The sequence below is a fragment of the Nocardioides sp. P4_G4 genome, assembly GCF_056401085.1.
In genome coordinates, this window is the sequence record NZ_JBFUKA010000020.1 from 1 (window position 1) to 53,939 (window position 53,939).

Sequence of the window (53,939 nt, forward strand, 5' to 3'; positions counted from 1 at the left end):
CGACCGGCACCGCGAGCGAGTCCACCGGCGACACGCCTGCCGGCGAGGGTGCGAGCCGCAACCGCAACCGCCGTCGTCGTACCCGCTCGGGCGGCTCGGCCGGCTCGGCCGCGGCTCCCGCATCCGAGTGACGCTCCTCGCGGGGTGACCCGCGGCTCACGCACGACGAAGACCCGGCGCCTGGTGGCGCCGGGTCTTTCGTGTGTCGGGTCCTTCGTGAGTCGAAGGAGCTCGGGTCAGCGCTTGGACGGCACCCAGGCCTTGGCGGTGAGCGCCGGGTGGTCGCTGATCCCGTTGTAGACCTTGGCGAAGCCGGAGAACTCCGCACCCGCTCCGAGCATCCAGTCGGGCCCACCGAACCGKGGCACGGGGCACGGCTTCTTGGCCGTCCCGCCGTTCATCGAGACCAGCGGGGTGGCACGCGCCACCTTGGAGCAGAACTCCGAACGCTCGTTGACGTCGCCGACGACGAACACCGGCCGGTCCTTGCCGAGCAGCTTCTTGACCTGGGCGATCTCCTTGGCGGTGGAGACGTCGCGCTCGCTCTCGTGGCCACCGGGGGCGTTGTGGATCGCCACCACCCAGAAGCCGCGGCCGGTCTCGCGGTCGCGGAGCCGGACGTAGGGGATCGGGCGCTGCCAGCCGAGGAAGGGCCGCATGACGTGGCCGGTCTCCATGATCTTGACCTCGGAGGTCTTCCAGGCGATCTGGATCGCCGAGCCGCGGGTGCCGAGCGTGCGCCGCGGGAAGAAGTGGTAGCCGGTCAGCGTCTTCTGCATCTGCCGCAGCTGGTCCTTGGCCACCTCCTGGAAGGCAGAGACCGTCGCATCCTGGTCCTGCACCCAGCGCGCCGCGCGGGAGGCCCGGTCGACGCCACCGCGGGCCATCGCGGAGCTGAGGATGTTGAAGGTCGTCAGCCGGACGCCGTACCCGTTGCGGGGCCGGCTGTCGGTGGTCGACGGGGTCGAGGTGCTGGTCGTCGACGTGCTGGGGGACGTGGGCTCGGCGTGGGCCGTGCCGGTCGTGAGAGCCGGGGTGGTGCTCAGCCCGAGGGCCAGGACGCCGGCGGCAACGAAGGACTTGGTCGTCGAGGGCATCCGGGCACTGTAGGCAACCCCCTCGGCGTGGCGCCAAATCGGCACGGGGTGCCGGGCGGGGCCGTCGGGCGCCTCAGACCACGACGACCGTGGTGCCCCCGGACGCGAAGCGCCACATCGCCACGGCGTCGGGCAGGGCCTGCCGGATGCACCCGTGGGACTGGGGGGTCCCGAGCTGCGCGCGGGTCTGGAGGGGCTCACCGAGCTTGGTGGGGATGGAGTGGAAGCCGATGGCCGCGTGCTGGCCGTGGGCGAAGCGGACGAAGTACTCCATGACGCCCGAGTCGTCGATGCCGACGGCCCACCGCGAGCGCGACCAGACCTCGTACGAGCCGGGGTCGAGGTTGTCGGTGAGGCTGCCGCTGACCAGGTAGGTACGCCGCACCCCGTCGTCGGCGCCGAGGAGCCAGACCCGCTGGGCCTCCTCGCTGAACACGACGCGGCGTCCGGTGCCCGAGTCGGCCGGGACCGCGAGCGGGTCGGGCGTCGGGGCGACCGGGGTGGTCCCGGTGGTCTCCGTGCTCTCGGTCGGGCTCGTCCCGGGGGCGTCGGGGGCCGGAGCGGGTGGCGTGGTCRTGGACCCGCTCAGCACGGCGGTCTCCACCGCCGGTGCCGATCCGGTCCGGTCGGCGGCCACGGCGGGCTCCCGCTCGAGCGGAAGCAGGCCCACTCCCCCGAGCACCGACACGCCGGTGACGACGGCGGACGCCACGACCAGCACGATCCGGCCGTAGCGCGGGTGGGCGGACCGGTGGCGGGTCATGGGGTCAGGCCTTGCCCCGGCCGGCGGCCTTCTTGAGCGCGGCCTTCGACCTCTTGGCCTTGGGCCGCTGGGAGCGGATGACCAGGTTGGCGGCCACCTCGCGGTAGGCCTGGGCCCCCTTGTTGGTGCGGCTGGTCGCCAGGATCGAGCGACCGGCAGCCGGGGCCTCGGCGAACTTGATGGTCTTGGGGATCGGCGGCTCGACGACCTCGAGGTCGTAGGTCTCGCTGATCGTCTCGAGCACGGTGCGCGCGTGGTTGGTGCGACCGTCGTACAGCGTCGGCAGGACGCCCCAGACCTCGAGCCCGCGGTTGGTGAAGCGGCGTACGTCGTGGACCGTGTCGAGCAGCTGGCCGACGCCGCGGTGCGACAGGGTCTCGCACTGGAGCGGCACCAGGACGCCGTCGGCGGCGGTGAGCGCGGCCACGGTCAGCACGCCGAGCGAGGGCGGGCAGTCGAGCAGGATCCAGTCGTAGCCGGCCTCGTCCTCGGCGAGCTGCTCGACGACGCCCTTGATGACGTGCTCGCGACCGGTGCGGGTCAGGAGGTCGGCCTCCGCCCGGGCCAGCTCGATGGTCGCGGGGAGCAGGTCCACACCGTCCTCGGTCTCCAGGATGACCTCCGAGGGGTCCACGCCCTTGGTGAGCACGTGGTGCACCGACACCTCGAGGTCCTCCGGGTCGATGCCCAGCGAGAAGGTCAGGCAGGCCTGCGGGTCGAGGTCGACGAGGAGCACCGAGTGGCCCATCTCGGCCAGCGCGGCGCCGATGGAGGCGACGGAGGTGGTCTTGGCGACGCCGCCCTTCTGGTTGGCGATCGCGAGGGTCACCGTGCGTGGTGTGGTCATCACCGCCCATCATGCCCGACCCGGTTGCCCCCGACGCGGCGACACCTTGATGCTGGGCGCATGAACTCCGCCACTCCTCCGCCTCCGCCCACCTCCTCCACCCCTGGGTCGAGCCCCCGACCGACCCCGCGCACGACGCCCCGTACGACGGCGTTCGTCACCGGCGCCACCGCGGGGATCGGGCTGGAGTTCGCCCGCCAGCTGGCCGGGCAGGGCCACGACCTCGTGCTGGTGGCCCGCGACGAGGCGCGGCTGGAGTCGGTGGCGGCCGGGATCCGGACCGCCGAGGGAGTCGAGGTCGAGGTGCTGCGCGCCGACCTGACCGACGCGAGCGACCTCGCCCGGGTCGAGGCGCGGGTGGCCGACCGGGAGCGTCCGGTCGACCTGCTGGTCAACAACGCCGGCTTCGGGCTCAAGAAGCGCTTCCTCGACAATCCCGTCGAGGACGAGGTGGCGATGCTGCAGGTGCTGGTCACCGCGGTGCTGCGGCTCTCCCACGCGGCGCTGGGCGCCATGACCGAGCGCGGCCACGGCGGCATCATCAACGTCTCCTCGGTGGCGGCGTTCCTGCCCCGGGGCAGCTACTCGGCCGCGAAGGCCTGGGTCAACAGCTTCAGCGAGTGGGCGGCCCACGAGTACCGCGACGCCGGGGTGACGGTGACCGCACTGTGCCCGGGCTTCACCAAGACCGAGTTCCACGAGCGGATGCAGGTCAAGCGCGGCGACGGCTTCCTGTGGCTGGACGCGTCGTTCCTGGTGGAGAAGGCCCTGGCCGACCACGCCAAGGGTCGGGTGTTCTCGGTGCCCGGAGCGCAGTACCGGACGATCGTCGCCCTCACCCGGGCCGTGCCGACCGGCGTGCTGCAGCGCTTCCAGTCGATCGGGCGCAAGTAGGGACTCAGGGGACGAGCAGCGCCGGGGTCGCGCGGCCGCTGGCGTCCGCGGCGTCGGCGGCCCGCTGCAGGAGCCGCTCGAGCTGCTCGGGCGGCGTCGTGTTGCACCCGAGGTCGTGGTCGACCTTGCCGAGGCCGTGGTGGTCGCTGGAGCCGGTGGCGATCAGGTCGAGGTCGTGGGCCAGGGCGCGGAGCTCCTCGCGCACGGGCGCCGGGTGGTCCTGGTGGTCGACCTCGATGCCGGCCAGTCCGAGCCCGGCGAGGCGCTCGAGGTGGTCGGGGGTGAGCACGCGGGACCGACCCCAGGGGTGGGCCACCACGCTCACGCCGCCGGCGCCGGCCACCAGGGCGACCGCCTCCTCGAGGGGGACGGCGTACCTGTCGATGTAGGCGGGGCGGCCGGGGTTGAGCCAGGAGGCGAAGGCCTCCTCGCGGCTGGCGACCACGCCACGGGCGATCATCGCGTCGGCGACGTGGGGTCGACCGGTCGCGGCGGCGTCGCCGGCCCGGCGGCGTACGTCGTCCTCGGTGATCTCGATCCCGCAGGCCCGCAGCTTGGCGCAGATCGCCGGCACCCGGTCGTTGCGACCGTCGAGGATGTCGGCCAGCGCGCGGGCCAGCGGCGGGTACGTCGGGTCGGGGAGGTAGGCCAGCAGGTGGACGCTGCCGTGGCCCAGCCGGGTGCTGATCTCCATCCCACGGACCAGGGTGATGCCCACCTCCGCGGCGGCCCGCTCGGCCTCCGCCCAGCTCTCGGCCGTGTCGTGGTCGGTGATGGCGACGACGTCCAGGCCGGCCTCGTGTGCACGACGTACCAGGACGGCGGGCGGGTCCGTGCCGTCGCTGACCGAGGAATGCGTGTGGAGGTCGATGCGCACCGGGTCAGTCTGGCACCGCCGGGACGCTCGGCACGGATCGGCGGCGGCTCACCAGCCGGGGTCGGGGCCCCCGAACGGCACCTCCACCAGCGGGGGTCCCAGCCGCGAGGCGTCGCGCAGGATCCACTCGTCGCGCAGCAGGAGCATCGCCGAGGCCGGGCGGATCAGCAGCCACAGCCAGCGTCCGGACTCCTCGCCGACCAGGACGGAGCGGTCCAGCTCGATCCCGGTGGTGGCGACCGGGACGGTGCTGGTGGACACCGACCACATCGGCACGGAGACCTGCTCCACCCGGACCTTGGTGAGCGGCGGGTCCGTGCCCAGGTCCTCCGGGGTGTCCCCCGGCAGTCGCGCGACGCGTGCGCCGACCCCGGTGCCGGGCTCCTCGCTCACCACCAGGACGTCGACCGGGCCGTCGAGCGCCGTCGTGCCTGAGATCGCGGTCACCGTGGCGTGGGCGTTCCCGTCCTCGGCGACCACCCMGAAGCCGCTGACGTGCCAGCCGGGACCGAGAGGCCAGGGCAGCAGCGTCGGGAAGTCGCCCGAGCGCTCGAGGTGGGCGACGAACGCGGCGTACGACGCCTCGGCCGGACGCCAGAGGGGCACCACCGGGCCGTGGTCCCGGCATGCCCAGCCGGCGCCGTCGTGGACGACGGGCCGCGGGCAACGGGGGCAGCCGGGGTCGAGCATTGCTCCACGGTGTCGTCGCTCGCGGGAGGCGTCAAGAGTTCCAGCGCAGGAGCACCGGGGACTCGCGCTCCCAGCCCAGCACCGACAGGGTGGAGGTGTCGAGGCGGAAGTGACGTCCGGCCTCGACGGGCAGGCCGAGCCAACGGGCGGTGAGGGCGCGCAACGCGTGACCGTGGCCGAAGACGAGCGTGCGTCCCCGGTGCTCCCGGGCGCGCTCGACCACCCGGTCGAGCCGGTCCGACACGTCGTCGGCCGTCTCACCGCCGGGCGTCGGGTCGGTCCAGACGCTCCAGCCCGGGACGGTCTCGCGGATGGTCGCGGTGGTGACGCCCTCGTAGTCGCCGTACGCCCATTCGACGAGGTCCTCGTCCACCTCGGCGCCGGGCCGCCCGACCAGCTCGGCGGTGGTCCGGGCGCGTTGTCGCGGGCTGGTGAGGACGAGGTCGAAAGCGACGTCCGCGAGACGCGGGGCGAGCTCGCGCGCGACCTCGACGCCGTGCTCGGTGAGCGGCAGGTCGGTGGTGGAGGTGTGCCGGCCGGACCGGCTCCACTCGGTCTCGCCGTGGCGGACGATCCAGAGCTCCTGCGTCGAGGCGGTGTGCGCATTCATGGGCCGAGTCTGGCACCGGGGCGGCCCAACCGTGCCACCATGCGGCCATGACGTCTGTCGCCGTGCGGCGCGGCCGGGTGGCGGCGATGGTCGCCTTCGGCTGCCAGGGGTTCGTCTTCATCAGCACCACCACCCGGCTGCCGCTCTTCTCCGACCGGTGGGACCTGGACGAGCTCGGGCTCTCCGGCCTGCTCCTGATGGTGGTGCTGCTGGCCGGGGTCGGCTCCGTCGTGGCCGAGCGGCTCGCGGTGCGCCGTGACAGCGCGGTGCTGCTGCGTACCGGGTTCGCGGTGATGGCCCTCGCCCTGGTGCTCACCGTGGTCGAGGCGTGGCCGGTGTTCCTGCTGGGGCTCGCGCTGTACGGCGTCGCGCTGGGTCTCGTCGACGCAAGCACCAACATGCAGGCGGTGGCGATCGAGCACGCGCTCGGACGGCCCGTCCTGCCGTCCATGCACGGCGCGTGGACCTTCGGCGGGATCCTCGGCGCCGGCCTGACGCTGGTGACGCCCGGGGTCCCGGTGACCGCGCTGGGCGTGGTCGGGCTGGTCCCGCTGCTGGCGATCGCGGCGCCGTACCTGCGTCGTGTCGGGATCTCCACCGCCACCCACGACGTGGCCGTCCCGTGGCGCCCGATCGTGATGGTCGGGCTGGCGATGGTGCTCTTCTACATGGTCGACACGGCGGCGGCGACCTGGGGACCGACGTACCTCGACCGGGCCTTCCCGACCCCCACGTCACTGCTGGCGCTGGCGACCTTCCCCTACCTCGTGGCGTCGCTGGTGGCCCGGCTGGCCGGCGACGGGCTGGTACGCCGTCACGGTGCCGTCCGCGTCCTGCGCGCCGGGACGCTGGTGTCGGCCTTCGCGCTGCTGCTCGTGGTGGCCGCACCGACGTGGCCGGTGGCGGTGGTGGGCTTCACGCTGCTCGGGCTGGGGGCGGCCGTGATCGCGCCGCTCTCCTTCTCCGCCGCCGCCCGGATCGCCGGCGACGGGGTCACCGACCCTGCGCTGCGGCAGGCCCGCGTCGACGTGGTGATCGGCCGGTTCAACCAGTTCAACTACGTCGGCGGGCTGCTCGGGGCCGTGCTCACCGGGGTCGTGGGCGCCGACAACCTGCGGATCGGGTTCGCCGTGCCGATGGTGCTGATCCTGCTGGTCTGGCCGCTGTCGCGGCACTTCGCCCTGCCGGGACCGGTGGCGCCGCCGGCTCGGACGGGTCCTCGGGCGGGTCCTCAGACGGGGACGAGCGCCCAGTAGTCGAGGTCGAGCAGCACGCCGTCGGCGTACTTCCCGTCCTCGCCGCGCAGCGTCATCGACGCGTCGCGGCCGCGGGTGGCGACGAGGCGCAGGCGCAGCGCGCCGACGCCGGGCGCGCTCGTCGCCGCGGCGTCCAGGACCTCCGACCAGGCGTGCACGGTGTCGCCGGCGAAGGCCGGGGCGACGTGCGAGCCGGCATTGATCGCCGAGATCAGCTGGGCGTTGGCCAGGCCGTTGAAGGACAGTGCCCGGGCCATCGAGATGACGTGCCCGCCGTAGACCAGGCGCTTGCCGTCAGGGCGGGCGTCGGTGTTGAAGTGCACCTTGGCGGTGTTCTGCCAGAGCCTCGTGGCCATCATGTGCTCGGGGTCGGTGAGGGTGACGCCGTCGACGTGGTCGATCCTCTCGCCGACCGCGTAGTCGCCGAGACGGTGCGGCTCCCCCGCCGCCACGACGTCGTACGCCGTGAAGTCGAGGCCCTCGGGGATCACCAGGTCCTCGGCGGCGACCGCGGCGGCGAGGTCGGGCACGACGGTCTCGGGGGCCGGCGCGTCCGCGTCCCGCTTGTGGACCATCACCCAGCGGCACCAGTCCAGGACGGTCTCGTCGCGCTGGTTGGTGGCCGTCGAGCGGACGTGGACGACTCCGGTGCGGCCGTTGGAGTTCTGCTTGAGGCCGATGACCTCGGAGCGGGTCTGCAGGGTGTCGCCCGGCACGACCGGCCGGTGGAAACGGCACTCGGCGTAGCCGAGGTTGGCCACCGCGTTGAGGGAGATGTCGGGGACGGTCTTGCCGAACGCGACGTGGAAGGCGATGAGCTCCTCCACGGGGGCAGGGGTCAGGCCGCAGGCGGCGGCGAACTCGGCGCTCGAGGCGATCGCGAAGCGGCTGGGGTAGAGCGCGCCGTACAGGGCCCGGTCGCCCTCGGTGACGGTCCGCGGCGTCGCGTGCTCGATCACCTGGCCGAGGGTGAAGTCCTCGAAGAAGTTGCCGGCGTTGGTCTTGCTCACGATCGGGCTGCTCATGGCCCGTATCGTGCCGCACCCGCGCCCTGACGGGCGCGGGTGCTCACGTGGTGCTTGTCACGACGGTGACTCAGGTGCCGCCGCCACCGGCCTTGCGGCGGTGCATCTTGGGTGACGCTCCACCCTCGACCTCGGCCCCGTGGGCCTTCTCGTGGACCGGGCCGTCCTGGTGGACGCCCTTCTCCTTGTGGTTCTTCTTGTCGAGCGCCTCGCGCATCTTGGCCTTGAGGTCTTCGTTCGTCATCCGTCCTCCTCTGGTCAGGCCCCCACCCTGCCAGTCGGGTCCACACGGGTCGAGGGATTTCGGGGCGGACGCCGCCGCCGGTGTGGCGGTCGGTGGCAGGTCACCGTGGTGTTCTGACGCATCGGCCGACTTCTTCGCGTCGTACCGAGCCCATTGGCCCCGCGACATCAGAGACCAGCACTTCCCCAATCGCAGCGTTTACATCGCAGCTTCCGGGGAGTTCCATGGAAGGGACATCTTGGGCTTTCTCGCAAGGCGTCGAAGCCCTCGTCGAGGGGAGACGACAATGCCCAGACACATCCGACAGCTCCTGGCTTCGGCGACGGTCGCGGCCGCACTGCTGAGCAGCGGAGTCACTCCGGCACACGCGACCGACGGGCAGCAGTCCTTCCACGGATTTCTCGTGAAGACACGTGGTGACGTCGACCTCACCCGCATCGTCTTCCGGGGCGTGTTCGATGGCGTGGGCCGGATCGTGGAGAAGGGAGCCGAGCCCGGTGACCCCGACAACGTCAATCGCGACGACCTGGTCTTCCCGGGCGGAACGATGCACCTGGTCAGCACCAACCACGGCGTGAGAGTCCACGCGAACCCCGAGACGTGCGCATTCGGCGCCTCAGTCAGGCAGACCAACAAGGTCATGGGTGGAACCGGGATGTTCGTGCACGCGTCGGGCAGGTTCAGGGGAACCGTGCGAGCGTTCGGGGTCTTTCCTCACAAGGCGGACGGCAGCTGCATTCAGAACGGCGACTTGCTGCACGAGATCGATCTCGTGAGGGGTCGCGGGCGGCTCACGTACTGATCACCGCATCGGCGGGGTCGTGTGACCGTCCGAACCATCGTTGGTGCGCACGGCGTTGTCGGACGGACAAGCGCATCTCTCGACGAGCCCGTTGACCGATGCTCCGGAGCTTCGAATGATGGGCGAGCCTTCTGACGTGCCGGTAGCCCCGCCGGGGTCATTCGGGCGGGGTCCGGGGCGGGGTGGTCACTGGTCCGGCGGGTGCGCGCGAAGGGACCGCAGGTCCGGCAGCTCGATGAGGTCGCGGCCCGCGTCGGTGTCGGGCCAGGCGCGGCCGGTGGCTTGGCTGCCGGTGTGGTCACGGCGGTAGGTGTGGCCCAGCGGGCTGGTCCAGTCGAACACTCCCGGTTCGGTCATCTGATAGCGCCAACGGCCGTGGGTCTTGAGCCGGTGGTGCAGCCTGCACAACGCGGCAAGGTTGCTCATGAATCGCTAATCTGCCCTCATGACGACCACGCCCGTACGGGCCGCGATCTACGCCCGTATCTCCAGCGACGTCGAGGGTTCCGGTGCCGGTGTCGCCCGGCAGGTCCAGGACTGCCACGAACTCGCCACCAAGATGGGCTGGCCCATCGCGGGTGAGTACGTCGACAACGACCTGTCGGCCTACTCGGGCAAGCGCCGACCCGAGTACGAGCGGATGCTGGCCGACCTCGCAGACGGCCTGGTAGACGCCGTGATCGTCTACCACATCGACCGCCTCACCCGACGACCCATCGAGTTGGAGCAGTTCCTCGTCACCGTGGACGCCGCCAAGGTCCGTCACGTCAGGTTCGTGACCGGCGACACCGACATCAGCACCGGTGACGGCCTCCTCGTTGCGCGGATGCTGGCCGCCGTCGCCGCGAGCGAGTCCGCGACCAAGGCCCGACGTGTGGCCCGCAAAGCCGCGCAGAACGCAGCCGAAGGCAAACCGCACGTCTCCCACACCCGGCCGTTCGGCTACGAGCAGGACGGCCTGACCATCCGCGCCGAGGAAGCCGAAGTCCTACGCCAGTTGGTCGCCCGCTACCTGGCCGGGGAATCGATGCGCTCACTCGCGACCTGGCTCAACGACCAGGAGATCCCGACCGTGACCGGAGCATCCGGGTGGATCACCAGCACGCTGCGCAACATCATGCGCAACCCCCGCTACGCCGGACTCCGAGCCCACCGGGGCCAAGTCGTCGCCAAGGCACAGTGGGAGCCGATCATCACCGAGGACGACCACCGCCGTGTGCTGGCCAAGATGGAGCAGGCGAAGAACTCCGGACGCCGCACCCCCCAGCGCTATCTGCTGTCCGGTCTTCTGCGCTGCGCCAAGTGCGACACGCCCCTGTATTCGAGCGCCCGACGCGAGTCCAACGGAGCCACCCGCCGCCGCTACGTCTGCATGTCGGGACCGGACCACCGAGGATGCGGACGACTGACCATCGTGGCCGACCCACTCGAACGACTCATCGCGGACGCCGTGCTCTACCGCCTCGACACCCCCGACCTCGCCGACACCCTCGCAGGACGATCCAGCGCCGACGAGCGCACCCACGAACTCACCACCGTGCTCGACGAGGACACCCAGCAGTTGGAAGAACTGGCCGACGCCTACGCCCAACGCCACATCACCATGACCGAATGGCTACGAGCCAAGAAGCCCATCACCGCCCGCCGCGAGCAGACCCAACGCCAACTGGCCCGCCTGACCCGCACCACCGCACTCACCGGCTTGGTTGGGAACGGACAGCAACTAGGCCGCTCCTGGTCCGAGCTGAACCTCTCGCGCCAACACGCCATCGTCGCCGCTGTCATCGACCACGCCGTGATCGGATCCGGCACCCGTGGAGCCACCGTGATCGACCCGGCCCGCGTGACCATCGCCTGGCGCCACTGAGCCACCCCCGGGGTCGGTGCGGGTGCCGCTTCGCTTGCGCCCCCGACCGTCCCCGGGGGCCGCGCCGAGCAGGACTCCAACCCGACGGACCACCACCGGATCGGTGATCTTCACCGGCACGCCTGACGCGGCACACGACGCCTGCACGAACGCCGCCAACGCGTCTGGGGACAGGTGACTCAGTCCCATGCGAACCACACCGCCGGCGGACCCTGCCACCCCTCGACCTGATCGGAGTTCCACTCCACAGCCGGCAACGCCCCGCCCATGTGCGCGACCGCCTGATCGTGCACATCACGAGCAGAGACACCGCTCAACCGCACCGCACGCGGTTGGAACCCTTGCGCGACCTCGTAGCGGTGCAACGCGGACCCCCGCGACGACTCGTCATCGGCGAAGTTCTTTGTTACGTACTTCGAGAGATACCCCGCCGCGCGTCGTGCCTCACTGAGCCGCGTGGAGCCCACTGGCAGATCAGAGAGCCGCTTGATGTGGACGAACCCGCGCCCCCACGCCTCATCGATCCGACCGCGAGCGATGAACTGGCCCACGGCGAAGTGCACGTGCAGCCCGTGGCCGGTCTTGTGCCACTCCGGCACCCACACGTAGGGGAACGGCTCTCCACCCAGCGACGTACGCAGCGACCGGAAGAACCCGCCCACATGCGCCCGGAGCAGCGCCGGGTCGTGACACCCCGCACCCGCGTACGTCAACGTGCCCAGCCGGTTCAGCCCGTGCGCGGTGCAGTAGCGCCGGACCTTCCCCCGAGCACGACGAGCCGCCTCCAGGCGGGACCGCTCAGGATCAGCGGCAGCACCACGAACCCCGCGCACACCCTGGCGACGGACCGACGAGACAAACGACCCGCCAGCCTCACCAGCAGACGGATACAACGACAACGACCAGCCCGCATCCGGGCGGCCAAGAGCAACGAGCGCAGAACGAGACACGGGAACACTCCAGAAACCGACGGAATGTCGGCCCCACATGGAGCACGTCAGAGAACGCTATGCGAGGCCCAAGCCACCTGCGGTGATCCAGCCCGCGCCTCTATGTCATCCGGAACGTCCCTGGGCCCGCACGGCCCTCCATAGCCCCCGGGACAGGGGCGTCAGTACGACGCGGTGGCGCGCCGTTCTCCGGTCTCGCAAACGGAATCCTGCCACACAGACCCGATACAGGGAGCAGGAACCCGCCGGGTGTCGCGGGCCGGGAGGGGTGCGCCGCACCCCAAACCGTGCTCGTCCCTCACACGGCCCGGGGACCCCTTGCGACCCGAGAGGCACCCCACCCGAACCCGGCCCGCGACATCCCTGCACAGCCGAACGAGTTGTGTTGCTAATTCAAGTGAAGGGGAACCCGCCTTCGGCGGGTTCCTGCGCGGCCTACTTCCCCTGAATCCCGCTTGTCCGAGCGAGGTCGATCAAGCGCTGCAATAGGGCGTCCACCTGATCCACCGATGCTGCGCTTCGGTCCTCACCTGGCTGTCCGATAGGCGCTGTAAACAGCGAACCGCCAACACGCTCGAGAAACGCCATGCGCATATCGGTCCCTTCAAGACTGTCCGCGTACGCGCGCAACGACTTCAACTTGATCTCAGACGACCGGAGCTCCCGAGCCATAAACCTGTGCTGCCCCGCTTCGCGCGCGAGGTATCCGGAAAGAAGTATCAGCGGCACGATGATAGCCAGACGTCGGAACAGTTCCGGCCCTTCCAGCGACTTGCCGATCGGTATCACGATCACAACCACGGCCGCCACCAAGGACATCGTGATGGCACCTCTTCGAAGCCAGTTTGCTGCGCTCTCCTCCTTCCCGGCTTGGGTTCCAAAATGCTGCGCCAGCGAGCCCGCCGAGGCGTCGCCAGCCAGGTCGCGGACGTGAGTTTCCACCTGCTCTATGGCTTCCGTCGCGGAGAGCGCGCGCTCCAGGAGTTGATTACGTTCCAACGTGACGCGCATATTGTCCATCGATTTACGCCGGTCCGCGTCAGCGAAGGCATAGTCCTGGGTGAGCCAGTGGTCGGCTTCCTCGATCAGTTTCTTCGCGAGGTTGGTCGCCTCAGTGCTTTCGCTGTCCACCCGGGAGGCGGCGTCGTACTTCTGCAGCAGCTCAACTAACCGCCCAGCGCGCTCAGCGGTGAGCGGTGACTCTCGCGCGAGCCAGGCGATGACGTTGAGGACTTCAAGCATGCGTTGGTCTCTGGGGTTGGACGCCTGCTGCTCTTCCCACTCTTGGATCCGCCGCATCAGGTCACCAGTGGAGACGCGGACGGCTGAGACCGCGCCCTCACTARCCATTCGAGTTTCAGAGTTGCTCACAGGAATCTCCCCACGTTGTGACAATGGCGCTCAACCTACCTGCGCTTACCGAGGGTGTGGCTTGCCGCTTCCAGGAACTCACGGCGTATCGCAGCCGGGCGCACCTAACCCCGAGCTCCTGGATTCACCTCAGCCCTAGTCATCGCCCAGGACGTACTAACGACTGGCGAGGTTGTCCGTGGACGTCGGGCCGCCCTGGTCGGGGTGGTCGTGATCGAACGGAACGATGTGGTCGAGGTCGCAGTGGCGGGCGTTGCGACCACACCACGGGAACACACAGGTGCCGTCGCGGACGATCACGAAGTCGCGGATCTTCTCGGTCGGGGTGTAGCCCCGGCACTCAAGACGCTCACGCAGGTCGATGACCTGCTTCACCACCACGGCCACGTCCGGGCGGGCGCACCAGGCACGGACCTGCTCCACCGACAACAGCCGCTGGCCGGCCTGCTCCACCCGCGCCACCAGGCTCTCGTCCGGCCGCGTGGCCAGGTCGTCGTGGCTGATGGCGTCGGCGGAGAGGTGGGCGTAGATCACGACCTGGGTCACGGGAGCAGCGGGCGGGTCGGCGGACGGCTGGTCGTCGAAGCCGATGGTGAGCTGGTGCCGGGCGAGGTCACCCAGCGCGGTAGCGCGACGGCCGTCGATGGTGTCGGCGGACCCGAGGCGGGCCAGGTGCTCGGCCCCGGACTTCACCGCCGCCGCGAGGGCCAGCGCGTCCGGGATCTCCAGGCTCGCCTCCAGGCCCATCGTCCCGTCGTAGGAGACCTGCTGCAGGTCGAAGGTGACGTGGCGCTTGTCCGCCGACTTCTCCAACGCCTCCTGGACGGCCTCGGGCATGAACCGCACCCGGGCCTCCTGCACGACCCGGTCGAGGGCCGCGGGGGTGAGCCGGGAGGCGCACCAGAACACCTGCTCATCCACGTAGGTCGCGGCCTCCAACGTCAGGCTGACGGTGGTCTGCGCGATGACCCGGGCCCGCCACCCCGCGACCAGACCGGAGATGACGGCACCCCACAACCTCGGGAGCCGGTAGGCGACCTCGACACACTCGGTCAGGAACCGGCCCGCGCTGTCGTTGGTCCGCCCCAGCATCGTCGCGAACTCCGGCACACAGAACTCATCGATCATCGGCGAGCCCTCACCGGCGAACGTCTTCGGGGAGGTGAAGCAGGCCTCCGCGAACTCGGGATCCGCGATGTGCAGGTCGGCCCAGTGGAGACCCAGCCGCATCATCTCGACGTCTGCCTGGTCGGTCGACTTCTTCAGGTCACGCACCGCACGCAGCAGCTCGGCCGGGGACTCCGGGAGAGCGGGTGCGGTGGTCTTGGGCATGGGTCCATTCCAGCAGGGACCACCGACATTCAGACTCCAAGATCGACGGTGCTGACCGGCATGTGGACACGACCTCGCAAGAACTCTCGCGGTCACCCGGCCGACCCGCCGAGACGGCGCTGGCGCGCCTCCTCAGGACAACGCTTCGTCCCTTCCTCAACCATCGAGGGGATGGCTAGGGGCGGGAGAGGAGGTGAACCCGCGAGGTGAGCTTGCCGAGCATCAGGTAGACGAGCCAGAGGCACTCCCCCAGCATCACGTCGTACCCCGCGTCGCCGAAGGCCGCCCGGTAGCGGTCCGGGTCCCGCTGGAGCCGGGCCGCGTGCAGGAGCGCGCGGGACGGCGTACCGGCGGTCTCCTCCTCGTGCTCGACCCACTCCGACCCGAGGTCGACCGAGGCCTCGACCGCGAGGCCCGAGTGACGGATGGCGCCGTCGGACGTGTCGAGGTCCACCGACGCCGGCACGACGCCGAGCACCGGGAACAGCCAGTCGGCCTCGTCCGGCGCGAGCAGGTCGGTGGCGAAGACCTGGTGCACCAGCGCCCGGCCACCGGGGCGCAGCACGCGGGCGAACTCGCGGTACGCCGAGGCGAGCGACGGCACGTGCGGAAGGCTGTCGCGACACCAGACGAGGTCGACGGTGGCGTCCCGCAGCGGGATCCGGTCGGCGGTGCCCCGCTCGAAGGACACCCGCGACGCGACCGCCTCGGGCTCGCCACGCCGGGTCTCGCGGGCCCGGTCGAGGTGCCGCTGCACGGGGTCGATGCCGACGACCCGCAGGCCGAAGTGCGCGGCCAGCCGGAAGGCCTGCACGCCGGCGCCGCAGCCGACGTCGACGGCCAGGCTGTCCGGAGGCAGCTCCAGCGAGCGCACGGTCGCCAGGAGCATGGAGGGGTCGCGCGGAGCGAGGCTCTCGTCGAGCATCGCCGCGAAGGCGGGATCGAGGGCCATCAGCCGGACCCCTCGTCGTCCACGGACGAGTCCGTGCCGGACTCGGCGGAGGCGACCCGGATCTGCTCGGCGAGCACCCCGGAGAGCCCCGCGACGGCCGCGTCGGCCACCAGGTCCGCGGAGACCGTCGCGGGATCCACGCCCGGCACGTCCACCGGGGTGAGGTCGGCCCAGTCACCCACGAGGGAGGCGCCGAGCTCTTGCAGTGCCGAGACCATGTGGGCCGCGTGGTCGGCGACCCACGGCGCCACCGGCAGGCCGATGGCGGGCTCGTCGCCCTTGCGGGCGGCCAGCACCTGCTTGGCCAGCACGCCCTTGCGCAGGTCGGTCCCCTCCGGGAAGACCAGACCCTCGGCGTTGAGCAGCTCGTTGACCCTGCGGATCACCAGCGTGGACGCGGCGCCGACCGACTCGTTGCCCATCCGGGCCGGCGCGAAGCCGTCCGGTGACGTCCCCAGCACCGAGCAGAAGCGCTCCCACAGCAGCTCGCGCGGGGCCCCCGGCGGCGGCACCGTGACGACCACGACCCGAGCCGCGCCGACCTCCTCGCCCCACGTCCGGGCGAAGCGGACGATGTTCTGCTGGCGCCAGAAGGTCCGTCCCGACTCCGGCGCCTGCGCCGACTCGTCGCGGTGGCCGGGGCGCCACGCCTCGATGCCGGCGACGTACTCGGCGAAGGTCCAGGTGCGACCGTTCTGCACCGTCTCCTGCCACATCGCGGGGATGGAGCGGTTGAGGTCGCGGGCGGTGACCACGACGGTGACCTCGTGGTCGGGGAAGGTCTCGAGCACGCGGCGTACGACGACGGGACGGACCGGGCCGAGGTACTCCATCGAGATCACGGACGTGCCCTCGTGGGCGTTGACCTTGCCGGCCATCTTGGCCCACTGCGCGTCACCCGCCCCGAGCACGTCGCGTGCGGCCATGACCTGGGAGAGCCAGTTCATGCCGGGGACGAGGATCCCTCGGTCCAGCAGCATCCGCTTGTTGGCGAAGAGCCGCGACTGCACGTAGCTGGTGCCGGACTTCATGGCTCCCACGTGGAGCACGAGCCGGCGGGACATGGGCGTCACCCTAGTCGGCGTCGGCCCGGTCCTCGTCGGAGCGTGCGAACGGGAACGGCCCGTGTCCCGTCGCGAGCACGTCGCGCGCCGACGCGAGCACCTCCGGCGACACCGGCGAGCCGGTCACGAACTCCCCCAGGCGTCGTACGACGTCGTCCCGCGCGGCCGGGTCGGGACCCGTCAGCTCCTCGTAGCGCACGTCGTGGACCCGGTCGGGACGGGTGGCGCGGAGGTGCTCCTGGATCTCGACCACCCGCTCGATGAGCGAGCGCGCCGCGTCGGCGTCGGCGTCGCGCCAGAAGCCCGACCCCAGCACCCGCTCCACGTCGCGGGTGTTGAGGACGTAGCGGACCCCGGGGAAGGCCTTGTCCATGGTGTCGAAGAAGGCGGACGTCTCCTCCGGGGTGACCCGGTGCCAGACAACCTCCTTGAAGCCGAGGACGTCGTAGTCGTCGGCGTCCAGGTTGCCGATCACGCCGGTCGTGACGACGTCGTTCATCGCCTGCATGAAGGCGCTGCGCCGGATCGCCTTGAGCCCGTAGAAGGCGGAGACCACGTTGCGCGACCCCTGCTCCCCGTGCAGCTCGCGGAACGCCCGCACCCGCGCCAGCGCGCGGTAGAGGTCGAGCAGGTAGAGGTCGTTCTCCCCGCGCACCAGCACCCGCGGGAAGGCGTTGAGCAGGCCCTGCACGAGGGTCGAGCCGGACCGCCCGTAGGTCACGACGAAGACGTAGCCGTACCGCTCGCGCGAGCGGCGCTCGGCGGCCTGCGCGAGCCCGGCGCGGAAGCCCTCCTCCCGCGCCCGGTCCGCGTGCGCGTCGAGGCGGCGACGGACCGGAGGCGGGAGGTACACGACTCAGCCCTTGAGCTTGTAGTCCTTGAGGACCGACCGACCGATGATCATCTTCTGGATGTCGGAGGTCCCCTCACCGATCAACATGAACGCCGACTCGCGATAGAGCCGCTCGATCTCGTACTCCTTGGAGTAGCCGTAGCCGCCGTGGATGCGGAACGACGCCTCGACGACCTCGTTGCAGTACTCCGACGCGAGCATCTTGGCCATCCCGGCCTCGACGTCGTTGCGCTCACCCTTGTCCTTGGTGCGGGCCGCGCGGACCATCATGGTGTGGGCGGTCTCGACCTTGGTCGCCATCTCCGCGAGCCGGAACAAGATCGCCTGGTGCTCCGCGATCGGCTTGCCGAACGTCTCACGCTGCTGGGAGTACGCCACCCCGAGCTCGAAGGCCCGGTTCGCGATGCCACACGCCCGCGCCGCGACGTTGACGCGGCCCACCTCGACGCCGTCCATCATCTGGTAGAAGCCCTTGCCCGGCTCCCCACCCAGGATCTGCTCGGCTGCGATCTGGTGGTTCTCGAAGATGGCCTCGGTGGTGTCGACGCCCTTGTAGCCCATCTTGTCGATCTTGCCCGGGATGGTCAGGCCGGGTGCGGTCTCCCCGAACCCCGCCTCCTTCTCCACCAGGAAGGTCGTCATGTTCTTGTAGACCGAGTCCGAGCCCTCGTCGGTCTTGACCAGCACCGCGATCAGGGTCGAGGAACCGCCGTTGGTCAGCCACATCTTCTGGCCGTTGATGGTGTAGCCGCCGTCGTCACCGCGGGTGGCCTTGGTCTTGATGGCCGCCACGTCCGAGCCCAGGCCCGGCTCCGACATCGAGAACGAGCCCCGCACCTCACCGGTCGCCATCCGCGGCAGGTACTTCTTCTTCTGCTCCTCGGTGCCGTGCTGCATCAGCATGTACGCCACGATGAAGTGGGTGTTGATGACACCGGACACGCTCATCCAGCCGCGCGCGATCTCCTCCACGCACAACGCGTAGGTCAGCAGCGACTCGCCCAGGCCGTCGTACTCCTCGGGGATCATCAGCCCGAAGATCCCCAGCTCCTTGAGCCCCTCGACGATCTCGGTCGGGTACTCGTCCTTGTGCTCCAGCTCGGATGCCACCGGCAGGATCTTCTCGTCCACGAACTGGCGCACCGCCTTGAGGATCTCGCTCTGGTCCTCGGTGAGTCCGTCGGTCTGGCACAGGCGACCCATGGCGGGAGTCCTTCCGTTGGGGGGCATCGACTGGTTACCAGCCGGTAGTGACGACAGCCTAGGCGCGAACGCAGCCAGGCTGGCACATGACAGTAGTCACAGCCGGTCAGGTGCCCCGCAGGGCCTGGCGCAGGCGGGACAGCCGCGACGGCACGACAGCGGGGTCCTCGGGCTCGCCGGGACGGCCGGCGCGGGCGGTACGCCGCTTCAGGTCGCCCATCAGGGTCGCGACCAGGTCGAGGGCCACGTCGGCGACCTCGGCGTCGGTCACCGAGTCGGGGTGCCGGCGCGGCGCGAGGTCCGCCGGCACCCGCAGCAGGTCCAGGTCACCCACCACGTCGTACGGCGCGCTACGCAGCCGCTCCACGGCCCGCTCCCCCCGGCGGCGGGCATCGGCCACCTGGTCGTCGGCAGGCCAGAAGGGCTCCCCGCGGCGCGGCACCAGCCGCTCGTCGGCGAGGAAGGAGCGGAGCCACACGCCCCGGGCGCGGGCGGTGTTAAAGCCGATCAGGCGCTCGTTGACCCGACGCAGGGTCTCGGCCTCCACGACCCCCATCGAGGAGTTCGCGAAGCCCTGGGCGACGTCGCAGGTGGCGGGGTCGATGCCGAGCACGCCGGCGAACCGCTCCCAGAGCACCTCGCGCGGCGAGCCGGGCGGCGGCGGGGTGATGACGTGCAGCAGCTCGGGGGCCACCGTGGGCGCCCAGCGCTCCAGCACCAGTCCCAGGTCGAGGGCGCGCCAGTCCCAGACGGCCCGGGGGTCGTCGGACTCCCCCCGCCCGTAGTCGGCCAGCGGCGTGGTGGCCTTGTTCTTCAGCGACTCCTGCCAGCTCGAGGTGAAGAGCCCGAGCGGCTCGCGAGCGGTGATGACCACGTGCACCTCGGCGGGAGCGAGCTGGGCGACCATCCGCTCCGCCTGCTCCGCGGAGGCCGCGCAGAAGAACTCGTGGCTGACCAGCGCGTCACCCGACCAGTCGGCCACGTCGGACCGCACCCGCTCCCACGCCTGCGGGGCGTCGTGGCCGCGGCGGGCGATCCCGGGATCGTCGCGGACGATCATCGAGCTCAGCAGGTGGTCGCTCTTGCGTGCCCCGGGGAGCAGCAGCCCGGCCTCCCGCAGACGCTCGCGCCCCGGCCAGGCGATGGCCTGGAGGTAGGAGGTGCCCGTCTTGGGCAAGCCGATGTGCACGAAGACGCGGCGGCTCACCGGTGGGTCCTCACGACCCCAGCTCGTCGACGTACCGCTGGACCGTGGCCGGGTCGGCGCCGGGCAGCAGCTCGGTGACGACGTCGAGGAGCTCGGCGAAGCGCTGGTGCAGCACCGCGCCCTCCTCCACCCGCGCGCTCAGCGCCGCGACCTGGGCCTCCAGGTCCTGCACCCGTGCCTCGAGGTCCCGCTTGGACCCACCCTCGGACAACTTGTTGGGCAACTTCATCGCCACTCCACCTCCAGGCGGCAGGACCGCCACCGCTTCCCGTCGGACAACTCTTCGCCGTAGCCGTAGTCGATCGCCTGGCCCACCAGGTCGACCCGGTCGGTGACCACCCCACCACGTCGCTCCACGTCCGCGACGACGGCGGCCGCGTCGAGCGGCCGCACCAGCGACGGCCGGCCCTCGGGGTCGATGATCGGGCTGGTCAGGAACTCCAGGTGCAGGCGCTCGCCGGGCCGCAGCACCATCGAGACGAGCCGCCAGAAGTTGTCCACGCCGTACGGCGACGTCGAGTCGATGAGGTGCCGGGCCAGGACGGTGCGCGGCCCGGGTCGGGCCGCGAGCAACGCACCCCAGGACAGCACGTGGCGCAGCTCGAGGAGGTTCATGGTGCGCAGCTCTGCAGGCCAGCCCTGTCCGGCCGCCTTGGCGGCGATGAACTGCATGGCGACGCCGGAGTAGTCGAGACCCATCGTGGGTCGCCCCTGCTTGGCCAGCCAGCGGACGTCGCGGCCCCGCCCGCACCCGACGTCGAGCACCCACGTGCCGGGCTCCTCGCGCGCGTGGAGGTGGCGGGATATGTCGTGGGGCGGCTGGTACGGCGGCAGCAGGCGGGCCAGCCCGTAGCGGTGGTCCCAGGCGGCGCGGTGCAGCCGCGTGCCGCGGAACCACTCGTCGAAGCGGCGCTGGACGTCGGGGTCCTTCTCGTAGCGGAAGGCCGGGTCGGGCACCCGCCATCCGGGCCCGTAGGTCTCGGCCAGCAGCCGCTCGGGGTCCGCCGGCGCCGGGAGCTCCCGGCCGTCGAGGGTGACCGTGCCCAGCGGGAAGATCCACTCGCGCTCGTAGGGCGCCCAGATCTCACCGAGCAGCGCCAGGTGCCCCTCGGTGAGGAAGCCACCGAAGACGTCGAGCCCGCGCACCGAGCCGTCGGCGTCCGGGACGTCGATCTTGAACGCTCCCCCGCTGTGCCGGCTGGTGGCGTAGCCCTGCCGCTCGACGGCGCGCTGGACCCGGTGGGACTCGCGGATCACGTCGATCGGGTGGGTGTGCCGGCTGACGTAGCCGACGTCGGCGTCGTTGTCGTGGCCCAGGAAGGTGCCCTCGCGCACGGCGCCGAGCAGGGTGCCGTACGCCGGGAAGGCCTCCAGGCCCTGCTCGTGGAGCAGGTCCAGCACCGTCTCCAGCGCGTCGAGCAACGGGGTGAGCTCGCCGGCCCCCTTCGTCTCGAAGGTCTTCACCAGGCGGCCGTACATGTCGATCCCGAGCGGCGCCCCGTCGCGGCCCACCACCGTCAGCCGACGGTCCTCGGTGCCGAGGCGGACCTCCTCGTCGAGGATGACGGTGCCGTCACCCAGCGTGATGCCCACCCGGGTGGTTCCCTCGAGGTGCAGGGTGAGGCGCTCGGGCCACGCGACGGTCCGGGTCGGGCCGTCGCCGGGGCCGTCATCCACGCTGTCGCGCACCGACCAGAACGACCAGATGCGGCGGCCGTCGAAGGAGAGGTTGCAGAGCACGTCCTTTGTGGCGGCGAAGCGCAGCCCGTCGTCGTCGACGCGGACGTCGCGCATCGGCGGCGGGGTCGTGGGCTCAGTCATGGCCGGCGATCACACCCGGCCGAGGAACCGGTCCGGGATGCGGGCGAAGGGCCGGTTGCGCATGGCCTGCACCTGCCCACCGCCCACGGCACGCCAGACGTCGGGGGCGCTCTTCTCGACGATGGTCGACAGCTTCTTCAGCGGCGGGCCGAAGGGCTTGATCTCGTCGTGGTCGATGTCGGCGGTGATCTGGTCGAGGAGGTCGACCATGTCGCCGCCGCTGCGCTCCCAGCTGGTGCGGGCGGCGCGACCCTCGCTGGTGAACATGGCGTGCCGGTGGTCGGCGACGGCCTGGAGGTGGTCGCGGTCCGCGAACTTCATGTGGAACATGTAGAGCTCGGGGTCGACCTCGAAGGGGCACTTGATGCCGTGCGAGGCCAACGCCCAGGGTGCCGGCTCCCACTTGAGGGACGGCTTGCACATGAGCGGCAGGAACTTGGCCAGGCGGCGCTGCCCCAGGATCGGCTCCCCGTCGACCAGCGCGGGCTCCTGGACGACGTCGTGGACGACGTTGAGGCCCATGACCCCGACCGCCGGACGGCCCTCGCGGGCGGCCACGAAGTGGCGCAGCGACTCGTGCACCTTCGGGTCGGCGATGATGAACTCGTCCACGTCGCAGAAGATGGTGGCGTCGTACGCCTCCAGCAGGCCGGCCGACAGGCCGCCCAGCATCCCCATGCGCGCGGGCTCGAAGGACTTCTTGGTGGTCAGCGGCGGGATCCTCAGCACCGGGCAGGGCAGGTCGTCGGTGGAGCCGTCGGAGCTGTTGTCGTCGACCACGACCAGGTTCTCGGCGCCCACCTCGCGGGCGTAGTGGTCGACCCAGCGACGCAGCATCGTGCCCTCGTCGCGGGCCATCGTGATGACGGCGACGTGCGGCAGGCCGCTCATCGGCCCGCCTTCCTGAGCCGGGCGATCCGACGGCGGTGCTTGCCCTCCCGCTCGACGCCGATCTGCACCATCCGCGACAGGCCCTCCATAGCGGCGTCCAGCTGCTGCTGGGTGGAGACCTGCGAGGGGTGCACACCCGGGACCGGCCGGGGCAGCAGCTCCTCGAGGTCGCCGACCACGCGGTGCCGTTGCGCGCGGAGCGCCGCGACCTCGGCGGCACCACGCTTCATCACCCAGCGCTCGTCGAGGCCGAGGCGGGGCTCCTGGCCCTGCCGGGCCACGAGGCCGCGCTTGGTCAGCAGGTGCTTGACCAGCAGGTCGTAGTGCTTGTCGTCGGTGAAGCCGTCGGCCTCGAGCAGCGCGTTGAGGTGCTGCAGGGTCATTGCGGTGGCCAGCCCGATCGACGGGTTGGCCCGCACGTCGAGCTCGAAGGCCTGAGGGTCGAGGTGGAGGACCTGCGCAAAGCGCTCCCACAGCAGGCTGGACGGGGCACCCTTCTGCGGCACCGTCATCAGCGTGAAGTGGTCCTCACCGACCGCGGCCGCCCACCGGGCGGCGATGTCGGCCAGGCCCTGGTGGTTCCAGAAGTTGCGGGCCACCGGCTGCGAGCGATCCTCGGAGCGTACGGCGGCGAGATAGGCGTCCCAGTCGACCGCGGAGCCGTTCTGCACCGACTCCAGCCACATGGCGGCGATGTTGCGGGCCAGGTCCCGACCGGTGAGGACGACCTGGAGGTCGCCGCGGAGGGCGTCGCGGACGAGGTCGATCTTGGCCGTGACCCGGGGGGCCAGGAACTCCATGGACACCACGGACGTGCCGGGCGTCGCGTTGATCTCGTCGACGAGGCCCATCCACGGGCCGGACGGGTCGAGTGGCTCCTGGCGGGGGCCACCGTGCGCGATCAGGTCCTGGACCGCGCCCACCTGGTCGCGCCAGCGCTCTCCGGCGAAGGAGATGCCGTGCTGGGCCAGCGCCTCCCGGTTGTTGCCCAGGACGTTCTGGATGAAGCTGGTGCCCGACTTCATCGAGCCGATGTGGAGGACGACGCGTTCAGCCACGTCCACTCCCCTTCCACGTGCCGGTGCAGCCGGCCCCGGTTGGCCGGTAGTGCGGTGGTGCCGGGGCCGACCCTACCGAGTCGGCTCCGGCACGGTGCCGCTGGTCAGGGCAGGCGGACGTCCACCAGCGCCATGTTGTGGTCGGTGACCAGGCTCAGCAGCGGCGGACGGGTGTACTCGAAGTTGGAGTACGTGGCCTCCGGCGTGCCGAAGACCCAGTCCACGCGCATCCGGTTCGGCGGGTTGGTGCACTTCCCGGTGGCGTCGTCGTACGCCCCTCCGGCGGGGCTGACGAGGTCGGTCTTGGCCAGCACCTTGCAGAGGATCTCGCGCTTCTCGTTGAAGTCGCCGACGTAGAAGACCGGCGTGCCGGTCGCGCGCAGCTCGTTGATCTTGGCGATCTGCACGTTGCTCGCCTTGTTGCGCTTGAACTGGTAGTCCCACGGCGCGTTGTGCACGTTGATCACGTAGATCTCCTTGCCCGTGACCTTGTGGCGCAGCTTGACGATCGGGCGCGGCAGCTCCTTGCTGATGAACTGGTTCATCATCGTGGTGGACTCCACGAGCTCCCACACGCTGGTGCGCCACGCGAGCGCCGCCTCGGCCGAGTCGTCGCCGGCCTCGGGTCGGGGGTAGACGTCCCAGGTGCCGCGCGTGGCCTTCAGCAGGTGCGCGGTCTGGTCGGCGTTGGCCTCCTGGAGGCCCATGATGTCGATCGCCGAGTTGTCGAGCTGGTCGGCCATCCAGGTCATCCGCGTGGTGGCGGGAGCGTAGGAGTCGTCCCCGGCGTACGGGCGTGTGTGGCCGTTGCCCAGCGCGTTGACGCTGGCGATGCGGAAGTCGGTGACCCCGGACGGGTCCGCCGGCGGGAGCGGCTCGACCTCGGTCGGCGACGGGCTGCTGGTGAGCGTGCCGTTGCCGAGCTGGGCGCGGTCGTTCTGGCCCCAGCAGTACGGCGAGCCGGCGGTCGTGAGTCCGCAGACGTGGCGCCAGCCGCCCTCGATCTCGCGCATGTCGGCCGGGCCGGGCTCGGGCGAGGTGGTGAACGGCTTCGTGCCGTCGCCGATCACGCCGTAGGCGTTGTTGCCCCAGCACTGCACGCGCGCCTTGTCGTCGATGGCGCACGAGGCGCCCTCGATGGTGGTGATGTCCACGGCCTTGAGGCCGACGACCTGGCGCGGGGTGGGAGTGGTGGTCACGGTGCCGTCGCCGACCTGGCCGAAGGTGTTGCGGCCCCAGCAGTAGACGTCGCCGCCGGTGTTGCGGGCGCACGTGTGGGTCCACGAGGTGGAGACCTCGGCCCAGCTGCTGCTGGTGCCCACGCGGGTGGGCTTGGCCTTCCCGGCGTAGCTGCCGTGCCCGAGCTGGCCGAAGAGGTTGCCGCCCCAGCAGTAGAGGGCGCCGTTCTTCTTGATCGCACAGACGAAGCGACTGCCGACCGAGACCGACGCCCAGTTCTTGCCCTTCTTGACCAGGGTGGGCTTGGTACGCACCTTGGCCTTGCCGCCGTCGCCGATCTGGCCGGCGGCGTTGTCGCCCCAGCAGTAGAGCTGCGTCTGGGCGGTGATGCCGCAGGTGTTGAACCAGCTGGCGTTGACCGCGGTCCACTTCTTGTTCTTGGCGATCGCCACCGGCCGGGTGCGCGGCTTGGTGCTGCCGTCGCCGAGCTGGCCGCGGTGGTTGACGCCCCAGCAGAAGAGCCGCTGGTTCTTCTTGATGCCGCAGGTGGAGCCGCCGCCGGCCGACACGCGGCGCCACGGGTTGCCCTGGGTGACCCGCTGCGGGGTCGGGGTCTGGGTGCCCTTCTTGCCGTCGCCGAGCTGTCCGAAGGAGTTGCGACCCCAGCACAGCAGCGAGCCGTCGCCGGGGAGCCGGCAGGTGTGCTCGCCTCCGCTGGAGATGGCCTCCACTCCGGCGCGGCGACGCGCGAGCGTCGTGGTGCCCGCCGTGCCGGCCAGGGTGGTCGCGCCGACCCCGGTGGTGGCGGTGCCCGCGCCTGCGGGGGCGGCCAGGGCGACCGGGGACAACAGGCTCAGGACCAGGGCGATGAGGGCGGCGTACGCCTTCATGGCAACCTCCGGGGTAGGCAGTGCAGCGGAGCGGACATCACGAGTAACACCAGTCACGGTAGGTCACAAACACCACAGTGACCAGACCACGCGCTTCACGTGGGGACCCCACGCCGTGATGCGGGGTCCTGTCGCAAGAGACGCCGACGGCGGCCGCGAGGTTGCCCTCACGACCGCCGAAGTGCGTCGTACGACGCGTGGCCGCGACGTCGAAGGACGTCAGCCCTCGGACGGCTGCATGTTGCCCATGCCCATCTCCGCGCGGATCTGCGCGTAGGGGTCGAAGCCGGGAGCCTGGCGCAGGATGATTTCCTTGATGAGGTCCTGGCCCTGCGGCGGCGGGTTCTTGAACAGGTAGTTGATGAACTTCGAGTAGGCCTTCTCGAGCTTGAGGCTGTTGATGATGAAGCCCTGCTCGTCCGAGAGCGTGGCCATGCCGGAGAAGTTGGCGCTGCCCTGGTAGACGACGTGCGCCTGGCGGTTGTGGCCGTAGTGACCGGAGATCGTCAGCGCCTTCATGTGGACGTAGCGGTCCACGAAGCCGTCGCCGTTGGTGTCCTCGAGGATCGTCCTCCTCGGGATGTCCTCGAGGAGCGAGCGCGAGTTGTTGTTCAGGACCCCGTAGACGAGCTTGATGTTGCAGCCGGCCTTCTTGAGGTTCTTGAGCTTGCCGGCGATCGCGGAGCCGGGACGACCGTTGAAGACGGCCTGCGAGACGCGGATGACGGTCTTGCCGTTCTTGCCGGCGTCACCGCGCGCGCCCGAGCACTTCACCTGGTCGAGCAGCCGGATGACGTTGTGGTTGCGCAGCTTGCCCATCTGCGGGAAGAACCAGCCGTCGTAGTTCTTGTCGTCGAAGGTGCGGAAGGCGGGCTTGACCTGGCGGTCGCGCGACATCTCCTTGAAGACGGTCGTGTACGCGTCGTACGTGGCCTGACGACCCTGCACGGTGAGCATGTCGTTCCACTGGTTGTACGCCGCCGCGTCGGTGAGGTTGGCCGACGTCGACATCACGACGAGGTTGCGCCCGCCGGTGCGGCTGAACACGAACCACTTGCCGTGCTGGATGCCCTCCTTGCCGCGGCAGGAGTTGTGGCACGTGCGGGCCCAGCTCTTGAGGTAGCCGGGTCGCTTCTTGTTGCCCTGCTGCAGTGCCCGCTGGACCTGCCAGAAGTAGCCGTTGGAGCGGCTCTGGCTCTCGGCGAGGCCGTTGGCCATGATCAGCCGGACGCTCACGCCGCGCTTGTGCGCAGCGATGATGTCGTTGACGAAGAGCTGGTTGCTGAAGTTCCAGGTGACCAGCTTCATCGACTCGCCCTTGGGCGTGTTGGCGATGGCGCTGCGGATGTAGCGGTTGATCTTGTGCGACTGCTGGGGGTCACGCGGCTCGTTGAAGCGCACGCCGTTGCGCGGGTGCCACGTCTTCGTGGCGTCCTGCGTCGGGTCCTCGGTGGGCGTGGTCGTCGGCGCCGGCGTGGGGGTGGCCGTGGTCGTGGTCGGCACCGGGGTGGGCGTCGGCGTGGGCGTCGGCGTGGGAGTCGGGGTCGGCGTCGCGGTGGGCGCGGCGGCGACGACGGGCTCCCCGGCGTTGGCCTGGGTCGCGAGGAAGGTCAGCGGCGCGAGGAGCGCGAGCGCGGCGACCGCCGCCGTGACGGAGCGAGTGGACTTCATGGTGATGGGATTCCCCTGAGTGTCGAGACCGTGTGTGTCGTGACCGTGAGGTGCCACGGTCGGCGGCCCGGAGGCCGCCCTACGGATGGTGTGATCAGGCCTGGCAGGCCGCCAGCGCGGACTGGAACTGCTCGCTGGTGGCGATGTCGCCGACGTCGTTGACCCGGTTGCCGCGCAGCGCGTAGAAGCGGTCGGCGTGGATGATCATCGGGCTGCCGAAGCCGCACATCTTCTTCTGCGGCTTGACGGGGGTGCCGTCCTGCGAGCAGGCGGTGTAGTCCTTCGGCAGGTCCAGCCCGTCGACCCAGACGTCCTCGCACACCGGGAGCCCGTTGGACGGGTCGATCGCCGGCTCGGCCGGCGCTCCCGACTCGGTGGGGGTCTCGGAGGGCGACTCGGTGGTGGTGGACTCGGAGCTGGTGGGCTCCGAGGCCTGCTCGTCGCCCGACTCGTTGCCGCAGGCGGCGAGCGCCGACGTACCGAGGACCAGGGCGCAGAGCAGCGCGCCCGAACGGGCAGAGCTCTTCCAGAAGGCGACCATGCGTTCCACTGTAGGTGACGTGCTGACCTCCACGTCATCGTCACGTTCGCGCGCGTCGGAGCGGTAGCCTTCGCTGCCGGAGCACGATCGGGACGAGGAGGAGCGATGAGCACCACGCCGAACAGGGTCTTCCTCGCCCGTCTCGTCGGGCTCCCGGTCTTCGACCCCCTGGGCGACCAGGTCGCCAAGGTGCGCGACGTCGTCGTGGCGCTCCGCTCCGACACCACCCAGCCGCGCGTGCTGGGCCTGGTCGCGGAGGTCTTCGGCCGCAAGCGCATCTTCGTGCCGATGACCCGCGTCACCAACATCGACTCCGGCCAGGTCCACACCACCGGCCTGCTCAACATGCGGCGCTTCGAGCAGCGCTCGACCGAGACGTTGGTCATGGGCCAGATGCTGGACCGGCAGGTCACCATCACCGCCACAGGCGTGACCGGCACCGTCTACGACGTGGGGATGGAGCAGGCCCGCAACCGCGACTGGGTGCTCTCGCGGGTCGCCATCCAGGAGCCGTCCAAGGGCTTCCGCCGGCGCGGGCAGACGCACACCGTCGAGTGGCGCGACGTCACCGGCCTGGCGCGGCGCCAGGACGCCCAGGGCGCCACCCACCTGATCGCGGCGCTCAACGACATGAAGCCGGCCGACGCCGCCAACATGATCCACGACCTCCCGCCCGAGCGGCGGATCGCCGTGGTCGCCGCCCTCGACGACGAGCGCCTCGCCGACGTCCTCGAGGAGCTTCCCGACGAGGACCAGGTCGAGATCCTCGAGCACCTCGACTCCGAGCGCGCGGCGGACATCCTCGAGGAGATGTCGGCCGACGACGCGGCCGACCTCATCGCCGACCTCAACCCGGAGACCGCCGCGACCCTGCTCGGCCTGATGGAGCCCGAGGAGGCCGAGGACGTGCGCCGCCTCATGTCCTACGTCGAGGACACCGCCGGCGCGATGATGACTCCCGAGCCGGTCATCCTCGGCCCGGACGCCACCATCGCCGACGCGCTCGCCCACGTGCGCAACCCGGAGCTGACGCCCGCCCTCGCCGCGCTGGTCTACGTCTGCCGCCAGCCCCTTGAGACCCCGACCGGCAAGCTCCTCGGCGCCGCGCACATCCAGCGGCTGCTCCGCGAGCCGCCGTCGACGCTGGTCGCCGCGGCGCTCGACGAGTCCCTGGACCCGCTGCGCCCCAACTTCAGCATCGACGAGGTCGCGGCCCACCTCGCGACGTACAACCTCGTCGCCGCCCCCGTCGTCGACGACGAGGGTCGGCTGCTGGGCGCCGTCACGGTGGACGACCTGCTCGACCACATGCTGCCGGACAACTGGCGTGACCACACCGTGCGGCCGGGCCCGATCAGCCGCCATGACGTCAACGCACCGCGGGGCGGTGGCCGATGAGCGACGCCCGCGCCCGCGCCCGGCTCGACACCCCACGCGACGCCCGTCGCCACCTCGTGCGGCGGCCCAGCTACGACTCGGACGCCTTCGGTGTCTTCGCCGAGCAGTTCGCCCGGTTCATGGGAACCGCGAAGTTCCTGATCTACATGACGCTGTTCGTGGTCGTCTGGATCATCTGGAACGCCGTCGCGCCCACGGACCTGCGGTTCGACCCGTTCCCCTTCATCTTCCTGACCCTGATGCTCAGCCTCCAGGCGTCGTACGCCGCCCCGCTGATCCTGCTGGCGCAGAACCGCCAGGAGATGCGCGACAAGGTGGTGGCCGAGCAGGACCGCCAGGCCAACGCCCGGGCCCACGCCGACATGGAGTTCCTCGCCCGCGAGGTGGCCTCGCTGCGGATGTCGGTGGGCGAGGTCGCGACCCGCGACTTCCTGCGCTCGGAGCTGCGTGGGCTGATGAACGACATCGAGGAGCTCACCCGGCCCGAGCCGCCGGAGGACCCAGGCGGCTCGTAGACTCTTCCATCATGAGCACCCCCACGCAGCAGCAGGTCATGGACGCCCTCGCCGGCGTCAACGACCCCGAGATCAAGCGCCCCATCACCGAGCTCGGGATGGTCGACTCGGTGGAGGTCGCCGAGGACGGCGCGGTTGCCGTCCACGTGCTGCTGACGGTGTCCGGGTGCCCCCTCAAGGACACGATCAACCGCGACGTCACCGCCGCCGTGACCGCGGTCGCCGGGGTCTCCTCGGTCGACCTCACGCTCGGGGTGATGACGCCCGAGCAGCGCGCCGGGCTCAAGGAGATCCTCAGCGGGGGCCAGGCGCAGCGTGAGATCCCCTTCGCCCAGCCCGGCTCGCTGACCAAGGTCTACGCGATCGCCAGTGGCAAGGGCGGCGTCGGCAAGTCCTCGGTCACCGTCAACCTCGCGCTGGCCCTGGCCGCGCAGGGGCTCAAGGTGGGCGTGGTCGACGCCGACATCTACGGCCACTCGGTGCCGGCCATGCTCGGCATCGCGGACGCCCGCCCGACCCAGGTCGACGACCTGATCATGCCCGTCCCGACCCCCTCGGGCGTCTCGGTGATCTCCATCGGGATGCTCAAGCCGCGCCGCGACCAGGTCGTCGCCTGGCGTGGTCCGATGCTCGACCGGGCGCTGGTGCAGATGCTGGCCGACGTCTACTGGGGCGACCTCGACGCCCTGCTCCTCGACCTGCCGCCCGGCACCGGCGACATCGCCATCTCGCTGGGCCAGCACCTGCCGAGCGCCGAGGTGGTCGTGGTGACCACCCCGCAGGAGGCCGCGGCCGAGGTGGCCGAGCGCGCCGGCACGATGGCCTCGATGATGCACCAGCGCGTCATCGGCGTCGTGGAGAACATGAGCTTCCTGACCCTGCCCGACGGCTCCACCATGGAGGTCTTCGGCAGCGGCGGCGGCGACCGGGTCGCCCAGACGCTGTCGCAGCGCTTCGGCTACGACGTCCCCGTCCTGGGTCGTATCCCGCTCGACCCGTCGCTGCGCGAGGGTGGCGACGCCGGCAAGCCGATCGTCGAGTCCGACCCCACCGCGCCGGCCRCCCTCGAGCTGTTGGCGGTGGCCGACAAGCTCGCCGGACGCGGCCGCGGACTGGCCGGTATGCAGCTCGGGCTCACTCCGACCGCTAAGTTCTGACCCATGTTCGACGTCGGGCTGCTGGAGCTGGCCGTCATCGCCCTGGTGGCCGTGCTGGTGTTCGGGCCCGAGCGACTCCCGGTGATGGCCAAGCAGGCCGGCATCATGCTGCGCAAGGCCCGGGCGATGGCCAACTCGGCCCGTGACGAGCTGCGCAACGAGCTCGGCCCGGAGTACTCCGACCTCGAGCTGCGCGACCTGGACCCGCGCAACATCGTGCGCAAGCACATCATCGAGGCGATGGAGGACGAGGACGAGCGTCCGGCGCCCCAGCCCCAGCTCGCCGAGGGCCAGCTGCCGCCGTACGACGTCGACGCGACCTGACGCCTCCCCCGAGGTCCCGGCCTGCCGGGCGTCGGGCGTTGGCCTCGCGTCAGCGCGACTGGACGGCGGCGATGCCGTCGAAGGCGAGCAGCAGCCGGGCGCCCGCCGGGGACTCGACCTCGACGAAGTCCTGACCCACCCGGCGTACGACGGCCTCGTGCTGCGCGCCGTCGGCGAGGTGCACCAGGCACCGGGCGCGGGACTCGGCGAGCCGGCGCAGCGCCGACCCCACCCCCAACCGCTGTAGCGGTGACCAGGCCACCTCGGGCACCGACCGCTCCGAGGCACCGTGGACGACGTGGATCCGTGCCGTGCGGACGATCCAGTCCTGCTGGTGCCCGCTGACCAGGCACCATCCCTCGCCCGTACGCCGCAGCTCGCCGTCGACCCGGCCCACGCCGGCCACCTCCAGGCCCACCGTCGACCCCACGGACGCCACCAGCCTGCTCACCAGCGCGACCTGGTGGTACTCCGCGCGGCTGCGGTCGAGGAGCTCGGCCCCGCGCTCGACGTCGTACAGCGCCGAGGCCTGTCCCTCGAGGTCGTCGAAGAGCTCGAAGAGCTGTTCATCCCACCGCATGGCCCGACCCTAGCCTGTGCACAACCCGTTGACACCTTACGTATAGATGCTTTGAATGAAGCAAACGCACGCAAACGAAAGGATTGGGGATGTCTCGGGGGAACGCGACGACCGTGCGGTGCCTGGCCGTCTGGGTAGCCGTCACCACGGCGGCAGCGGCCACCTGCTGGCTGGCAGGCGGTGCCGCCGCCGCCCTGCCGCGGCCGGAGACCTGGCAGCACAGCTTCGAGGACCTGCTGGTCGCCGTGTGCGCCGCGGCCCTGCTCGTCTGCGCGGCCCGCCTCTGGTGGGTGACCACCGCGACCACGGTCGCCCTCGTGCGCGGCCGGGTCCCCCGGGGCGGGCACGGCCTGACCCGGCGGCTGGTCCTGGCCGCCTGCGGCGCTGCGGTGGTCGCCGGGGTCTCGGCCCCGGCGATGGCCGGGCAGGGCGGCGACCTCGAGCGGCTCGCCGGTCTCCCCCTCCCCGACCGGGCCACCGCAGGTGTGGTCGCCCACGTCGAGCCCGGCCCGACGACCCGCCCCGTGTCCGGGCCGTCCCGGGTCACCGGGGAGGAGGTCGTGGTGCGCGCCGGCGACTCGCTGTGGTCACTGGCCGCGGCCCGCCTCCCCGCCACGTCGGGTCCGGACGAGATCGAGAAGGCCTGGCGCGCCGTCTACGCCGCCAACCGCGCGGAGATCGGCGCCGACCGCAGCCTGATCCGCCCCGGTCAGAGGCTGCACCTGCCCGCCCCCATCGGCGACAGGGACGAGCGATGAGCCGCCGACCTGCCGACCCGCCGTCCACCCCGAGGAGAGGAACCCAGATGACCACCATCCGGCAGACCCGGACCCAGACCGACGGCCAGGTCATCCCGATCCGCCCGCCGGTGCCGGTGGCCAGCGTCCAGGGGGCGCTCGCCCTCGACCTGACGCCCCGGCTCGACCCTCCCGAGCCCGACTCCACCCTGGACCTGCCGCACTTCGACCTGGTGGCGGTGGACGGGGAGCGGCGCCACCGGCTGGACGCGTTCGTCCACCGCTACCTCAGCGCCGCCGTCGAGATCGCCATGGGTGACCGGCCGCTGAGCCAGCTGCTGCGCCACACCGAGCACCGGCTGTACCAGGAGCTGGGCCGTCGGGCCGCGACCGTGTCCCTGGCCGCCGGCACCACCCCGACCACGGGCCGCGGCCGGGGGGCGATCCGGCCGACCGTGGCCTCGGTCCGCACCAGCCTGGTGGCCGCCGACGCCCTCGAGGTCTCGGCCCGGGTGCGCCACGGCCAGCGCTCCCGCGCCCTCGCCGCGCGGTTCGAGGCCCGCGACGGCCGCTGGCAGTGCGTCGCCCTGGTGTTCGGCTGAGGCTCGCACCTGCCCCCGGGGCGTCCCTGCCCGCGGGGCGGTGAGCCAGCCACCTTCCGCGACTGCTGCCGCCGCCTACCCGGTGGGTGAGCCACATTCCGCGACGACAGAACGTGGCGGCCGCACCGCCACCGGGCGCGTCGCGGCGTACACGCGGAGCGAGAGGTCACCCAGCCACCGCGCTGGACCGGGAAATGTGGCCCACTCACCGCCCGCCGGGTCCGGGGAGCGTGGGGGTGGGGGCGGGGCCGGGCGGTGCCGCGCAGCGGGTGCCACGCAGAGACGGCAACGGCCGGACCCGCGGTGTGCGGGTCCGGCCGTGATGCGCTGGACGGGGTCAGCCGCCGATGGTGGCGCGGCCCGAGGCCCCGCCGGGCGCGCCGTGGCAGCGCTTGAACTTCTTGCCCGAGCCACAGGGACACATGTCGTTGCGCCCGACCCCGGCGAACTCGTCCGAGACGGCCTCCGCCGTGACCTCGACCTCGCCGTCCTCGCTGGGCGCGGAGTAGGCCAGGTTGGTCGGCCGCTCCTTGCGCTCGAGGCCCTTGGCCCGGAACTGCGGCGCGTGGCCCTGGGCCTCGCCCATGTCGATCGCCGGGGCGACGCCGACCGGCGCCACCTCGTGGTCGTGATCGTGATCGTGGTCGTGCGCATGGTCGTGGTCGTGCGCATGGTCGTGGTCGTGCTCGACACCGTCGTCCTCGGTGATCTCGACCTGGAGGTTGAAGAGGAAGCCGACCGACTCCTCCTTGATGCCGTCCATCATCGCGGTGAACATGTCGAAGCCCTCGCGCTGGTACTCCACGAGCGGGTCGCGCTGCGAGTAGGCCCGCAGGTAGATGCCCTCGCGCAGGTAGTCCATCTCGTAGAGGTGCTCGCGCCACTTGCGGTCCAGCACGGAGAGGATCACGCGCCGCTCGAGCTCGCGCATGACCTCCTCGCCCATCTCGGCCTCGCGCTGGTCGTAGGCGTTCTGGATGTCCTTCTGGATGTCCGCGATGAGCGTCTCGCGGCTCAGTCCGGCGCGACCGCCGGCGGCTGCGTCGACGCCTTCCTCGGTGAGGGTGCACGGGTAGAGCTGCTTGAGCGCGGTGAACAGCTTGTCGAGGTCCCAGTCCTCGGCGTAGCCCTCGGTCGACCCGGCGACGTAGCCGATGACGACGTCGTCGATGAAGGTGCGGATCTGCTGCTCGAGGTCGGCGCCCTCGAGGACCCGACGGCGCTCGCCGTAGATGACCTCGCGCTGGCGGCTCATCACGTCGTCGTACTTGAGGACGTTCTTGCGGGACTCGAAGTTCTGCGACTCGACCTGCCCCTGCGCGCTGGCGATGGCGCCTGTGACGCGCTTGTTCTCGATCGGGACGTCGTCGGGCACCTTGAGCACCTGGAGGACGCGGTCGACCCAGTCGGACTTGAAGAGCCGCATCAGCTCGTCCTCGAGGGACAGGTAGAAGCGGGACTCGCCGGGGTCGCCCTGACGGCCGGAGCGACCGCGCAGCTGGTTGTCGATGCGACGGGACTCGTGGCGCTCGGTGCCCACGACGTACAGGCCGCCGAGCTCCTTGACGGCGTCGTGCTCCGCGGCGACCTGCGCCTTGATCCGCTCGACCATCATCGGCCAGGCGGCGTCGTACTCCTCGACGTTCTCCACCGGGTCGAGGCCCTGCTTGCGCAGCTCCTGGTCGGCGAGGAAGTCGACGGACCCACCCAGCATGATGTCGGTGCCTCGACCGGCCATGTTGGTGGCGACGGTCACCGAGCCCTTGTGACCGGCGAGCGCGACCACCTTGGCCTCGTCGGCGTGCTGCTTGGCGTTGAGGACGGTGTGCGGGACACCCTTCTTGCGGAGGAGGCCGGAGAGCAGCTCGGACTTCTCGACCGACACGGTGCCGACGAGGACGGGCTGTCCGGCCGCGTTGCGCTCGGCGATGTCGTCGACGACGGCGAGGTACTTCGCCTCCTCGGTGCGGTAGACGAGGTCGCCCTGGTCCTCGCGCGCCATCGGCTTGTTGGTGGGGATGGGCACCACGCCGAGCTTGTAGATCTTGTCGAACTCGGAGGCCTCGGTCATGGCCGTACCGGTCATGCCGGACAGCTTGTCGTAGAGGCGGAAGTAGTTCTGCAGGGTGACGGTGGCGAGGGTCTGGTACTCCTCGCGGACGGTCACGCCCTCCTTGGCCTCGATGGCCTGGTGGAGGCCGTCGTTGTAGCGACGCCCGGCCAGCATGCGACCGGTGTGCTCGTCGACGATGAGGACCTCGCCGTCGATGACGACGTACTCCTTGTCGTTGCGGAACAGCTCCTTGGCCTTGATGGAGTTGTTGAGGAACGAGATGAGCGGGGTGTTGACCGAGTCGTAGAGGTTGTCGATGCCCAGGTGGTCCTCGACCTTGGTGATGCCGGGCTCGAGGACGGAGATGGTGCGCTTCTTCTCGTCGACCTCGTAGTCGTGGTCGAGGCGCATCGAGCGCGCGATCGTCGCGAACTCGGCATACCACTTGACCTCGTCCTGGGTCGGGCCGCTGATGATGAGCGGGGTCCGCGCCTCGTCGATGAGGATCGAGTCGACCTCGTCGACCACGGCGAAGTTGTGGCCGCGCTGCACGCAGTCCTCGATGGCGTCGGCCATGTTGTCGCGCAGGTAGTCGAAGCCGAGCTCGTTGTTGGTGCCGTACGTGATGTCGCAGGCGTAGGCCTCGCGACGCTCGGCGGGACGCATCGACGGCAGGATCACGCCGACGGTCARCCCCAGGAAGTGGTGGACACGGCCCATCTGCTCGGACTGGAACGTCGCGAGGTAGTCGTTGACGGTGACGACGTGCACGCCCTTGCCCTCGAGGGCGTTGAGGTACGACGGGAGCACCGCGACGAGGGTCTTGCCCTCGCCGGTCTTCATCTCGGCGATGTTGCCGAGGTGCAGCGCGGCCGCACCCATGATCTGGACGTCGAAGGGCCGCATGCCGAGCACGCGCTTGGACGCCTCGCGCACGGTCGCGAAGGCCTCCGGCATGAGGTCGTCGAGGGACTCACCCTGGGCGAGCCGCTCGCGGAACTCCACCGTCATGCCCCGCAGCTCGTCGTCGCTCATCGAGACGAAGTCGTCCTCGATGGCGTTGACGGCCTTGGCGATCGCCTCGAGCTGGCGCAGGATCTTGCCTTCGCCGATGCGGAGGAGCTTGTCGATGATGGCAGGCACGGTGATGCGACTCCGTTGAGTGAGAGTGAGTTGTGCAACGTACGGGCGGCCGGATGGCCGTCGATCATGCTACCCACGCCTCCCAGCGAGGGTGGCAACGGCGGCCAGTGGGCCCGCCAGGTCGCCCCGCTCCCCCACCACGACGTCGGTGAGGTCGAGCCAGCCGGCGAGGCGCTCCAGCTCGGCCATCAGCTCCTCCGGGGTCTCCGGCGGCGCTCCGGGCTCGGCGTACGCACCCTGGACCAGCAGGCGCCCGGTGGCCCGGTCGGCCTTGAGGTCGACCCGGGCCACGATGGCGTCCCCCAGCAGGAAGGGCAGCACGTAGTAGCCGTGGACGCGCTTGTCCGGAGGGACGTAGATCTCGATCCGGTAGGAGAAGCCGAAGAGCGTCTCGGCGCGCGATCGCTCCCACACGACCGGGTCGAACGGGGAGAGCAGGGCCCGCGCCCCGACGCGCCGGGGCAGCCGCGCCTCGCTGTGGAGGTACGCCGCGCGCGTCCAGCCCGGCACGGTGACCGGGATCAGCCCGMCGGTCTCGAGGAGCGTCTCGACGGCGGCCTTCGTGTCGACCACCGGCATCCGGTAGTAGTCGGCCAGGCAGCGCAGCGTGGCGACCCCGTGCGACCGGGCGGCACGGCGCACGAGCTCGAGGTCGGCGTCGGCCCTGCTCGGGGTGGGCGCGGCCAGGACCGCGGCCGGCAGCACCCGCTCGGGGACGTCGTAGAGGACCTCGAACTGCGCGGTGCGCCCGGCGATGGCGACGTCGCCCACCAGGAAGAGGTAGTCGAGGACCTTGCGCGCCTGCGACCAGTTCCAGCCCCAGTGCTCCTTGGTGCGCGGCCCCTCGGAGAACTCCTCCTCCAGGTCGCGGGCGGTGACCGGGCCCCGCTCGCGGACGGCCGCCAGCACGCCCGGCTCGAGGGCCGGGTCGGCGGTGAAGCCCCACTTGCCCCGCTGCTCGCGGTAGCCGTCCATCCGGTGCTGCATCACCGGCCACAGGTCGACGGGCATGAAGGCCTGGACGTGCGCCCAGTACTCGACCATCCGGCGCGGTCGCCGTTGCGACGCGCGGCGCAGCAGGTCCCGGTCGTAGGCACCCATCCGCGAGTAGAGCGGCATGTAGTGGGCGCGCTGGAGGACGTTGACCGAGTCGACCTGGAGGACACCGGTGCGCGCCAGGGTCCGCTCGAGCGTCCGCAGGGACGGCGTCGCGTGCGCCCGGTCGGTGAACCCCTGGGCGGCCAGCGCGATGCGGCGCGCCTGGAGCGTGCTGAGGCTGTCCGTCGTGCCGGTCATCGTCGGGGCGTGCCCGTCAGGGCAGGTCCAGCAGCTTTTCCTTCATCGCGTACATCACGGCCTCCATCCTCGAGTGCAGCTGGAGCTTCTCGAGGATGTTGCGGACGTGGTTCTTGACGGTGTTCTCGGAGATGAACAGCTCCTTGGCCACCTCACGGTTGTTGAGGCCGCGAGCGACGAGGCGCAGCACCTCGAGCTCACGGTCGGTGAGCTTGAGCGCGGTGCTCTGCTGCTTGTCAGGCTTGGACATCTGCTTGAACTCGTCGATGAGCTTGACGGCCATCGACGGGCTGATGAGCGACTGGCCCTCGTTGACGACGCGGACCGCCTGCGCGACCTCCTCGATGGAGGAGTCCTTGAGCAGGTAGCCGGAGGCGCCGTTCTTGACGGTCTCGTAGAGGTCGCCCTCCTCGTCGGAGACGGTCAGCATGATGATCTTGGCCGACGGCACGGCCTCCTTGATGGCGCGGCACGCCTCCACGCCGGAGCGACGCGGCATCCGGACGTCGAGGAGCACCACGTCGGGGGCCAGCGTGGTCGCCAGCTCCGTGCCGACGATCCCGTCGTCGGCCTCGCCCACGACCTCGATGTCGGTGTCCTGCGCGAGCAGCATGGTCAGGCCTCGCCGGAAGAGCTCCTGGTCGTCGACGACCAGGACGCGGATCGGCTCGTGGGGGTTGGTGCCTGGGACACCCGTTGCCTCGGTCACCCGGGCATCATTGCAGAAGCCGGCCGGACCGAGGCAACGAGTGCATCGTTCAGCGGTCCAGGTCGAGGGAGATGACGCCGTAGTCGTAGCCACGACGGCGGTAGACGACGGAGGGACGCTCGCTGTCCTTGTCCACGAACAGGTAGAAGTCGTGGCCCACCAGCTCCATCTCGTAGAGCGCCGTCTCGAGGGTCATCGGGGTGGCGCCGTGCGACTTCTCCCGCACGACGAGCGGCCCGTCGCCGGTCACGGTGATCGGTCCGACCTGACGCTCGGTGACGATCTCCTCGTCGCCGTCCACGGTCGCCGGCTCGGCGATCTCGGCCAGGGCCTGTCCGACCGAGACGGGCGCATGGCGGCCGTGGTGCACCCGGCGGCGATCGGCGGCGCGACGCATCTGGGAGGCCATCTTGTCGAGGGCCAGGTCCAGGGCGCCCATCTTGTCCTCGGCGGCGGCCTCGGCGCGGATCACGGGGCCCTTGGAGAAGGCGGTCAGCTCGACGCGTACGGCGCGGTCGTGCTGCCTGGGATTGCGTTCCTGCTCCACCTCGACCTGGACTCGGATGATCCGGTGGTCGTGCTTCTCGAGCCTGGCGAGCTTCTCGGACACATGTTCGCGAAACCTCTCCGACACCTCGCAGTGTCGTCCGGTGACCACAACATCCATGTGAAACCTCCTGGTAGCAGGACTACTTCATCGGCCCGCCGTGCCTCGAGTCGTCGGGGCGGCGCCCCGTGACCTGGGACAGGTGGGATGGAGTCCGCCCGGCCGACCTGGTCTTCGTCCCCACAATCGCCTGCAGGGGCTTTCGCAACTTGGATGTCACTACCGGCCCTCTCCCGATCACCGTCGTGTCTGACGACGGCTGCGAGGCAGGACTTACGTCTAAGCCGCACCGTGATCGGCTGTCTCCAGCCTTACGTGGGCCGTTTTGCCTGCGACTGGCATCGGCTTGCCCTCCGGGCGACTGCGCGGTCCCTGACGGGCGCACAGCTGTCCGGACGACGCAACCACGGACCCGGACGGACTCCATGCACAGACGCTAGCCCCTCCCCAAGGATGGGCCAAGGGACGGGGGGCCCGAATGGGACGGACCCGCCTGGCGCGCGGCGTGTCCGTCGGTCGGGAGCCGTCGCCGGGTGGCGGCCACGACCGCCACGGCGACCGGGTCGAGGCCCACCGCGGCCAGGGCGCGCTGCGCCTCGCGGGCGGTGGCCCCGGTCGTGAGCACGTCGTCGCACAGCACGACGCGGGCCCGGGTACGCCGTCCGGCGAGGCGCCGCAGGCCCGTCGCCGGGCAGGACATCGACCCGGCGAGGTTGGCGGCCCGGTCGGTGGCCGTCAGGTGCTTCTGGTCGCGCACTCCCCCGCGGGAGGCCAGCACGGCGGCCGGGAGGGCGTCGTACGACGCGTGGCGCAGGAGGGTCGCCGCCCCGCGGACCAGGGTCCCGGTCGGGTCGTAGCCGCGCCGGCGGGTGGACCCGGGTCGCGACGGCACCGGCACGAGGACGACGGGCGCACCGTCGGGCGACCCCACCGCCGCCCGCACCGACGTCGCCAGGAGGCCGGCGAGCACCCGGGCGAACGACCACTGCCCGCGGTCCTTGTGCCCGACGACGAGGGCGCGCAGGGTGTCGGCGTACTCCCCCGCCGCCCACGGCGTCACCAGCCCGGAGGGCACCGGGCTGGGCCACGCCGGCCACGCCGTGGTCGGCAGGGCGCTCCGGCAGGACGGGCACAGCATCCGTCCCGGTCGGGCGCACCCGACGCAGCTGCTCCCGAGCAGCAGGTCGAGGGCAGCGTCGCGCACCTCCTCATCGGACCAGTGGCGCGGGCCGCCGCGGGGCCCGGCCCGTCGACCTGGGGAGGGACTGCCGACGCGGGCCGGCTGTGGACGACCCTCGGTCCGCCCGTGGTCCGCCCGCGGTCAGCCGACGTAGGTCAGCGACGTCAGCCCGGAGGGCAGGGCGCCCAGGGGCCGCGTCGGGGACGTGAGGTCGATGACCTCCTCGCCGGCGACGGCGTACACCGCCGCTCCCTCGACCGGGGACCCGACGAGCTGCCGGAAGGCGCCCCGGACGCGACCGGACCCCGACGTGACGACCTCGCCGGGGGCGCCGTCGACCGACACGGTGCGCACCTGCGACAGGTCGTCGGTGATGTCGGAGAGCACCGAGACCGTGGTCGTGGACCGCCAGGAGATGTCGCGAATCTGTCCGGACGCATCCGGCTCGTAGGCGAGCTCACGGGCCCGCGTGGTGCCGAGCACCCGACCCCGGCCGTCGTGGAGGATCCGGCCGGCGACGACCCGATCGCCGGCGGGACCGGCGACGACCGCGACGAGGCGGCTGCCGTCGCGGGAGACGAGCAGCCGCTCGACGTCGCGCCCGGTCACTCCCGGCACCTGCACGCTGCGGGCCCGGGTGCCCGTCACGACCAGCACCCGCGCCCGACCGCCGTTGCGGTCCACGAGCCACATCCGGTCCGAGAAGTCCCACGCCGGGGGCAGCAGGTTGCGGGCGGCGCTGACGACCTGCACGGCGCGCCCGCCCTCGTCGACGGGCGCCACGAGCACCGCGCTCCCGTCACCGGAGACGCCGGCGACGCGGGTCCCGGCGAGGTTGACGCCGATCGTGCGGACTCCGAGGCGCTCGACGCCCATCGGGCCCGAGGTGGCGAGCAACGAGGTCACCGAGCCGCGCACCACCCGGCCGTGGACGAGACCGAAGACGTCACCGGTCGACGCGGCTCCGGTGGGGTCGAAGGCGCTGCCGACGTCGAGGTCGACCTGGGTGGCCCCGCCGGGCAGGCCGAGCTCGACGTCGCCGATGGTGAGCTGCACGGCTCGGATGCGGGGCTCCTGGCGAAGCGTCCAGATCAGCTGGGTCAGCATCAGCTGGCTCGTGGTCTCGTCGATCGCGTCGGAGGCGCCGTCGAGGGCGACCTGGGCGATGCCGGCCGACGTGATCGGCACCGGGCGTGCGGCGAAGCCCTCCGGGAAGTAGGTGCGCTCGATGCGCGGGTCCAGGTCGGCCGACGGCAGCAGGCCGGGGACGAGCGAGGAGGCGACCTGGTCCCCCTCCGGGATGTGCACGGGCTCGGGCACCAGGATCTGGGTCGTCGGGTCGAAGAAGTAGAGGGAGGCCCGCCGGTAGGAGTCCTCGAACCACGACTCGGGGACGACCAACGCGTCGGGGACCTCGGAGATGCGCCACTCGCCGTCCTCCGAGGTCAGCCCCACCTGCAGGCTCGCCTCGTCGCGCGAGCGCTGCCAGGCGCCGCGCTCGTCGTACTCGTTGATCGTCGTCAGAGGCACCGCGACGGAGAGGTTGCCGCCCACCGGGTCGCCGACCTCGCCGTAGGTGACGATGGCGTCGTCCGGGTGCCAGTCGGCCTGGGCGTCCTGGCTCAGGAACTGCCGGGCGACGCTGGTGGTGATGGGCCGGGCCTTCATGGCCTCGAGGAAGTGGGTGACGATCTCCGAGGCCGACTCCCCCGGCTGCGGCGGCTTGGGGTCGAAGTCGATGCCGGGCGGAGCCGCGGTCTCGCTCGAGGTCTGCACCTGCGTGACCGGGCCGTCGGTCGGCATCCGCGCGCACGCGGACAGGCCGAGCACTGCGGCCAGTACGCCGACCAGGGCGACGGGCCGTCTCACGCCGACTCCAGGGCGTCGGTAGGTACCAGCGGCAGCGGGCTGTGCCGTAGCGGCTGCGAGAGCCGGCGCGGCAGGGTCAGGCGGAACTGGGCGCCTTCGGCGGGTCGGCCCCACGCCTGCAGCCAGCCGCCGTGAAGGTGGGTGTCCTCGAGGGAGATCGAGAGGCCGAGCCCGGTGCCCCCGCTGGTGCGGGCACGGGCCGGGTCGGCACGCCAGAAGCGGTTGAAGACCATCGCCGACTCCCCCGGTGCGAGGCCGACCCCGTGGTCGCGGACCGCGATGGCGGCCGAGTGGTCGTCCCCGGCCACCAGCAGGCGGATGTCGCGTCCCTCGGCGTGGTCGATGGCGTTGGTGACGAGGTTGCGCACGATGCGCTCCACCCGACGGGGGTCGGCCTCGGCCAGGCAGGCGTGGCCGGGCATCTCGATGACCACCCGGGTGTGGCGCTGCTCGGCCAGGGCGCGCGTCATGTCGACGACCCGACGCGCCACGTCGACGAGGTCGACGTCCTCGGCCTCCAGCACCGCCGCCCCGGCGTCGAAGCGGCTGATCTCGAGCAGGTCGGCGAGCAGGGTCTCGAAGCGGTCGAGCTCGAGCTGGAGCAGCTCGGCGGCACGCCCGGTGACGGGGTCGAAGCTGGCCCGGGCGTCGTGCAGCACGTCGCCGGCCATCCGCACCGTGGTGAGCGGCGTACGCAGCTCGTGGGAGACGTCGGAGACGAAGCGGCGCTGGAGGCGGCTCAGCTCCTCGAGCTGGCGGATCTGGCGCTGCAGGTTGGAGGCCATCTGGTTGAAGGACGTCGCCAGCCGTGCGAGGTCGTCCTCCCCGCTCACCCGCAGCCGCTCCTGCAGCTGGCCGGCGGCCAGTCGCTCGGCCACCCGGCGGGCCATCCGGATCGGGGTGACCACCTGGCGGGCGACCAGCCAGGCCAGCCCCGCGACGAGGAGGAGGAGCAGGACCCCCGCGGTGAGCAGCGCCCGGGTGACGAGCCCCATCGTCTGGCGCTCCTCGTCGAGCGAGTAGAGGTAGTAGAGCGTGTAGGTGTGGTCGTCGGCCGGCAGCGTCACCTGGCTGCCCACCACGACACCGGCGCCCTCGGGCAGCCCGGGGATGGCCCGCGTGGTGGAGATGTCGGTGTAGGTCCAGGCCGTGGCTGCGGGCTTCTCGAAGTGCTCCTCGAGCGACTCGGGGACGCTGGAGATGTCGAGGCCCTGGGTGAACTTCGCGCCACCGTCGGCGAGCCGGCTGCCGGGGCCGATCGCCGGGGACAGGATCACCGCGAAGCCGCGGGCGGCCCCCCGGATGGTGAGCGGCTCGACCACGTCCTCCTGCTGGCCGGCCTCGTTGACGTCGGTTCCTGGCGCCGCGGCCAGCTGGGCGCGCACCTGGGTGGTCTCGTTCTCGACCTCCGCGACGACCTGGTCCACCCGGTTCTCCAGCAGGCCCTCGCGGGTCTGCTGGATGAGCAGCCAGCCCACGATGCTCACCACGAGCGCCGAGAGGAGCACCGTCGAGGCCACCACCCGCGCCTGCACCGAGCGACGCCAGAACGTCAGCGCCCGGCGCAGGGCGTAGGACACCCGGTCGAGCGTGTGCTGGAGCCTCGGCGTGGAGGAGGGAGTGGACATGGGCGTGGTCGATCCGGCCGTCAGGCCGTGCCGGCCTTGTAGCCCACACCGCGCACGGTCACCACGATCTCGGGGTTCTCCGGGTCGTGCTCGACCTTGGACCGCAGCCGCTGCACGTGCACGTTGACGAGGCGGGTGTCCGCGCTGTGGCGGTAGCCCCACACCTGCTCGAGCAGGACCTCGCGGGTGAAGACCTGCCACGGCTTGCGCGCCAGGCACACGAGCAGGTCGAACTCGAGGGGGGTGAGGTTGACCTGCAGGCCGGCCCGGGTCACCGAGTGACCCGCCACGTCGATGGCCAGGTCGCCGATGGTCAGAGCCTCGGAGACGGGCGCCTCGGTGCGGCGTACGCGCGCCCGGATCCGGGCGATCAGCTCCTTGGGCTTGAAGGGCTTGACGATGTAGTCGTCGGCCCCGGACTCGAGGCCGACGACCACGTCGACGGTGTCGCCCTTCGCGGTCAGCATGACGATCGGCACGCCGGACTCGGCGCGGATCTCCTTGCAGACGTCGATGCCGTCCTTGCCGGGCAGCATGAGGTCCAGGAGGACCAGGTCAGGACGGAAGCTGCGGAAGGCTTCGAGGGCCTCGTCGCCGCGACCGACGACCTGGCTCTCGAAGCCTTCCTGCCGCAGCACGAGGGAGAGCATCTCCGCCAGGGACGAGTCGTCGTCGACGACCAGGATGCTGCCCCTGGTGGGATGCTGCTCGGCGGGTGGTGTCATGCCCCCAAGTCTGCCTCAGTAGCGGTACAGGTCGGACTTGAACGGCCCGGCCACGTCCACACCGAGGTAGGCGGCCTGCTCCTTGGTGAGCTCCGTGAGCTCGACGCCGAGGGCGTCGAGGTGCAGACGCGCCACCTCCTCGTCGAGGTGCTTGGGCAGCACGTGCACACCGAGCTCGTACTCGTCGGCCTTGGTGAAGAGCTCGATCTGCGCCAGCACCTGGTTGGTGAAGGAGTTCGACATGACGAACGACGGGTGGCCGGTCGCGTTGCCGAGGTTGAGCAGCCGACCCTCGGAGAGGACGATGACCTTCTTGCTCGGCTTGTCGTCCGTGGCCGGGAAGATCCACTGGTGGACCTGCGGCTTGATCTCGTCCTTGACGATGCCGGGGATCTTGGCCAGGCCCGCCATGTTGATCTCGTTGTCGAAGTGACCGATGTTGCCGACGATGGCCTGGTGCTTCATCTTGTGGAAGTGCTCCACGGTGATGATGTCGAAGTTGCCGGTCGTGGTGATGAAGATGTCGGCCGTGTCGATGACGGACTCGAGGCGCTTGACCTCGTAGCCGTCCATGGCCGCCTGCAGCGCGCAGATCGGGTCGATCTCGGTGACGATGACGCGAGCGCCCTGGCCGCGCAGTGACTCCGCGGAGCCCTTGCCGACGTCGCCGTAGCCGCAGACGACGGCGACCTTGCCGCCGATCATGACGTCGGTGGCGCGGTTGAGACCGTCGATCAGCGAGTGGCGGCAGCCGTACTTGTTGTCGAACTTGGACTTGGTGACCGAGTCGTTGACGTTGATGGCCGGGAAGAGCAGCGTGCCCTCACGGAACCGGTCGTAGAGGCGCAGGACGCCGGTGGTGGTCTCCTCGGAGACGCCCTTGATGTCCTTGGCGATGGAGGTCCAGTGCTGCGGCTTCGCCTCGACCGAGCGGGCCAGGACACGCAGCACCTCCTTGAACTCCTCGTTGTCTGTGCTGTCCTGCGACGGCACGACGCCGGTCTTCTCGAACTCGACGCCCAGGTGCAGCAGCATCGTGATGTCGCCACCGTCGTCGAGCAGCACGTTGGGGCCGCCCTCGGCGAAGTCGAAGACCTTCTCGGCCTCGTCCCAGTACTCGGCCAGCGACTCGCCCTTCCAGGCGAAGACGGGCGTGCCCTGGGGGTTCTCGACGGTGCCGTCGCGACCCACGACGACGGCCGCGGCCGCGTGGTCCTGGGTGGAGAAGATGTTGCAGGTGGCCCAGCGCACGTCGGCACCGAGGTCCACGAGGGTCTCGATGAGGACGGCGGTCTGGATCGTCATGTGCAGCGAGCCGGCGATGCGGGCGCCGGAGAGCGGCTTGTCCGCGCCGTAGCGCTCGCGCATGGCCATCAGGCCGGGCATCTCGTGCTCGGCGAGCTCGATCTCCTTGCGGCCGTACTCGGCCAGGCTGAGGTCGGCGACCTTGAAGTCCATCGTTGTCTCCTGAAGTCTGTGGAGCAGGTCTGCGCCGCACGTCTGTGCGTCGTCGGGATCTCCCGGCGCGGACCTCAGAATCGTAGGACCGGGATCACAGATTCGGAGAATCCTCGGCGGGGCCCTGACGGGGCCCGTCGCGGACCTCGGCGGGGCCGTCGGCGGGGGCCTCCGAGGTCTCCTCGTGGTCCTTGCCGCCGTGCCCGCCGCCGACGCCGACCAGGCGCAGCACCACGAGCACCAGGGTGCCGACGACCRGTCCGACGACCGCCGAGGCGAGGGTGTTGACCACCCAGCCGGCCAGGCCGCCGAGGGCCCCGCCGATCGCGTCGTGGACCGCGACCTCCCAGTGGTGGACGACGTCGTACGGCGCGTGGAGCACGTCTCCGAGCCACGTGCCCTCGAGCAGCCCGTCGTGCCCGCCGATCTCGTAGAGGCTGACCAGGAAGATGTGGCCACCCACCCACAGCATCGCCAGGGTGCCGATCAACGAGATGGCCGAGAGCAGCCTGGGCATGGCCCCGACGAGACCCGCACCGACCTTCTGGGCCAGTCCCGAGTCCTTGGTCGTCAGGTGCAGCCCGACGTCGTCCATCTTCACGATGAGGGCGACCACGCCGTACACGAGGACGGTGATGAGGACGGCCACGACGGCCAGGACGATGGCGCGGATCCAGATGCTCGCGTCGGGGTCGGAGCTGACGACCTCCTTGAGCGCGATCACCATGATCTCGGCCGACAGGATGAAGTCGGTGCGGATGGCGCCCGCGACGGTCTGCGCCTCGTGCTCGGGCGTGAACTCGCCCTGGGTGGCGAGCTCGTCCTCGGCCTCGGGGTGGTGGCCGCCGACCTTCTCCCACACCTTGTGTGCGCCCTCGTAGGCGAGGAATGCACCACCGAAGATGAGGATCAGGGGCAGCAGCTGCGGGAGGAACTGGCCCAGCAGCACGGCCGCCGGCAGGATGAAGACCAGCTTGTTGCGCAGCGACCCGATGGCGATCTTCTTGATGATCGGCAGCTCGCGGTCGGCGGCGGAGCCGTGGAGGTACTGCGGGGTGACCGCCGTGTCGTCGACGACCACACCGGCCGCCTTCGCGCTCGCCCGGCCGGCTGCGGCGCCGATGTCGTCCACGGACGCCGCGGCGACGCGGGCCAGGGCGGCCACGTCGTCGAGCAGGGCGAAGAGTCCTGCGGCCATCAGGCGGTCTCCCTCGAGTCGGTCACGGCCGCAGCCTATCGGCGCACGGCACGGCTCCCGACCGGCTGTCAGTCCTCGACGAAGCCGATGCGGAGGTACTCCGAGGCGTAGGTGCCCTGCAGCACGAGCGAGGCGTAGCGCGCCACCTCGGTCGCAGCCTCCGCACCCACGGTCTCGACGCGTACGCCGCGGCGTGCGGCCGCCGCCTGGAGCCGGCCGCGCTGCTCGCGGACCGCCGGGTCCTCGGTCCCGTCGTCAAGCACCACGAGGAGGGGACGCAGGTCGGCGGGCGCGTCACCGGCGTCGGCGAAGGGGTCGGCGAACACGTCGCGCGGGCGGGCCGCCTCGAGGACGGGCACCAGGTGCTCCGCGTCACCGGCGAGCGCCGTCCGGCCGGAGGCGCGACGGATGGACTCGGCCACCCGGCGTGCGGCCCGGGCCGCGAGCACCGACCCGCCCCACACCAGCGGGGTGGTGTCGGCGAGGGCGATCGCGAGCATCTTGGCGGGGTTGACCGAGAGGTCGCGGAAGGGCGAGCACTCCTGGGCGACGGCGTCGAGGGCGGTGGCGACGCTGTCGGCACCGGCGCGGGGGCCGAGGCGAACCTGCGCCAGGTAGTCGAGCATCACCACGGCGGTGGCCAGCTGGTCACCGGTGACGGTGGGGAGGACGGTCGTGTAGCGGCCGGCCGCGTGCTCGGCGACCATCGAGGTGGGCGGGCAGGCCACGACCACCTGGCAGCCGCGGCGTACGGCCTCGGCCACGGCGGACGCGGAGCCGCTGTCGGACCCCTCGGGGGCGAGCATCACGACCAGGTCGAGGCTGCCGGCCCACCCGGGCAGGGCGGGGGCCGGCCAGGCCACGAACGGCACGGGGCACCACGGCTCGAGCACTGCCCGCAGCAGCCGGGAGTCGGGGCCGGCGGCGATGACGGCCCGGGGCTGGTCCATGCCCTCCTGGCCGGCGATCGCCTCGGCGGTGGCGGCGGAGGCGTCGTGGGACTCGCGTCGGACCCGGGCGCCGCTCTCGGCGAGCTCCCGCAGCCGCAGGTCGTGGGCGGCCAGCACCTGCTCGTCGTCGAGCCTGGCCTCGTCGAACCACGTCACCATGACGTCAGCCCGGCCTGCGGGCCTCGTCGACCAGCAGCACCGGGATGTCGTCGCGGACCGGGTAGGCCAGTCCGCAGGCGGTGCACACCAGCTCGTCGGACTCCTCGCGGAGCTCGCCGTGGCAGTCGGGGCAGACGATGATCTCGAGCAGCTGGGGATCGATGTTCACGCGTGACTCCTGATGGTGGTGAGGACCTCGTCGCGGATCCGCTCCATGGTGGGGCGGTCGCGGCCTTCGGCGTTGAGCCGCAGCAGCGGCTCGGTGTTGGACGGGCGGACGTTGAACCACCAGTCGTCGTGGGTGACCGTGAGGCCGTCGAGACGGTCGGTCGTGACACCGTCGTGGTCGGCGTACGCGGCCTCGATCCTCGCCACCACGGCGGCCTGGTCGGCGACGGTGGAGTTGATCTCGCCGCTGACCACGTAGCGCTCGTAGTCGGCGAGCAGGGCGCTGAGCGGCTGCTCGGTCTCGGCGAGCGCCGCGAGCGCGTGCAGGGCGGCCAGCATCCCGGAGTCGGCGCGCCAGAAGTCGCGGAAGTAGAAGTGCCCGCTGTGCTCGCCGCCGAAGATCGCCCCGGTCTCGGCCATCGTCGCCTTGATGTAGGAGTGGCCGACACGGGTGCGCACGGGCGCGCCGCCGAGCTCGCTGATGATCTCGGGCACCCCGCGGCTCGTGATGAGGTTGTGGATGACCGTGGCCCCGGGCTCCTTGGCCAGCTCGCGGGAGGCGATGAGCGCCGTCAGCGTCGAGGGAGAGACCGCACGGCCCTGCTCGTCGACCAGGAAGCAGCGGTCGGCGTCGCCGTCGAAGGCCAGACCGATGTCGGCCCGCTCGGCGACGACCCGCGCCTGGAGGTCCACGAGGTTGGCCGGCTCGATGGGGTTGGCCTCGTGGTGGGGGAAGGTCCCGTCGAGCTCGAAGTACATCGGCACCAGCTCGACGCGGTCGGCGCCGATGCGCTCGAAGACGGCCGGGGCGGTCAGCCCGGCCATCCCGCTGCCCGCGTCGATGACGACCTTGAGGCGACGGCCGTCGACGGGGGCCAGGGCCAGCAGGTGGGCGGCGTAGGCCTCCAGGACGTCCTGCTGGGTGATGCTGCCGGTCGCGGACGCCGGCTGGTGACCGCCGCGGACCACGCTGTCGCGGATGTCGGCGAGACCCGTCTCCGAGCCGATCGGCACGGCCCCTGCGCGACACATCTTCATGCCGTTGTACGCCGCGGGGTTGTGGCTCGCGGTGAACATCACGCCCGCGTGGTCGAGGTGCCCGGAGGCGAAGTAGAGCTGGTCGGTGCTTGCCAGCCCGATCATCACGACGTCCGCGCCGGCGGCGGTCGCACCCGCCGCGAAGGCTCCGGCCAGGCCGGGCGAGCTGGGGCGCATGTCGTGGCCGACCACGATCACCGGGGCGCCCACCACCTCCACGAACGCGGATCCGGTCGCGAACGCCAGGTCCTCGTCCAGCTGGTCCGGCACGGTGCCACGGACGTCGTACGCCTTGAAGATGGCGTCGACGTTGGCGGCGTCGAGCGTCGACGTCGTGCGGGTCTGGGTCATGGCCCGCAGCCTAGACGTCACGCCGCCCCGTCCGGCACGCCGGTCAGTCGCTGGAGAGGACGCGGAGGTGGCCGCGCTTGGTGCCGTGCCGGGGGTCGTCGCCGCCGTGGTCGACCGGGCGCGGCGGGGCCGGGCGCTCGATGGGGCGGGCGGCTTCGCGGACCGCGTCGGCGAGCGCGAGCAGGTCGTCGGAGGAGGGACCCTGGGTCGACGGGTCGGGGGCCAGGCGCAGGACCTCCCAGCCTCGCGGGGCCGAGAGCCGCTCGCTGTGCAGGTCGCAGAGGTCGTAGGCGTGGGGCTCGGCGTAGGTCGCGAGCGGGCCCAGCACGGCGGTCTGCTCGGCGTACACGTAGGTGAGGGTGTTGACCGCAGTGCGACCGCAGGCAGTGCGGGAACAACGACGGGTGAGGCTCACCGGCCAGACGCTACCCGCCACCGGGTCGAGTCCTGATTAGGCTCGCGGCATGGACGAGGTGCTCCCCCGCCGGCGCGTGACCCGCGACCGGCGCGGCCGCGGGATGCGTGGCCCCGGTGTGATGCCCGCACGGCTCGGTGAGCCGGCGGTGCGCACGGCGCGCGAGCGCTTCGACGACCTGGTGCTCGACATCGTCACCGAGGTGGACTCCCGGTGGCAGGAGCGCCTGGGTCTCGTCGAGTACGCCGTCGAGGACGCGCCGATGCTGCCCGACGACTGGGGCGACGCCACCGTGCCGCTGTCCTCGCTGGTTCGAGGCACGGGCGGGGACGCGACCCGGCTGGTGCTCTTCCGACGTCCCATCGAGCACCGGTGCGAGGGACGCGACGACCTCGAGGCGATGGTGCTGACGATCGTGGTCGAACAGGTGGCAGAGCTGCTGGGACTGCCCCCGGAGGACGTCGACCCGCGGTACGGCGACCCGCGACTGGGCGACTGAGCCGGCCCGTCCGCCCGGGCCGGGCCGCTCAGCGCAGGCCGGACCGGTCAGCGCAGGGCGGGCCGCACGTCGGCGACCAGGCCCCGGAGCCGGAGGTCGGTGAGCGGCAGCACGGCCAGACCGGGCGGGCCGACCTCGACGGCGGCCACCACCGTGGTGCGCTCGACGACCAGGTCAAGCTGGGTGGCACCGCTCGTCAGCTTGACGCGGGGCGAGACGCCCGGCCCCACCTCGACGCGTTCGCGGGCCACCTCGCGGCCTCGCTGGTCCCGCAGCCGGTAGGTCACCACGCCGGCGGTGTCCGCCCCGGCGAGCACCAGCCTGGCGGGTCCCTGCGGCAGGACCAGAGCCGCGCGGTCCGTCAGCGGGGCCGTCGCGACGGCGTGCGAGAGGTCGCCGGAGGCGAGGGTGCGCAGCGCGGCGGTGACGGGCAGCGACGCGTCCAGCCGCAGGCCGATGGCGCCGCGGGCCGCCTTGCTGCGCAGGACGCCGGTGAGGTCGACGCTGGCGGTGGCGCCGGGCGGGACCGTCAGCTCCTTCAGCCCCGACGGGCTGAACTCGCTCTCCCTGGTCACCACGCGCAGCTCCACACGCACCTCGTCGTCCCCCGGGTTGGCGACCGCCAGCACCCGGTCGCCGGGCTTGCCGCCGAGCCCGACGAGGTACGACGTCGTGGCCGGCCCGGCCTGTGCCGGGAGCCAGTCGCGGCTGCGCGGTCCGCCGCCCAGCTCGTCGACCTGGTCGACCACGTGGGCGCCGAGGCGGCCGCGGGACACCACGACCCGCAGGCTGAGGTCGGACCGCTGGGGCACCACCTGAGCCAGGTCGAAGCGGACGGTGCGACCGCCCGGGACGGTGACGCCGCGCATCGCCGGGACGTCGAGCGGACCATCGGGACCGAGCACGGTGACGTCGGCGACGGCGGGGCCGCGGTCGGGGTTGGTCAGCTCGAGCACAGAGGAGTGCTCGGCGGAGGCACCGACCCCGGTGAACCACTGCTCGGGGCTCGGCAGGTCGCACGACGTCGCGGCGCCGTCGCCGTACCGGCCGGCGACCAGACCGGCGGCGAGGCCGCCCTCGGCCTGGAGCACCACGGGCCTGCTGGTGGCCTGGCGGACCGTGCCGCCGAGGGTGAGGGTGTCCTGCGCCGGCTGCCGAACCTCCACCTCGCCGCGCTCGCCGGTGGCGCTCGCCACCGCCACGGTGCCCGCGCCCGGCAGGGCGGCCGGGCACACCAGCGTCGTGCGCGACAGCTCGACCTCGGCCGGGGGACGGCTCGTGGCGTCGTCGGACACCGGGCGGACCAGCAGCAGCGTCCCCACGGTCATCAGCGGGATGACCACGGCGAGCAGGTCGACCGGGCCGAACCGGCGGGTGCGCATCGGCTGGGCCGAGCGGCGTCCGGCCCGCGGGGTCGGGGTGGGCTCAGTCATCGCGGCCCCTCCTCACGGTGGGGGCGGCCAGGACCAGGACGAGCAGGACGGCGCCGAGCTGGAGCACCAGCAGCAGCACCCGCGGCCAGGTCGTGCGCCCCCCGACGCCCTCCGCCGCCAGCGGTCGGTCGATGCGCCAGGCCCGGGTGGTGCGGTCCTCCGCGCTGGCCTGGTCGAGGCCGGCGGTCGCGTCCAGCCCGGCGGCGATGGTGCCGTCGGCCGGCGACGGCAGGACGACGTACTCGATGCCGAGCCCGGCCAGGGAGTCGACCAGCTCACCGGTGGGGGCGGAGACGAGCTCACGCACCTGCTCGGTGAGGTCGACGTCCTCGTCGGCCAGGGCCAGCACCTCGTCCTCGCCGAGGGTGACGCCGTCCCCGCGCAGGATGCGGTAGTCGATGCCCTCGGCCACCGAGCCCCGCAGGACGAGGACGCCGTGCTCGTCCCCGAGCAGGGAGCTCTGCTCCATGTACGCCGGGACGACCGCCTGCTCCTCGCGGGTCAGCGCGTCGTCGTCCGGGCTGACCAGCCACCACACGAGGCCGCCCAACGGGACGACCGCTGCCACGGCGGCCAGCAGCCCGGCGAGGACCCGCTGCCACAGCGGGTGGTGGCCCCCGTCGTGCAGGCGGTTCAGGTACGCCTCGGCGCCCAGCACGGTGGCGACCACGGCCAGCCCCTGGAGGATGACGACGAAGAGGCCGAGGCTCGGGCGGGTCTGGGTGGCGGGCAGCTGCAGGGTGACGAACCCCAGGACGGCGACCACCACGGACGCCGCGAGGGCGACCAGCCAGCAGGCCAGCACCGGCACCCGGGTCGAGCGCGGGACCAGGGCCAGCAGTGCGAGCAGGCCCACCAGGGCGCCCAACCACCAGGGGGCGCCGATGTCGCCCAACCGGCCGGTGAGCRGGGCGGACACGTCGACCCGGTCGCCGGGGAGCCGACCCGCCTCGAGCAGCAGGCCCTGGGCCGAGCCGGTCGTGACCAGCGGCACGATCCACGGCGCCAGCAGCACCGGCACCACCGCCAGGGCGGTGACCGGCGGGCCCCAGCTGTCGCGGTCGCGCAGGAGCCGCGGGGAGATGAAGGCGGCGGCACCGAGGACGATCGCGGCGGCCAGCAGGGCGAAGAGCCACACGCCGGGCACGAACGAGGCACCGAGGGCGACGAGGAGCGCGGTGCGCCACGCCGCCCGCCAGCGCCGGTCGCGGTCGGGGTCGACGAAGCCGAGGGCCGCGTGGGCCATCCACGGCAGCAGGGCGGCCACGGCGACGGTGCCGAAGCGACCCTCCCCCCATGCCCCGGAGGTGGCGGGCACCAGTCCGTAGGTCACGGCGCCCCACACGTGCAGCCACCGCGGCAGGTCGCGGGCGTCAACGAGGTGGCCGACGACGGTCAGCAGCCGCCACGCCCCCCACGCCGCGAAGGGGACCGCCAGCAGCATGAGCGCGGAGACGACGACACCGGGGCCGCCGATCAGGCTGCCGACGAACGCGAACGGCAGGACGTACGCCGGGGCCGGGACGTCCGTGCCCGACCCGAGCGGGTGCCACGTCTGGACGTGCAGCTGCCACCACTCGGCCACCTCGCCCGGCACCGGCGAGAGCGCGCCGCCGGTGATCGAGCCGAAGGCGGTGCGCGCCCCGACGACGGCGAGCACGGCGAACAACGCCAGCACCACCGCGACCGGGCTGGTGAAGAAGCGGGCCACGAGGCCGGTGTCCTGCAGGTACGCGTCCTCGTCGTCCTCGTCGCGGCGCTCGCGCCCGCGTCCGGGCTGCTGGCCCGGCGC

At 71.5% G+C, this 53,939-nt stretch carries 52 protein-coding genes and 1 pseudogene; 11 read left to right on the plus strand and 42 right to left on the minus strand.

Annotated elements, in window-relative coordinates; translation table 11 throughout:
- Positions 1-236: 236 nt before the first annotated feature.
- The 3 genes from AC1DQF_RS06600 to AC1DQF_RS06610 form a co-directional block, all read right to left on the minus strand.
- Complete coding sequence (locus tag AC1DQF_RS06600) at positions 237-1,097, minus strand: exonuclease/endonuclease/phosphatase family protein (RefSeq protein ID WP_477524414.1); 861 nt, start codon at positions 1,095-1,097, stop codon at positions 237-239.
- Between the two features lie 73 nt (positions 1,098-1,170).
- On the minus strand, positions 1,171-1,860 hold the full coding sequence (locus AC1DQF_RS06605; protein ID WP_477524415.1) for a L,D-transpeptidase: 690 nt from the start codon (positions 1,858-1,860) through the stop codon (positions 1,171-1,173).
- Positions 1,861-1,864: 4 nt separating this feature from the next.
- A complete protein-coding gene (locus AC1DQF_RS06610; protein WP_477524416.1) occupies positions 1,865-2,707 on the minus strand; it encodes a ParA family protein in 843 nt (280 codons plus the stop codon).
- A 60-nt stretch (positions 2,708-2,767) separates the two neighbouring features.
- On the opposite strand from AC1DQF_RS06610, the gene AC1DQF_RS06615 reads away from it, so the two are divergent.
- On the plus strand, positions 2,768-3,601 hold the full coding sequence (locus tag AC1DQF_RS06615) for an SDR family NAD(P)-dependent oxidoreductase (protein ID WP_477524417.1): 834 nt from the start codon (positions 2,768-2,770) through the stop codon (positions 3,599-3,601).
- 4 nt (positions 3,602-3,605) lie between these two features.
- Here AC1DQF_RS06615 and AC1DQF_RS06620 read toward each other — a convergent pair whose 3' ends face one another.
- From AC1DQF_RS06620 to AC1DQF_RS06630, 3 genes are read right to left on the minus strand one after another with little or no spacing between them, the layout of a single operon-like run.
- Positions 3,606-4,478, minus strand: a complete 873-nt coding sequence (locus tag AC1DQF_RS06620; RefSeq protein WP_477524418.1) for a PHP domain-containing protein — start codon at positions 4,476-4,478, stop codon at positions 3,606-3,608.
- Positions 4,479-4,526: 48 nt separating this feature from the next.
- On the minus strand, positions 4,527-5,168 hold the full coding sequence (locus tag AC1DQF_RS06625) for a DUF6758 family protein (RefSeq protein WP_477524419.1): 642 nt from the start codon (positions 5,166-5,168) through the stop codon (positions 4,527-4,529).
- Positions 5,169-5,199: 31 nt separating this feature from the next.
- Positions 5,200-5,778, minus strand: a complete 579-nt coding sequence (locus tag AC1DQF_RS06630; protein ID WP_477524420.1) for a histidine phosphatase family protein — start codon at positions 5,776-5,778, stop codon at positions 5,200-5,202.
- A 47-nt stretch (positions 5,779-5,825) separates the two neighbouring features.
- Here AC1DQF_RS06630 and AC1DQF_RS06635 point away from each other — a divergent pair, with 47 nt between their 5' ends.
- Positions 5,826-7,034: an MFS transporter gene (locus AC1DQF_RS06635; protein WP_477524421.1), complete on the plus strand. Its 1,209-nt coding sequence runs from the start codon at positions 5,826-5,828 to the stop codon at positions 7,032-7,034.
- On the opposite strand, the gene AC1DQF_RS06640 is transcribed toward AC1DQF_RS06635, so the two are convergent.
- Both AC1DQF_RS06640 and AC1DQF_RS06645 read right to left on the minus strand, forming a co-directional pair.
- On the minus strand, positions 7,010-8,059 hold the full coding sequence (locus AC1DQF_RS06640) for a MaoC family dehydratase (protein ID WP_477524422.1): 1,050 nt from the start codon (positions 8,057-8,059) through the stop codon (positions 7,010-7,012). The two genes, AC1DQF_RS06635 and AC1DQF_RS06640, sit on opposite strands and share 25 nt — an antisense overlap.
- A 70-nt stretch (positions 8,060-8,129) precedes the next feature.
- The gene (locus AC1DQF_RS06645) at positions 8,130-8,303 is read right to left on the minus strand and encodes a DUF5302 domain-containing protein (protein WP_477524423.1); all 174 of its coding nucleotides are present in this window, start codon (positions 8,301-8,303) and stop codon (positions 8,130-8,132) included.
- Between the two features lie 286 nt (positions 8,304-8,589).
- Here AC1DQF_RS06645 and AC1DQF_RS06650 point away from each other — a divergent pair, with 286 nt between their 5' ends.
- Positions 8,590-9,105, plus strand: a complete 516-nt coding sequence (locus tag AC1DQF_RS06650) for a hypothetical protein (protein WP_477524424.1) — start codon at positions 8,590-8,592, stop codon at positions 9,103-9,105.
- Positions 9,106-9,291: 186 nt separating this feature from the next.
- On the opposite strand, the gene AC1DQF_RS06655 is transcribed toward AC1DQF_RS06650, so the two are convergent.
- Positions 9,292-9,531 carry a hypothetical protein gene (locus tag AC1DQF_RS06655; RefSeq protein WP_477524425.1) on the minus strand — a complete coding sequence of 80 codons (240 nt, stop codon included), beginning with the start codon at positions 9,529-9,531 and terminating at the stop codon, positions 9,292-9,294.
- A gap of 19 nt (positions 9,532-9,550) precedes the next feature.
- On the opposite strand from AC1DQF_RS06655, the gene AC1DQF_RS06660 reads away from it, so the two are divergent.
- Complete coding sequence (locus tag AC1DQF_RS06660; RefSeq protein ID WP_477524426.1) at positions 9,551-10,972, plus strand: recombinase family protein; 1,422 nt, start codon at positions 9,551-9,553, stop codon at positions 10,970-10,972.
- 179 nt (positions 10,973-11,151) lie between these two features.
- Here AC1DQF_RS06660 and AC1DQF_RS06665 read toward each other — a convergent pair whose 3' ends face one another.
- The 15 genes from AC1DQF_RS06665 to AC1DQF_RS06735 form a co-directional block, all read right to left on the minus strand.
- Positions 11,152-11,922 (minus strand): rolling circle replication-associated protein, encoded by a 771-nt coding sequence (locus AC1DQF_RS06665; RefSeq protein WP_477524427.1) that lies wholly within the window; start codon positions 11,920-11,922, stop codon positions 11,152-11,154.
- A 435-nt stretch (positions 11,923-12,357) separates the two neighbouring features.
- The gene (locus AC1DQF_RS06670) at positions 12,358-13,293 is read right to left on the minus strand and encodes a hypothetical protein (RefSeq protein WP_477524428.1); all 936 of its coding nucleotides are present in this window, start codon (positions 13,291-13,293) and stop codon (positions 12,358-12,360) included.
- 156 nt (positions 13,294-13,449) lie between these two features.
- On the minus strand, positions 13,450-14,625 hold the full coding sequence (locus AC1DQF_RS06675) for an HNH endonuclease signature motif containing protein (protein ID WP_477524429.1): 1,176 nt from the start codon (positions 14,623-14,625) through the stop codon (positions 13,450-13,452).
- Positions 14,626-14,800: 175 nt separating this feature from the next.
- The gene (locus AC1DQF_RS06680) at positions 14,801-15,577 is read right to left on the minus strand and encodes a class I SAM-dependent methyltransferase (RefSeq protein ID WP_477524430.1); all 777 of its coding nucleotides are present in this window, start codon (positions 15,575-15,577) and stop codon (positions 14,801-14,803) included.
- Positions 15,577-16,641 carry a hypothetical protein gene (locus tag AC1DQF_RS06685; protein ID WP_477524431.1) on the minus strand — a complete coding sequence of 355 codons (1,065 nt, stop codon included), beginning with the start codon at positions 16,639-16,641 and terminating at the stop codon, positions 15,577-15,579. The genes AC1DQF_RS06680 and AC1DQF_RS06685 overlap by 1 nt, the downstream gene beginning before the upstream one ends.
- A gap of 10 nt (positions 16,642-16,651) precedes the next feature.
- On the minus strand, positions 16,652-17,494 hold the full coding sequence (locus tag AC1DQF_RS06690; RefSeq protein WP_477524432.1) for a sulfotransferase: 843 nt from the start codon (positions 17,492-17,494) through the stop codon (positions 16,652-16,654).
- Positions 17,495-17,497: 3 nt separating this feature from the next.
- Positions 17,498-18,697 (minus strand): acyl-CoA dehydrogenase family protein, encoded by a 1,200-nt coding sequence (locus tag AC1DQF_RS06695; RefSeq protein WP_477524433.1) that lies wholly within the window; start codon positions 18,695-18,697, stop codon positions 17,498-17,500.
- Between the two features lie 106 nt (positions 18,698-18,803).
- Complete coding sequence (locus AC1DQF_RS06700) at positions 18,804-19,904, minus strand: hypothetical protein (RefSeq protein WP_477524434.1); 1,101 nt, start codon at positions 19,902-19,904, stop codon at positions 18,804-18,806.
- Between the two features lie 10 nt (positions 19,905-19,914).
- Positions 19,915-20,133: a DUF6752 domain-containing protein gene (locus AC1DQF_RS06705; protein ID WP_477524435.1), complete on the minus strand. Its 219-nt coding sequence runs from the start codon at positions 20,131-20,133 to the stop codon at positions 19,915-19,917.
- Positions 20,130-21,725: a class I SAM-dependent methyltransferase gene (locus tag AC1DQF_RS06710; RefSeq protein ID WP_477524436.1), complete on the minus strand. Its 1,596-nt coding sequence runs from the start codon at positions 21,723-21,725 to the stop codon at positions 20,130-20,132. The genes AC1DQF_RS06705 and AC1DQF_RS06710 overlap by 4 nt, the downstream gene beginning before the upstream one ends.
- Positions 21,726-21,734: 9 nt before the next feature.
- The gene (locus tag AC1DQF_RS06715; protein ID WP_477524437.1) at positions 21,735-22,616 is read right to left on the minus strand and encodes a glycosyltransferase family 2 protein; all 882 of its coding nucleotides are present in this window, start codon (positions 22,614-22,616) and stop codon (positions 21,735-21,737) included.
- A complete protein-coding gene (locus tag AC1DQF_RS06720; RefSeq protein ID WP_477524438.1) occupies positions 22,613-23,674 on the minus strand; it encodes a hypothetical protein in 1,062 nt (353 codons plus the stop codon). Before AC1DQF_RS06720 ends, AC1DQF_RS06715 begins: the two co-directional genes overlap by 4 nt.
- Positions 23,675-23,778: 104 nt before the next feature.
- Positions 23,779-25,743: an RCC1 domain-containing protein gene (locus tag AC1DQF_RS06725; protein ID WP_477524439.1), complete on the minus strand. Its 1,965-nt coding sequence runs from the start codon at positions 25,741-25,743 to the stop codon at positions 23,779-23,781.
- Between the two features lie 219 nt (positions 25,744-25,962).
- Positions 25,963-27,414, minus strand: coding sequence for a phospholipase D-like domain-containing protein (locus AC1DQF_RS06730; protein WP_477524440.1), 1,452 nt, complete (start codon positions 27,412-27,414; stop codon positions 25,963-25,965).
- Between the two features lie 94 nt (positions 27,415-27,508).
- Complete coding sequence (locus AC1DQF_RS06735; RefSeq protein WP_477524441.1) at positions 27,509-27,955, minus strand: hypothetical protein; 447 nt, start codon at positions 27,953-27,955, stop codon at positions 27,509-27,511.
- A 105-nt stretch (positions 27,956-28,060) separates the two neighbouring features.
- Here AC1DQF_RS06735 and AC1DQF_RS06740 point away from each other — a divergent pair, with 105 nt between their 5' ends.
- The 4 genes from AC1DQF_RS06740 to AC1DQF_RS06755 are packed head-to-tail and all read left to right on the plus strand — an operon-like array spanning position 28,061 to position 31,349.
- Positions 28,061-29,353 carry a magnesium transporter MgtE N-terminal domain-containing protein gene (locus tag AC1DQF_RS06740; protein ID WP_477524442.1) on the plus strand — a complete coding sequence of 431 codons (1,293 nt, stop codon included), beginning with the start codon at positions 28,061-28,063 and terminating at the stop codon, positions 29,351-29,353.
- Positions 29,350-29,868, plus strand: coding sequence for a DUF1003 domain-containing protein (locus tag AC1DQF_RS06745; RefSeq protein ID WP_477524443.1), 519 nt, complete (start codon positions 29,350-29,352; stop codon positions 29,866-29,868). Before AC1DQF_RS06740 ends, AC1DQF_RS06745 begins: the two co-directional genes overlap by 4 nt.
- Positions 29,869-29,879: 11 nt before the next feature.
- Entirely contained in the window at positions 29,880-31,025 is a 1,146-nt protein-coding gene (locus AC1DQF_RS06750; RefSeq protein ID WP_477524444.1) for a P-loop NTPase, read from the plus strand.
- A 3-nt stretch (positions 31,026-31,028) separates the two neighbouring features.
- The gene (locus AC1DQF_RS06755; RefSeq protein ID WP_477524445.1) at positions 31,029-31,349 is read left to right on the plus strand and encodes a sec-independent translocase; all 321 of its coding nucleotides are present in this window, start codon (positions 31,029-31,031) and stop codon (positions 31,347-31,349) included.
- A gap of 49 nt (positions 31,350-31,398) precedes the next feature.
- On the opposite strand, the gene AC1DQF_RS06760 is transcribed toward AC1DQF_RS06755, so the two are convergent.
- Positions 31,399-31,929 carry a hypothetical protein gene (locus tag AC1DQF_RS06760; protein WP_477524446.1) on the minus strand — a complete coding sequence of 177 codons (531 nt, stop codon included), beginning with the start codon at positions 31,927-31,929 and terminating at the stop codon, positions 31,399-31,401.
- A gap of 89 nt (positions 31,930-32,018) precedes the next feature.
- Between AC1DQF_RS06760 and AC1DQF_RS06765 the strand changes: the two genes are divergently transcribed.
- Together AC1DQF_RS06765 and AC1DQF_RS06770 are read left to right on the plus strand one after the other, a co-directional pair.
- Positions 32,019-32,687, plus strand: coding sequence for a LysM peptidoglycan-binding domain-containing protein (locus AC1DQF_RS06765; protein ID WP_477524447.1), 669 nt, complete (start codon positions 32,019-32,021; stop codon positions 32,685-32,687).
- A gap of 47 nt (positions 32,688-32,734) precedes the next feature.
- Complete coding sequence (locus tag AC1DQF_RS06770; RefSeq protein WP_477524448.1) at positions 32,735-33,268, plus strand: Rv3235 family protein; 534 nt, start codon at positions 32,735-32,737, stop codon at positions 33,266-33,268.
- 337 nt (positions 33,269-33,605) lie between these two features.
- Here AC1DQF_RS06770 and AC1DQF_RS06775 read toward each other — a convergent pair whose 3' ends face one another.
- From AC1DQF_RS06775 to AC1DQF_RS06845, 15 genes and pseudogenes are all read right to left on the minus strand, one after another.
- Positions 33,606-33,854 (minus strand): SEC-C metal-binding domain-containing protein, encoded by a 249-nt coding sequence (locus tag AC1DQF_RS06775; protein WP_477524465.1) that lies wholly within the window; start codon positions 33,852-33,854, stop codon positions 33,606-33,608.
- Between the two features lie 125 nt (positions 33,855-33,979).
- Positions 33,980-36,464: pseudogene (gene secA / locus AC1DQF_RS06780) on the minus strand (preprotein translocase subunit SecA); the annotation flags it as partial.
- Positions 36,465-36,533: 69 nt separating this feature from the next.
- Entirely contained in the window at positions 36,534-37,760 is a 1,227-nt protein-coding gene (locus tag AC1DQF_RS06785) for a winged helix-turn-helix domain-containing protein (protein ID WP_477524449.1), read from the minus strand.
- A gap of 16 nt (positions 37,761-37,776) precedes the next feature.
- Positions 37,777-38,469, minus strand: a complete 693-nt coding sequence (locus tag AC1DQF_RS06790) for a response regulator (RefSeq protein ID WP_477524450.1) — start codon at positions 38,467-38,469, stop codon at positions 37,777-37,779.
- A 49-nt stretch (positions 38,470-38,518) separates the two neighbouring features.
- Complete coding sequence (gene hpf / locus AC1DQF_RS06795; RefSeq protein ID WP_477524451.1) at positions 38,519-39,136, minus strand: ribosome hibernation-promoting factor, HPF/YfiA family; 618 nt, start codon at positions 39,134-39,136, stop codon at positions 38,519-38,521.
- Positions 39,137-39,512: 376 nt separating this feature from the next.
- Positions 39,513-40,280, minus strand: coding sequence for a ComF family protein (locus tag AC1DQF_RS06800; protein WP_477524452.1), 768 nt, complete (start codon positions 40,278-40,280; stop codon positions 39,513-39,515).
- 117 nt (positions 40,281-40,397) lie between these two features.
- On the minus strand, positions 40,398-42,125 hold the full coding sequence (locus tag AC1DQF_RS06805) for an LpqB family beta-propeller domain-containing protein (RefSeq protein WP_477524453.1): 1,728 nt from the start codon (positions 42,123-42,125) through the stop codon (positions 40,398-40,400).
- A complete protein-coding gene (gene mtrB, locus AC1DQF_RS06810) occupies positions 42,122-43,753 on the minus strand; it encodes an MtrAB system histidine kinase MtrB (protein WP_477524454.1) in 1,632 nt (543 codons plus the stop codon). The genes AC1DQF_RS06805 and mtrB overlap by 4 nt, the downstream gene beginning before the upstream one ends.
- Positions 43,754-43,773: 20 nt before the next feature.
- On the minus strand, positions 43,774-44,478 hold the full coding sequence (gene mtrA, locus AC1DQF_RS06815) for an MtrAB system response regulator MtrA (protein ID WP_477524455.1): 705 nt from the start codon (positions 44,476-44,478) through the stop codon (positions 43,774-43,776).
- A gap of 15 nt (positions 44,479-44,493) precedes the next feature.
- Positions 44,494-45,936: an adenosylhomocysteinase gene (gene ahcY / locus AC1DQF_RS06820; protein ID WP_477524456.1), complete on the minus strand. Its 1,443-nt coding sequence runs from the start codon at positions 45,934-45,936 to the stop codon at positions 44,494-44,496.
- A 94-nt stretch (positions 45,937-46,030) separates the two neighbouring features.
- Positions 46,031-47,134, minus strand: a complete 1,104-nt coding sequence (locus tag AC1DQF_RS06825) for a DUF808 domain-containing protein (protein WP_477524457.1) — start codon at positions 47,132-47,134, stop codon at positions 46,031-46,033.
- A 68-nt stretch (positions 47,135-47,202) separates the two neighbouring features.
- The gene (locus AC1DQF_RS06830) at positions 47,203-48,243 is read right to left on the minus strand and encodes an SIS domain-containing protein (RefSeq protein WP_477524458.1); all 1,041 of its coding nucleotides are present in this window, start codon (positions 48,241-48,243) and stop codon (positions 47,203-47,205) included.
- A gap of 4 nt (positions 48,244-48,247) precedes the next feature.
- A complete protein-coding gene (locus AC1DQF_RS06835) occupies positions 48,248-48,412 on the minus strand; it encodes a Trm112 family protein (RefSeq protein WP_477524459.1) in 165 nt (54 codons plus the stop codon).
- The gene (locus AC1DQF_RS06840) at positions 48,409-49,800 is read right to left on the minus strand and encodes a phosphomannomutase/phosphoglucomutase (RefSeq protein ID WP_477524460.1); all 1,392 of its coding nucleotides are present in this window, start codon (positions 49,798-49,800) and stop codon (positions 48,409-48,411) included. The genes AC1DQF_RS06835 and AC1DQF_RS06840 overlap by 4 nt, the downstream gene beginning before the upstream one ends.
- Positions 49,801-49,843: 43 nt before the next feature.
- Entirely contained in the window at positions 49,844-50,215 is a 372-nt protein-coding gene (locus AC1DQF_RS06845) for a DUF3499 domain-containing protein (protein WP_477524461.1), read from the minus strand.
- Between the two features lie 49 nt (positions 50,216-50,264).
- Here AC1DQF_RS06845 and AC1DQF_RS06850 point away from each other — a divergent pair, with 49 nt between their 5' ends.
- Positions 50,265-50,714: a metallopeptidase family protein gene (locus AC1DQF_RS06850; protein WP_477524462.1), complete on the plus strand. Its 450-nt coding sequence runs from the start codon at positions 50,265-50,267 to the stop codon at positions 50,712-50,714.
- A 47-nt stretch (positions 50,715-50,761) separates the two neighbouring features.
- Here AC1DQF_RS06850 and AC1DQF_RS06855 read toward each other — a convergent pair whose 3' ends face one another.
- Complete coding sequence (locus AC1DQF_RS06855; protein WP_477524463.1) at positions 50,762-52,147, minus strand: DUF5719 family protein; 1,386 nt, start codon at positions 52,145-52,147, stop codon at positions 50,762-50,764.
- Positions 52,140-53,939, minus strand: a 1,800-nt coding sequence (locus AC1DQF_RS06860; RefSeq protein WP_477524464.1) for a hypothetical protein, incomplete at its 5' end; no start/stop codon positions are given. The genes AC1DQF_RS06855 and AC1DQF_RS06860, both read right to left, overlap by 8 nt.

Excerpts from the sequence above, each read along its gene's own strand:
- AC1DQF_RS06610 (WP_477524416.1), bottom strand. The coding sequence starts at position 2,707 with ATGACCACACCACGCACGGTGACCCTCGCGATCGCCAACCAGAAGGGC.
- AC1DQF_RS06615 (WP_477524417.1), top strand. The coding sequence starts at position 2,768 with ATGAACTCCGCCACTCCTCCGCCTCCGCCCACCTCCTCCACCCCTGGG.
- AC1DQF_RS06630 (WP_477524420.1), bottom strand. The coding sequence starts at position 5,778 with ATGAATGCGCACACCGCCTCGACGCAGGAGCTCTGGATCGTCCGCCAC.
- AC1DQF_RS06635 (WP_477524421.1), top strand. The coding sequence starts at position 5,826 with ATGACGTCTGTCGCCGTGCGGCGCGGCCGGGTGGCGGCGATGGTCGCC.
- AC1DQF_RS06640 (WP_477524422.1), bottom strand. The coding sequence starts at position 8,059 with ATGAGCAGCCCGATCGTGAGCAAGACCAACGCCGGCAACTTCTTCGAG.
- AC1DQF_RS06645 (WP_477524423.1), bottom strand. The coding sequence starts at position 8,303 with ATGACGAACGAAGACCTCAAGGCCAAGATGCGCGAGGCGCTCGACAAG.
- AC1DQF_RS06650 (WP_477524424.1), top strand. The coding sequence starts at position 8,590 with ATGCCCAGACACATCCGACAGCTCCTGGCTTCGGCGACGGTCGCGGCC.
- AC1DQF_RS06655 (WP_477524425.1), bottom strand. The coding sequence starts at position 9,531 with ATGAGCAACCTTGCCGCGTTGTGCAGGCTGCACCACCGGCTCAAGACC.
- AC1DQF_RS06660 (WP_477524426.1), top strand. The coding sequence starts at position 9,551 with ATGACGACCACGCCCGTACGGGCCGCGATCTACGCCCGTATCTCCAGC.
- AC1DQF_RS06675 (WP_477524429.1), bottom strand. The coding sequence starts at position 14,625 with ATGCCCAAGACCACCGCACCCGCTCTCCCGGAGTCCCCGGCCGAGCTG.
- AC1DQF_RS06680 (WP_477524430.1), bottom strand. The coding sequence starts at position 15,577 with ATGGCCCTCGATCCCGCCTTCGCGGCGATGCTCGACGAGAGCCTCGCT.
- AC1DQF_RS06685 (WP_477524431.1), bottom strand. The coding sequence starts at position 16,641 with ATGTCCCGCCGGCTCGTGCTCCACGTGGGAGCCATGAAGTCCGGCACC.
- AC1DQF_RS06695 (WP_477524433.1), bottom strand. The coding sequence starts at position 18,697 with ATGGGTCGCCTGTGCCAGACCGACGGACTCACCGAGGACCAGAGCGAG.
- AC1DQF_RS06705 (WP_477524435.1), bottom strand. The coding sequence starts at position 20,133 with ATGAAGTTGCCCAACAAGTTGTCCGAGGGTGGGTCCAAGCGGGACCTC.
- AC1DQF_RS06710 (WP_477524436.1), bottom strand. The coding sequence starts at position 21,725 with ATGACTGAGCCCACGACCCCGCCGCCGATGCGCGACGTCCGCGTCGAC.
- AC1DQF_RS06715 (WP_477524437.1), bottom strand. The coding sequence starts at position 22,616 with ATGAGCGGCCTGCCGCACGTCGCCGTCATCACGATGGCCCGCGACGAG.
- AC1DQF_RS06725 (WP_477524439.1), bottom strand. The coding sequence starts at position 25,743 with ATGAAGGCGTACGCCGCCCTCATCGCCCTGGTCCTGAGCCTGTTGTCC.
- AC1DQF_RS06730 (WP_477524440.1), bottom strand. The coding sequence starts at position 27,414 with ATGAAGTCCACTCGCTCCGTCACGGCGGCGGTCGCCGCGCTCGCGCTC.
- AC1DQF_RS06735 (WP_477524441.1), bottom strand. The coding sequence starts at position 27,955 with ATGGTCGCCTTCTGGAAGAGCTCTGCCCGTTCGGGCGCGCTGCTCTGC.
- AC1DQF_RS06740 (WP_477524442.1), top strand. The coding sequence starts at position 28,061 with ATGAGCACCACGCCGAACAGGGTCTTCCTCGCCCGTCTCGTCGGGCTC.
- AC1DQF_RS06745 (WP_477524443.1), top strand. The coding sequence starts at position 29,350 with ATGAGCGACGCCCGCGCCCGCGCCCGGCTCGACACCCCACGCGACGCC.
- AC1DQF_RS06755 (WP_477524445.1), top strand. The coding sequence starts at position 31,029 with ATGTTCGACGTCGGGCTGCTGGAGCTGGCCGTCATCGCCCTGGTGGCC.
- AC1DQF_RS06760 (WP_477524446.1), bottom strand. The coding sequence starts at position 31,929 with ATGCGGTGGGATGAACAGCTCTTCGAGCTCTTCGACGACCTCGAGGGA.
- AC1DQF_RS06765 (WP_477524447.1), top strand. The coding sequence starts at position 32,019 with ATGTCTCGGGGGAACGCGACGACCGTGCGGTGCCTGGCCGTCTGGGTA.
- AC1DQF_RS06770 (WP_477524448.1), top strand. The coding sequence starts at position 32,735 with ATGACCACCATCCGGCAGACCCGGACCCAGACCGACGGCCAGGTCATC.
- AC1DQF_RS06775 (WP_477524465.1), bottom strand. The coding sequence starts at position 33,854 with ATGGGCGAGGCCCAGGGCCACGCGCCGCAGTTCCGGGCCAAGGGCCTC.
- hpf (WP_477524451.1), bottom strand. The coding sequence starts at position 39,136 with ATGGATGTTGTGGTCACCGGACGACACTGCGAGGTGTCGGAGAGGTTT.
- mtrB (WP_477524454.1), bottom strand. The coding sequence starts at position 43,753 with ATGTCCACTCCCTCCTCCACGCCGAGGCTCCAGCACACGCTCGACCGG.
- mtrA (WP_477524455.1), bottom strand. The coding sequence starts at position 44,478 with ATGACACCACCCGCCGAGCAGCATCCCACCAGGGGCAGCATCCTGGTC.
- ahcY (WP_477524456.1), bottom strand. The coding sequence starts at position 45,936 with ATGGACTTCAAGGTCGCCGACCTCAGCCTGGCCGAGTACGGCCGCAAG.
- AC1DQF_RS06830 (WP_477524458.1), bottom strand. The coding sequence starts at position 48,243 with ATGGTGACGTGGTTCGACGAGGCCAGGCTCGACGACGAGCAGGTGCTG.
- AC1DQF_RS06840 (WP_477524460.1), bottom strand. The coding sequence starts at position 49,800 with ATGACCCAGACCCGCACGACGTCGACGCTCGACGCCGCCAACGTCGAC.
- AC1DQF_RS06850 (WP_477524462.1), top strand. The coding sequence starts at position 50,265 with ATGGACGAGGTGCTCCCCCGCCGGCGCGTGACCCGCGACCGGCGCGGC.
- AC1DQF_RS06855 (WP_477524463.1), bottom strand. The coding sequence starts at position 52,147 with ATGACTGAGCCCACCCCGACCCCGCGGGCCGGACGCCGCTCGGCCCAG.